The organism is Marinobacter similis, from assembly GCF_000830985.1.
In the GTDB taxonomy this organism is placed as follows: Bacteria; Pseudomonadota; Gammaproteobacteria; order Pseudomonadales; family Oleiphilaceae; genus Marinobacter; species Marinobacter similis.
Window position 1 is genome coordinate 172,299 of the sequence record NZ_CP007151.1, and the last position, 57,671, is coordinate 229,969.

Genomic DNA, 57,671 nt, shown 5'->3' on the forward strand with positions numbered 1-57,671 from the left:
GCTGCTACCGGCCTTTGCTCTGGCGGCCTTTCAGGTCGGGTTGTCGGCCTGGCGCTGGCGATACACCGCAAAGCGTCTGGGCCTTCAGATGTCCTACTCCCGGGCTTTTCGGGAGTATTACCTGGCGAGCTTTCTCAATCAGGTGCTACCGGGTGGAGTTATGGGGGATGTTGGTCGAGCCTGGCGGCACAGCCGGGAAACGGATAAGAAACTCGGGGCAGTGCATGCTGTAATTATCGAGCGTTTGTCCGGGCAGTTTGCGCTGTTTTTTGTGGTGGTGTGGGCAGTGGTGTGGCTGAGTGAATCTGGCCGGTTCAGCCCGAACGTGTCGGTCGGCTGGCTACTTCCCGTTTTAGCCATCGGCAGCCTTGCTATCGGCCTTTGGATGATGCGCAGCAAAAACCGGGCTGGACATTATATTCGCCACCTCTGGAAAGACCTGTCCCATACGCTGTTTGGTTGGCCGGCATTGCCAATTCAGTTGGGAACCTCATTGCTGGTGCTCGGAAGTTACCTCGCCGTCTTTTTTTTGCTAGCTCAGCAGGCAGGTATATAGAACAGGAGGGCTCTGGGTATTTGGTGCTGGCACTTTGCAGTTTGTTGTTATTGAGCATGGTAATCCCGCTGACAGTGGCTGGCTGGGGCGTGCGGGAAGGGGCAGCAGCCGTTTTGTGGCCGTTAGCAGGGCTGCCCGCTGAGCAGGGCGTGGCTCTAAGTGTGGCTTATGGAGCTCTGGTGTTGATCTCGTCCTTCCCGGGGCTGGCTGTGTTGCTTTGGAGCCAGTCCCCGGTGGGCGTGAAAAACGGGAATCGGATCAGGAAAACTCCAGGTCAAACAACATATCGCTGCCCAGATTGATCAGCTGAGACTTGGGGCGCAGGGCACCATCGAGTTGGTCAATCTCCGGGAGTGAAAATGCAGGCCGCCCACTGCCAATGATCATTGCGCCACCATGACATGCAGGCGGTCCAGCAGGCCAGCGTTGAGGAAAGACGATACTGTCAGCCCCCCGCCTTCGATAAAGATCTTCCGCAGGCCAAAATCATTCAGCACTTGCAGAATCACTCGAGGGTCAACAGGTTCGATTTGTTCTCTATCGCCCAGACAAGCAACCTCGGTGACCTGACCATACTCCCTGACCACTGACTGTGGGCCGTACTGGCCTGCAACCAGCCGGATTGTCCGGGACTGTTCATCTGTGAACAGATGATGGCTTTGAGGCACGCGGCGATGCCGGTCGATCACAACGCGAACGGGATTTGGACCGGTGGTGCGACGGACCGTCAGCATCGGATTGTCTGTGGCTGCCGTTCCCGCGCCGACCACCACGGCATCTGAAACCGCTCGAATGCGATGAAGATGAGTGATGCCGTCATCGCCGTTGATGAACCGTGATCGACCCGTAACCGTCGCTATTCTGCCGTCCAGGCTCTGGCCTAACTGACCGATGACACGAGGCGCCGAGTCCGTTGGCAACGGGCGACACAATGGCAGGAACGTCGAGAGAAGGTCGCGGGCCTGGGGGGTGGCCGGGTGCAGAAGATGCCAAGCACCTGTGCCGTTCAGGCGCACCGCTGGTTGATCACTTTCCGGCAATGCCAGCGTCACATTGCTGCGATCTATTGCATCCAAAATCAGCTGCCAGGCGGCATCGCAGTCCATTGGTAGAGCGGTCATAAAGATCTCGTTCTGTAGCCGTTGAATTTAGTATAGGCAGTTTGTCTGGAAAGCTATATGTACGTTACATTTCCAGTTTGATTCACTTTACGGATAAGTTCCGGAATAGTGCGGATTCCAGATTTCCTGGCGTCCCGGCAGAGGGTAGAGGCAACCAGCATGCGGTACCTGCAATCGTTCAATCGTCGGCTGCGCCAGGTTCGAGACCAGAGTCGGCTGTCCCTATGGGACGTCGCCACATGTGCGGTGTGGAGGAGGTTCAGGTTGAGAGTTGGGAAGCAGTCGATGCTCGGCAGCGTAGCTATCCCAATATCGGTCAGTTACTGGACTTCTGTTTCAGGTCAGAGACGCCCCTAGAGCAGCTGATCGATATTGAGGAGATTTCCGATGGCCAGCTGGAACTTCCGGGGCTTTCGTTCAGCAACAGCGATGATTTGACGGCGGCGTTGAAAGAGCTGGAGCAGGAGATTAACAGAGCTCAGCTGTCAGACGACGAGGTGGAGCTGTTGCGCCGGTTCCGTAATGCCACAGCAGAAAACCGGCGCATGATCTTGCAGATCCTCGGCGGTTAGCTCCGCCGACTGGATCACTTGCCCTTCTTGTATATGTTCTCATAAACATAATTGGTGGCTTCGACAAAGCCATCGATGCTGCCGCAATCGAATCGACGACCTTTGACTGATAGGCCAGCACACAGCCATTTTTGGCCTGCTCCATCAGGGCATCGGTAATCTGGACCTCACCATTCTTGCCTGCTGGCGTCCGCTCAATAATGTCGAAGATGTCCGGAGTGAGGATGTACCGGCCAATGATGGCAAGATTGCTGGGCGCATCTTCCGGTGCCGGTTTTTCAACCATGTCGGTGATGCGGTACAGACCATCCTTCATTGACTCGCCTGCGATCACACCGTATTTGTGGGTTTCATCCTCAGGAACCTCTTCAATCGCGACGATGGAGCACCGGAATTGGTTATACAGTTTAACCATTTGCGCCAGCACACCCTCATCATCGTCCGGGCCCAGGCAGAAGTCATCCGCCAGCACCACCGCGAAGGGGTTGTCACCAATCAGGTTTCGTCCGGTCAGTATCGCGTGGCCCAGCCCCTTCATCTCATTTTGCCGGGTAAAGGCAAAGGTGTTGTTGTCGATCAGGTCGCGGATTGACGCCAGTAGGTCTTCCTTGCCGGACCCTGCAATCTGATGCTCGAGCTCATAGCTGATGTCGAAATGGTCTTCTATGGCGCGTTTGCCTCGACCGGTGACAAACCCGAACTCGCGGATGCCAGCCTCAGCCGCTTCCTCTACGCCGTATTGGACCAGAGGCTTGTTTACGATCGGCAAAATCTCTTTCGGCATAGCCTTGGTGGCGGGGAGAAAGCGGGTGCGTAGCCGGCAACGGGGAACAGGCATTTTTTGATCATTGAGTTCGTCCTTAGTCGAGCAAGTTTTCAGCCTCTGAAGCTTAGTACTGGTCGCTTCGATGAAGGCAATCCTTGAGTTTTCACGAGTTTAAACAAGTTCTGGCGGGAAATGGAGCTCTGTTGGGTGAATCGCAACGAAAAGTAATCTTCCAGGCTTGATATTACATAATAGAAACATTTAGACATGACTTTCAAACATACAGATAAGCTTCGGTTTCCTATGAGATTAAATTTGTAAGGAATGGCAAGAAAGCATGGCCAGGCCGGCGGTTGAAACGATAAAGTACCGCAATCTTATTACCGCCAATTTACCCCGCGTCTGAAAGGTGGCCAGTGCGTCCTGCTTGCTTTAGCGCCATATTGCTGTGTGTCCTCCCGAGTTGGACCTTCGCGTCAGCTCCCCAAGGCATACCAATGCTAAACCTGAACCCAGGCAACGTTCTGGAGTCGGTAACTCGTTATGTCGCTTCCAAGGTCCGTTTCTCAGGCAAAACCGACGCAAATAGAGATCAGATAAGAGATACCCTGGGTCTTGTCGGCAACGACCTTATTTGGTCCCAGCACCAATTTGGCATCAATTATCAGGATTCAAACGGCTGGCGAAACGGTGAGGACACGAACCAACTGGCCCTGAACTATGGCATTTCCTTGTCAGATATTGTTCTTGGCTTCCAGTATCAGGCAAGCGATTACTCGGGGTTTTCGGTAGGTTCTGGCCACAGATTCGATTCAGACCGCTCTCAGCGGGCACTGAAGCTGACTGGAACCCGGCGGTGGTTTTCCTGGCGCGGTCTAAATTTTAGCGGTGTACTCTCCCACTCGGTCGAGAAGAAAACGGTTACCGAAGATCGGGGCTGGGAGGAGGACTCGCTCCATCAGTTGTCAAAATTGGGAATTGAAGCCCGAAAAGAGGGGCAGCTCTTATCGGGAGTGACATCCTCTGCCAGTATTGCCGCCTTCGGTGGCGTCGATTTGCAGGAAGTGGATCATGCCAGTGGTGGGGATGTAAGCCGGGATAGGTTCCAGAAGTTAGCCTTGTCGGCATCGCTTAGCAAGAAGGCCCATGACTGGACCTTTGGGCTGGGCGGGCGTTATCAGTTTGCTGACAGTGATTTGCCAGAGTCGGAATGGCAGTCTGTTGCGGGCCCGTCACTGGCGATCGGATATAACGGCAAAAGCCGGCAAGCCCCTGAAGGCGGTTGGCTGAAGTTGCATGCCGGAAGCCCCAAATTCCAGCTGCCGCTTTTCTCAGCTGTTCGCTCCTCGGTAACTATGTCGGTATTACGGGGGTGGACTCCAAATCTCGATTTCACCGGTGAACGTTCCGGGAATGCGAGCGTCGGTGAGCTCTCTTTGAGACTGGCCGCCCGGGATTTCAGTGCCGCCATGAGCGTCGGTAAGATACTCGATGCCTCAGACGGTATGATGGAAGTGCCGACCCGCCCTGATTTATCCCTGTCGTTTTCTGTAGGTCTGTAGCTTTTACCGAGCCTTTACAAAGATGTCACTTGTGACTCTCTGCGCTTATCGTTTTTCATATCAGGTGCTTGGCCATAAGGATGGGCACCCGAAAACTAGCGCAAGGAGTTCATTTGATGATCGATTCGAGAAAGTTGCGACCGGTTTTTCCGTTGCTCTGTTTAATGCTTATGCCAAGCGGTGTTCAGGCATTCACATTCAACGAAGTGGTTAATCAGGCACGAACTCTTTCTACCTCCGAATATACGGCTCCCGAACCGGTCCCCCAATTTCTTCGCGACCTCAGCTATTCCCGCTACCAGTCAATTCAATTTCGGCCCGAATCCAGTGTCTGGCGTTCATCAGGTTCTCCGTTTCAGATCATGATGATGCAGCCTGGAAGCGTTTATTCCCATGCGGTTGAGCTGAATATCGTGGATAGCGAGGGTGTGCGCGAAATACCGTTCAGCAAGAGTCATTTTAGCTATCCAGATGAAGAGCTTGGAAAGCGAATTCCTGCCGATCTTGGATACTCTGGCTTCAAACTGACGTACCCGCTGAATAACTCTGACGCCGCCGACCAGTTCCTGGTGTTTGGCGGGGCCAGCTATTTCCGGGGCGTTGGTCGGGAGCAGGTGTTCGGCCTCTCTGGCAGAGCGGTGACTGTTGACACTGGACTGCCTTCAGGTGAGGAGTTTCCGGCGTTCACAAAATTCTGGCTGGTTCGCCCCGACAATGACGCCGACGAGATGGTGGTTTTAGCGTTGTTGGACGGCCCATCCCTGACCGGCGCATATCAATTCACCGTATCTCCCGGCGAAAACACCGAAATTGACGTTGATGCGCGGCTGTTTTATCGCAACGACGTCGAACAACCTGGCTTTGCGCCGCTAACGTCGATGTTTTATTACGGTGAAAACTCCCGGAAACCACGCGGTCAGTGGCGCCCGGAAGTCCACGATTCCGATGGTCTCGTGATTCATGACAAGGCTACGGGCGAATGGTTGTGGCGTCCGCTGGTCAACCCGGAAAAGCTCCGCTTGAGCTATCACAATGTAGAGCGCCTGGCAGGCTTTGGGCTGATGCAGAGGGACCAGCACTTCAAATCCTTTGAAGACAGCGAGGCCCTTTACGAAAGCCGGCCAAGTGCCTGGGTGGAACCCAAGGGCGATTGGGGTAGCGGTCAGGTTGCCTTGGTTGAAATTCCCAGCAAGTCCGAGGCGAATGACAACACTGTCGCGTTCTGGACGCCAGACGAACCTGCTCGTGCGGGAGATGCCGTAAAGCTCAGCTACAGGCTCCATTTCGGGCAGCCAGAAGTCAGTCAGCAACCAGGAGGACACACGACGGCAACCTTTATCGGCGGGAATGAAGGAGCCGTCGCGAACGAAAACGCCTATCGGTTTGTCATCGATTTTCAAGACGGATCGCTTGATTCTCTTGCTGCGGATGCAGCTGTCATAAGCAACGTCTCGGGCGGAGAAGGCGTAGAAGTGCTCGAGCATTTTGTGCAATACGTTGAGGCCAAAGATGTTTGGCGGTTGTCCGTTCTGGCCCAGTCGACTCCGAGTGAGAGCCTGACCTTAAGGGGGTTCCTGAGTCTGGATGGTGAGCCGCTCACTGAGACGTGGACCTATGAGCTCGGAGCGGACAGTGTGCTTCGCCAGCAGCCGGAATGAACGGGTAGAGGGAGCAAGCCATATGGATGACATGGCGTTTCAGGATATTTTCAATCGGCTCTACGGTTATTTGAGAGAGTCCGATGTGACAATGACCAATGACCGTTTTCGGCAGCTTTTACTACTGATTGATGACGCCATTGAATCTGTGTCCCAGAGAGGCGACGACGCAACGAGTGCTGTACTGAATGCGGCCATGGACCGCATGGAGGACTATTTCCCGGCAACGCGGGTCGCGGTGGCTGCTGCGGCTCCGCCGCTGAAGCGGGGCAGTATAGGCTATGCGCGTTCGCCAGCAACGGGAGAACAACGTGGATCCCACTGAGAGCCCTCGTTGGCGCCGTGTGGCCATGGTCAGGAGATCCCTGATGGCACTGCTGGTGTTCGGCCAAACTGCCGTCGCCGGATACTATCTGTTGTGGATCCTGCCCTATCATGGCCATACCCCTCTGGAGCTGGGGCTCCTTTTTCTCTTTGCCATTCTGTATGCCTGGATCGCCGTCGGTTTCTGGACAGCAGTCTGGGGCTTCGTCATTAGAATCACCGGTGGCGATCGCCACTCTCGCCTTAAGCGCCATTCCGATGACGAACTGGACGCCACACCTCTGAAGAAAACGGCGGTCATACTTCCTATCTACCATGAGCCAGTCCGCTGGACTCTGGATGGTCTGAAGGCTGTCTATCAAGATATCGCGGACCAGGGCCAGCTGGACAGTTTCGAGTTCTATATTCTCTCTGATAGCCGGAATCCGGATGTCTGGCTGGAAGAGCAAGTGGCCTGGAGCGACTTGATCCGGGAGTTGGGTGCTGAAGGGCGGATTTTCTACCGGCGCAGGCCAGTCAACCTTAATTTCAAGAGTGGCAATGTGGCGGACTTTTTGCGCCGTTGGGGCCGTTGGCACAAATACATGATCGTATTGGACGCCGATAGCCTACTTAGTGGTCGTACGCTGGTGCGCATGGTTCGGTTGATGGAGCGTGAGCCCCGCATTGGCATCCTGCAAACGAACCCCAACGTCATTAACGGACAGTCCTTGTTCGCGCGTATCCAGCAGTTTGCCAACCGGTTTTATTCGCCACTATTTGCCACCGGCCTGGCGGCTATCCAAATGGGTGATGCGGCGTTCTGGGGGCACAATGCCATCCTGCGTATTGAGCCGTTCATGAAGCATTGTGGATTGCGCAAGCTCCCGGGACGCGGCCTGTTTGGCGGCCCGATCATGAGTCATGATTTCGTTGAGGCCGCCTATATAGGGCGCGCTGGCTATGAGGTCTGGCTGGAGCCGAACCTTGGCGAAAGTTATGAGGAATCGCCTCCAACTTTGGGCGACGAATTGGCCAGGGACAATCGATGGGCTAAAGGTAACCTGCAACACCTCTGGATTATGTTGCGAGAACCGGGGATTCGGTTTGCCCACCGAATGGCATTCCTGAACGGCATCATGGCCTATCTCGCCTCGCCACTGTGGCTGGCGTTTCTGATACTGACTAGCATTGAAGCGGCTCAAATGACGCTGGCGCCGATCGACTATTTTCCTGAGGGGCATCAGGGGCTGTTTCCGCTTTGGCCGGAATGGCGACCCGAGTGGGCCCTGGGTTTGGCCTTGAGTACTCTGATGCTGCTGTTCCTGCCAAAATTCCTGGCGATTTTCGATTCTATGATCCATCGAACGACGACATCGTTTGGTGGACTACCTCGCTTGCTGATCAGTGTGTTCGTCGAGATCGCAGTCTCGGTTCTGCTGGCGCCGATACGGATGTTGGCCCATAGCCGGTTCGTTATCGCAGCTTTGCTTAATCTGTCGCTGAAATGGGCCGGACAGAATCGCACCGACGAGATGACCTGGTCGAGTGGCTTTAGATCCCAGTTGCCTGCAATGGCAGTGGGTGCCAGTTGGGCGGGGTTCGCCTGGACGCTTGATCCTCTGTTCTTCTTCTGGTCCTTACCTGTGGCTGTGCCATTGATATTGTCAGCACCAACGTCAGTTCTGCTTAGCCGCCAGGCCCTTGGGATTGGCCTGCTTAATAAAGGAATACTGATGATTCCAGAGGAGCGGCGTCCAATCTCGTTGCTTACCCGTGCCCGGGGTTATCGATCGGAAGAGCGGCCAGCGACTGTTCTGACGCCTTTCCAGCAGGCAGTGCTGGTTCCAGGAATAAACCAGGTCCATCAGTCATTGGGACGAGATGCTAGTAATGCGGTTCGCCAGACCAGGCTACATCGGCTCCGTGATCGTTGCGTAGAGCAGGGACCTGGTGCGCTCACCAATTCGGAAGTGGCGCAGATTGCACGCGATAAGGCGACGTTGAGAGAGCTTCACCGTATGGCCTGGAGAACGCCAAAAGACAGTTACTGGGGGCGGATTATTCAGCTCCTGACCAGCACGGCAGCGAACCAGAAAACATAGATAAAGGTGTTGGGAATCCGTTGCGAACGTTTCAGGTTTCGATATTGGGAGATTGTAGAAATGGATCGACGACTTTTATTGCAGCTTTTTGCGGCGGGTGTCGGAATTCAAGCCCTTCCGGCCGGTTTTCTGTACGCAGCTGGAAAAGAGGGCAATGCAGGCTACGGCGAGAGCAAGCCATTCAGTTACGAATGGCTTAAAGGGCATGCCAGGCATCTTGCAGCGCAGGATTTTCGATCCAAAAAAGGAGAACTGCCGCAATCTCTGAAGGATCTGTCCTGGGATGACTATCAGGCGATACGGTTCAGGCCCGAGCATGCCCTGTGGAGTGACGCCGCATTACCCTATCAAATACAGCTCTTCCATCTGGGACTGTATTTCCAGACCCCTGTAAAAATCCATGAAGTCGTCGACGGTCAGGCCACTGAGCTTGCTTACGATCCGGAGTATTTCGAGTACGAGGGCGAGCAGCCGCTGGGAGAGCTGCCTTCCAATCTGCTTTGCCGGTTTTCGACTGCATCACCACAGTGACTTCCAATACGACCTCGCCGCGTTTCTTGGGGCAAGTTATTTCAGGGCGGTGGGCAAGGAAAAGCAATATGGCATGTCGGCGAGAGGGCTGGCGATTGATACAGCCAGCCCAGAAGAAGAGGAGTTCCCCCGATTTTCGGCATTTTGGTTGGAAAAGCCCAAGCCGGGGGCTCGTGCATTAAGAGTCTGGGCTCTGCTGGAATCACCGAGTGTTACCGGTGCATATGCTTTCGTGTTGGACCCAGGCGCAAACTTTGTCATGGACGTCGATGTCGCCCTTTACCCACGGAAGCAACTGGATCGGATAGGTATTGCGCCTTTAACAAGCATGTATCAAGTGGGCGAGAACGATCGGCGCATGGGCTATGACTGGCGTCCGGAAATCCATGACTCCGACGGCCTCTCAATCCGCACCGGTCATGGTGAATGGATCTGGCGGCCATTGGTCAATCCAAGGGAGTTGAGATACAACAGTTTTGTTGACAATAGTCCAAAAGGATTCGGGCTGCTTCAGCGGGACAGAAATTTTGGTCACTATCAGGACGACGGCGTTTTCTATGAGCGTCGGCCTAGTCTTTGGGTAGAGCCGAAGAACGAATGGGGGGCAGGGCGCATTGACCTGGTTGAGATCTCGACCGTTGACGAAACCTTCGACAACATCGTCGCGTACTGGAACCCGGAGGAAGCCCTGAAACCAGGGACTGAGTACCTGTTCGGTTATCGTCTGAATTGGGGAACCGAGTTGCCATTGGGCACGGGGGAGTTGGCGACTGCACGCGCAACCCGAACTGGATTGGGTGGCGTTGTTGGCCAGGAGCGCGAGTACTTCTCTCGCCGGTTTGCTATCGATTTTGCCGGTGGGATGCTCGAAATGCTCGGAGACGATGCCGGGATAGAGCCTGAAATATCGGTTAGCCGTGGTTCGGTGGAAATAACGTCTGCCCGCCCGCTGGCATCTATTAAAGGGTATCGGGTTATGTTCGATCTTGTTCCTGATGATTCCCTGGAGCCAATCAACCTTTCAGTGGTGCTCAAGGTTGGCCAGGAAGTGCTGACTGAAACCTGGGTGTATCAGTACTCGCCACCCCCTATGGATGAGCGCAAACTGTATTGAATGACGAACTGATATGTTAACAATTTATTCGGTTCCAATCGCTGCTTTGTTGACAATAACCGATGCGAGGAGTAGTTTTCTCGAAATTACTTCGGTTTTGTTGACAAAGCATGAGAGAAAATAGCCCTCCGGTATACACAAGAGCTGATGAAGCGTTTGATTGTCTGCAAACGGCAATCGTAAAAGGTGAGCTCGCGCCTGGCGAAAAAATCGGCGAACTTGAGCTTTGTACCCGCTTTAATCTTACCCGTGGGCCTCTTCGGGAGGCGATTGGTCGCCTGGAGTCTCGTGGTCTATTAGTACGAAGGCCCCATGCCGGTGTCAAAGTGGTGGCGGTAAGCGCTGCCGAACTCCTTGAGCTCTATCTAATTCGTGAGAACATGGAAGGTTTGGCTGCGCGCCAGGCTGCCGAACGGATGACCGACAGCGAAATCGCTGATCTGCAGTCTACCCTGGATGCCCATGAACAAATGATCGACGAAGCCCAGGGACAGGCCTACTATCAAGCCGAAGGGGATTACGATTTCCATCACCGGATCGCCACCGGTAGCCGCAATACCAAACTGGCCCAGATGCTACTGGGCGATCTGTATTACATGGTGCGAATGTACCGTTACCGGTTAAGCACCTCAGCCGGGCGCCCCCATCGTGCGCTCGGGGAACACCGCCGTATCGTCGAAGCCATCGCCCAGCGCGACGGCGAACTCGCCGAATTTCTGATGAAAAGACACATTAACGCTGCTCGCCGAAATATTGAAAAACAGATTCAAGATGGCGTGTTAACTATCTGAGTTAATTCGAGCCAACTAATTCGAACGAAGAGGAAATGCACTATGTCCAGCAAACTATCTCCGGGCGCCCGTTTCCGGAAAGCCCTGAACGAAAATAAGCCGCTCCAGATTGTTGGAACCGTCAATGCCTACAGTGCAATGATGGCTCAGAAAGTAGGGCACCAGGCCATCTATCTGTCCGGTGGCGGTGTGGCCAACGCCTCTTATGGTTTGCCGGATCTCGGAATGACCACGATGAACGACGTGGTTGAGGACGTTCGCCGGATTACTGCAGCCAGTGATCTGCCGCTGCTGGTGGATATCGACACTGGCTGGGGCGGTGCTTTCAATATTGGCCGCACCATTCGGGAAATGGAACGTGCCGGTGCTGCTGCTGTCCATATTGAGGACCAGGTTGCCCAGAAGCGCTGCGGACACCGGCCCAACAAGGAGATCGTATCCCAGGAAGAAATGGTCGATCGCATCAAGGCGGCCGTCGACGCCCGTGAAAACGATGATTTCTTCATTATGGCCCGCACCGATGCGTTCCAGAAGGAAGGCCTGGATGCCGCCATTGAGCGCGCGAAGGCCTGTATCGAGGCCGGGGCAGACGGTATCTTTGCGGAAGCGGTTACCGAACTTGAGCACTACAAGGCTTTCTCTGAGGCGCTAGACGTGCCGATTCTGGCAAACATCACCGAGTTTGGCGCCACGCCTCTGTATAACCGCAAAGAACTGGGAGAAGCCGGCGCTGACATGGTGCTCTATCCGCTGAGTGCTTTCCGTGCCATGAACAAGGCGGCCCTGACGGTTTACCAGAACATTCTGGACAAAGGCGATCAGAAAGATGTCGTTGACCTCATGCAGACGCGGATGGAACTCTACGATTTCCTGAACTACCACGAGTTTGAACAGAAGCTGGACCAACTCTTCCAGCAACAAAAAAACTAATTCGATACGTGACTGATGATCATCTTGAGATGAGGGAGAGGAACAATGGCTGAAGCGAAGAAACTCGAAGGCGCTGGTCTGCGCGGACAGGTAGCTGGCCAAACGGCGCTGTGTACTGTCGGCCAATCCGGAGCGGGCCTGACGTATCGAGGTTATGAAATCGCCGATCTGGCCGAAAAGGCGCAGTTTGAAGAAATCGCTTACCTGCTTTTAAGGGGCAAGCTGCCAAATCGTCAGGAGCTGGACGCCTACAAGCAGAAGCTGCATAGCCTGCGTGGTTTGCCGGATGCGCTGAAGACTGTACTGGAACAAATCCCGAAAGACGCCCATCCGATGGACGTCATGCGGACCGGTTGTTCTATGCTGGGCAACCTGGAAACGGAAGCGGATTTTTCCGAACAGGATGACAAGATCGACCGTATGCTGGCGGCCTTCCCATCCATCATCACATACTGGTACCGCTTCGCCCACGAGGGTGTGCGGATCGAAACCGACAGTGATGTAGATTCCATCGGTGGCCACTTCCTGGAACTGCTTCACGCAAAAAGCCCAGCGAGTTGCATGAGAAGGTGATGAACGTGTCCCTGATCCTGTACGCGGAGCACGAATTCAATGCGTCCACCTTCACTGCCCGCGTTTGTGCCTCCACTCTGTCCGACATCCACAGCTGCGTGACCGGCGCCATCGGTACCCTCCGTGGGCCGTTGCATGGTGGTGCTAACGAAGCCGCCATGGCGCTGATTCAGAAGTTCCAGACAGCGGACGAGGCGGAAGAAGGCCTGATGGGTATGCTGGCTCGGAAAGAGAAGATCATGGGCTTTGGCCATGCCATCTACAAGGAATCCGACCCGCGTAATGCCATCATCAAGCAATGGTCCAAGAAGCTGGCGGATGAAGTCGGCGATACCGTGCTTTACCCGGTGTCGGTCCGTTGTGAAGAGGTGATGTGGCGCGAGAAAAAACTGTTCTGCAACGCCGATTTCTTCCACGCATCGGCGTACCACTTCATGGGAATCCCGACCGAGCTGTTCACGCCTATTTTTGTGATGTCTCGGGTTTCCGGTTGGACCGCACACGTGAAAGAACAGCGGGAAAACAACCGCATCATCCGCCCCAGTGCTGAATACACCGGCCCGGCGGACTCGAAGTGGGTGCCCATCGACGAGCGTCCATAAGACGGGCAGGGCGCTCTCCCGCGAGTTGAGGAGAGCGCCGGTTTCCGCTCACACCTTCGATTTTCCGATATGAGTTTCTGGCCATGAATACTGACTACCGCAAACCGCTACCGGGCACCGACCTGGATTATTTCGATACCCGTCAGGCTGTTGAAGACATTCAGCCGGGGGCCTACGAAAAGCTTCCTTACACCTCGAGGATTCTGGCAGAGCAGCTGGTTCGCCGTTGCGATCCCGAGATGCTAACTGACTCCCTGAAACAGCTGATCGAGCGCAAGCGGGATCTGGATTTCCCGTGGTATCCCGCCCGCGTGGTGTGTCACGACATTCTTGGTCAGACCGCCCTGGTCGACCTGGCCGGTCTCCGGGACGCGATTGCGGAGAAGGGCGGCGACCCAGCCAAAGTCAACCCGGTCGTGCCAACGCAGCTGATCGTCGACCATTCGCTGGCCGTCGAACACGCGGGCTTCGAGAAAGACGCGTTTGAAAAGAACCGGGCGGTTGAAGACCGTCGCAACGACGACCGGTTCCATTTCATCGACTGGACCAAGACCGCGTTCGAAAACGTGGATGTGATTCCACCGGGCAACGGCATCATGCACCAGATCAACCTGGAGAAGATGTCTCCGGTGGTGCAATCACGCGGCGGCGTGGCGTTTCCGGATACCTGTGTGGGTACCGATAGTCACACCCCGATGGTCGACGCGCTGGGCGTTATTTCTGTAGCGTCGGTGGCCTGGAAGCGGAGAGCGTTATGCTCGGCCGAGCATCCATGATGCGTCTACCGGACATAGTTGGTGTTGCGTTGACGGGCAAGCTGCGCCCGGGTATCACCAGTACGGACATGGTACTGGCACTGACCGAATTCCTGCGTAAGGAACGTGTGGTCGGTGCTTATCTTGAGTTCTTTGGCGAGGGCGCCGACAGCCTGACGGTTGGCGACCGCGCAACGATCTCGAACATGACGCCAGAGTATGGTGCTACCGCCGCTATGTTCTATATCGATGGCCAGACCATTGATTACCTGAAACTGACCGGGCGCGAAGATGATCAGGTTGCGCTGGTCGAGAACTACGCCAAGCACACAGGCCTGTGGGCCGACAGCCTGAAGTCCGCGGAATACGAGCGGATTCTGACCTTTGATCTTTCCACAGTTGAGCGAACCCTTGCCGGACCGTCCAATCCCCACGCACACCTGCCCACCTCCGAGCTGGTCAAGCGTGGCATTGCCGGCGAATGGGAGCAGGAAGAGGGAAAGATGCCGGATGGTGCGGTCATCATCGCCGCCATCACCAGCTGCACCAACACCTCGAACCCGCGGAACATGGTAGCCGCTGGCCTGATCGCCCGTAATGCAAACAAGCTGGGCCTGACCCGAAAGCCCTGGGTGAAGTCGTCACTGGCACCGGGCTCCAAAACGGTCAAGATGTATCTGGAAGAAGCCGATCTGCTACCTGAGCTGGAGAATCTTGGCTTTGGTGTTGTTGCCTTTGCCTGTACCACCTGCAATGGCATGAGTGGTGCGCTGGATCCGGAAATCCAGAAGGAAATCGTTGACCGCGATCTCTACTCAACGGCTGTTCTGTCCGGCAACCGTAATTTCGACGGCCGTATTCACCCCTACGCCAAGCAGGCGTTCCTGGCATCACCACCGCTGGTTGTGGCGTACGCGATCGCAGGCACTATCCGCTTCGATATTGAAAAGGATGTTCTGGGTTACGACCAGGAAGGTAATGCGGTCACTCTGAAAGACATCTGGCCGAGCGATGAGGAAATCGACTCCATCGTTAAAACCAGTGTTAAGCCGGAACAGTTCCGTAGTACCTACATTCCGATGTTCGACATCACCCGTGATGCTAACGCCAAAACCAACCCGAACTACGAGTGGCGTCCGCAGAGCACGTACATCCGCCGCCCGCCTTATTGGGAAGGTGGATTGGCCGGGGAAAAGGCGCTCAAGGGCATGCGTCCGCTGGCGATCCTGCCGGACAACATCACCACCGACCACCTGTCGCCGTCCAACGCCATTATGATGAACAGTGCGGCGGGTGAATACCTGCACAAAATGGGCGTGCCGGAGGAAGACTTCAACTCCTACGCGACCCACCGTGGTGACCACCTAACGGCGCAGCGTGCCACCTTTGCCAACCCGAAACTGTTCAATGAAATGGTTCGGGATGAAAATGGCAATGTGAAGCAAGGTTCGCTGGCGCGAGTCGAGCCCGAAGGCAAAGTGACGCGCATGTGGGAAGCAATCGAAACCTACATGGAGCGCAAACAGCCGCTGATCATCATTGCCGGTGCCGACTATGGTCAGGGCTCCTCCCGTGACTGGGCGGCCAAAGGCGTTGCCCTGGCGGGCGTTGAAGCCATTGTTGCGGAAGGGTTTGAGCGAATCCACCGGACCAACCTGGTGGGTATGGGCGTTATGCCCCTTCAGTTTGAAGACGGCACAACCCGTCAGACCCTGGCGCTTGATGGCACCGAGACATACGACGTGGAAGGTACTGCCGCGCCGAAAGCGGAAATGACGCTGGTTATTCATCGTAAAAACGGCAGCACCGAGCATGTACCGGTGATCTGTCGCCTGGATACCGCTGAGGAGCTCTCCATCTATACCGCGGGCGGTGTTCTGCAGCGGTTCGCTCAGGACTTCCTGGAGGCGGAGGGCGCCGCATGAGCCATCCAGCGCAAGTAAGAGTTCCCGCCACGTACATGCGTGGCGGAACCAGCAAGGGCGTGTTCTTCAGGCTTCAGGACCTGCCTGAGGCAGCTCAGGTGCCGGGTGAAACCCGGGACAAGCTGCTGCTGCGGGTTATCGGTAGCCCGGATCCGTATCAGAAACAGACCGACGGTATGGGCGGTGCAACCTCGAGCACCAGTAAAACGGTGATCCTGGCCGAGCCGACGCAGCCGGACCACGATGTCGACTACCTGTTCGGGCAGGTGTCCATCGATAAGCCGTTTGTGGACTGGAGTGGCAATTGCGGCAATTTGACGGCTGCCGTCGGCGCCTTTGCCATCAATGGCGGGTTCGTGTCCCAGGACCGGATCCCCGAGGATGGCTTTTGCACGGTTCGTATCTGGCAGGCGAACATCCGGAAAACCATTGTTGCCCAGGTTCCGATCACCAATGGTGAAGTGCAGGAAACCGGTGATTTTGAGCTGGATGGGGTGACCTTTCCCGCAGCCGAGGTCCAGGTGGAATTCATGGACCGGCCGATGGCGACGGGGCGATGTTCCCAACGGGAAACGTGGCCGATGATCTGGAGGTTCCGGGTGTCGGAACCCTGCGCGCCACCATGATCAATGCCGGTATCCCAACCATCTTTGTTAATGCCGAAGACATTGGGTACACCGGTACCGAATTGCAGGACGCCATTAATGGCGACCCCAAGGCTCTGGCCATGTTCGAGACCATTCGGGCTCACGGTGCGCTCAAGATGGGTCTGATTGGTCATGTGGACGAGGCAGCCGGCCGACAGCACACACCGAAAGTGGCGTTTGTAGCTGCTCCGGTCGACTACGTGTCTTCCAGTGGCAAGCAGATCAAGGCCGGAGACATTGATGTCCTGGTGCGTGCTTTGTCCATGGGCAAACTGCACCACGCCATGATGGGAACCGCTGCTGTAGCGATTGCAACGGCTTCAGCCGTGCCAGGAACGCTGGTGAACCTCGCTGCTGGCGGCGGCGATCGTACTGACGTCACCTTTGGCCACCCCTCGGGCACTTTGCGTGTGGGGGCCGAGGCCAGCCAGGTAAATGGTCAGTGGACGGCGACTAAAGCGATCATGAGTCGCAGTGCCCGAATCCTGATGGAGGGTTGGGTAAGAGTGCCAGGAAATTCCTTTTAAACGTTGAATGCTTAAATAAAAAGGGCTGGTCTAGAGACCAGCCCTTTTTATTTTATGTCTAAGCACTTTGAATTAGCAGTTTCTGGCCAACCTCTTGCGAGCGGCAAATCCCAGCAAAGCGAGTCCGAACAGGGCCAGCGTTGAGGGCTCTGGAACCTGGAAGGCTCGAGCTTTAATTAGACCCCCAAGGACAGCTTTGTTGTTCCGTTTCTCCTTGGTCCAGAACTCGCTCGCTAACTCACTATCATAGAAAAATCCCGAGAGGTCGAGATAGTAGGCTGTGTTTCCAACGACGAATTCCTCCGAAGAACCTTCATTGCGGCTGAAAGTTACCCGGTCGGCGCAACCGAAATAATTTACACCTTGTCGGTTATTACCGCCATTAGCACACATGCCGCTTCGGGGATGGTTTTTAGTTTCCCAATGCTCGAAATCGAACACGGATTCAATCGTCTTTGATGCCCCATCGATCAGAAGCGTGGTTGAAACGAGCAGAGAAGCCGTTTGCAGACTTGAGCCAGTAATTGGGTAGTTGTAATGGAGGAACTTGCCCAAAGCGAACGGGCTGTTTTCTTCAATCTCAAAGCTGGGCGGTGCGTACCCCTCAAACGAATATCCACTCTGTCTACCACGATAAGTTGGGTTTCCCCACTTGATTGTATCGGTGCCAATACCTGAAACGCTGGGGGATCCCGGAGTGGCGGCAGTCCAGGTCCCACTAACATCCGTGGCGTAGATCGCTACTGACGAGGCGGGCATCGCAAAGAATAGTGTCGAAATCAGAACAGACATAGGAACGAGTATATTTTTCATGATTTGGCTTCCCTGTTTTCGGTTCTAACACCAATGTCTTTTCCTTTCTAAAAACCCTAAAGCGCTTGAGCCTCGGATATCCCTCTCAAGCAAGGAACCAACCAAGTTTTCATTTTTTCGATATATCAATAGGGTACAAAGTAAGGGCAGAGATTAGGAGCGGTAGGTCTCCATTAAATGTAAAGAATATAGACACTACTTGAACGATTAACGGGCTCGGGCCCGGGTGCTGTAGGTTGTTTGACCGTCTAGGCTAGGCTTTAAAGTGGGACAAAACAGAACAGGGAGCTATTACCATGTCACAAACCTTTGATTTCAATGAGCGACCGGATTACGACGAGGTTTTGCAGTGGATCGCAAACTACGTCCTCACCTATAGCATTGACAGCGAAGAAGCGTGGAATACGGCACGCTATTGCCTGATGGACACAATTGGCTGTGGAATGCTTGCGTTGCGTTTTCCTGAGTGCACCAAGCACCTTGGGCCGATGGTAGATGGAACGATCGTTCCTAATGGAGCCAGGGTTCCTGGAACTTCATTCCGCCTTGATCCGGTGAAGGCGGCTTGGGATATCGGCTGCATAGTTCGTTGGCTGGATTTCAACGACACCTGGCTCGCAGCGGAGTGGGGCCACCCCTCCGACAACCTCGGTGCGATACTCGCGGTTGCCGACCACCTCTCGCAAAAGCAGATTTCCGAGGACAAAGCGCCCCTGACAACGCGAACTGTGTTGGAAGCCATGATTATGGCTCATGAAATTCAGGGTGTGTTGGCATTGGAGAATTCGTTCAATCGTGTGGGACTGGATCACGTGGTGCTGGTCAAAGTTGCATCCACTGCCGTGGTCGCGAAACTCTTGGGTGCTAATCGTGAGCAGCTTCTTTCGGCCCTGTCGCACGCCTGGGTTGATGGACAAGCGCTACGAACCTACCGGCACGCACCTAATGCCGGATCCAGAAAATCCTGGGCTGCAGGGGATGCTACCTCCCGAGCTGTGCGGCTGGCGGATATCGCCATGCGTGGTGAGATGGGAATACCAGGAGCTCTTACCGCCCCTCAATGGGGGTTTTACGATGTGTTGTTCAGCAAAACCAATAAAGACCAAAAACTGAAGCCTGACTCTCTAAGAAAATTCTCGATTCCACAGGAACTCGGTTCTTACGTGATGGAAAACATCCTCTTCAAGATTTCTTTTCCGGCGGAGTTCCACGCCCAGACGGCCGCTGAGGCAGCGGTTTCACTCCATCCGGAGGTTCGGGATCGACTGCAAGACATTGACAAAGTTGTAATCACTACTCATGAGTCCGCGATACGCATCATTTCTAAAGTAGGCAAGCTTGCCAATGAAGCCGACAGGGATCACTGCCTGCAATACATGACTGCAGTGCCACTAATATTCGGCGAATTGACTGCTGAGCACTACGAGAATGACTTCCACGAGGGGCACCCGGCCATCGATGAGCTCCGTAACAAAATGGAGGTGATTGAGGATGAACGATTCACTCGAGAGTACCTAGAGGCCGATAAGCGCTCTATAGCTAATGCGGTTCAGGTGTTTTTTAAGGATGGCAGCCATACCGAGCAAGTGACGGTAGAGTATCCCCTAGGTCATCGGCGCCGCCGTGAGCAGGGGATTCCTCTCCTGAAGGAAAAGTTCAGGAAAAGCCTTGAAACCCGGTTTCCATCGCAGAGATGTGATCGCATTGTTGATGTTTTTCAAGACCAAAAAAAGTTGGAGTGTCTGCCAGTAAATGAATTGCTTGAGCTTCTAAAGGCGTAATCAGGTGCTGAGCTTTTAGCCGGTTGCTTATTGTTGCTCGTAATAAAAAGTCGAAAAATTTTACATGCACTGCAGAGGTGTTTTCTAAGCCAATGAAAAATATAAAATAATTAGTTGGCCCCTTACTTGCTTTCTAACATTTGTCCACTCAACGAATTACAGGGCAGAGGCAAGGGAACTAACATGAAGAATATTTTCGCAGCGCGATTCGCAGGTATTGCATTAGTATCAGCTTTATCAATGTCCACAGCTAATGCGGCATTGATTGATGTATCTGTGAGCGGACCTGGAAAGGCAGCAGCAGAAGCAGCCGAAGCCCAATTCTTCTCATATTTAACATCCTCGACTACCGAAACATTTGAAGGTTTTACTGCAGCCTCCAACTCAACCGGTCAATCCTCTGTCATCAATACATCTGTTGGCAAGTTCGAACAGTTAGCGGCAGGTGGCAACGGAAGCGCTGCTTGCAACGATGATGGGTTCAGCTGTTCCGCTGGCCTGGCGGTACTGAATGCGGCCAACAGTCCTTTTGGGGGGCGTTTCCCCATGCCCCATGAAACCGACAATAAGAATTGGCTCGACAGCATGGATTCCAGAGAAATGAAGTTTTCCATTGCGGGCATGTATAAAGCTGTTGGCTTTTACATTACAGACCCTAACGACGTCGGCGGCCTTTTCGATATTGTTTTTGAGGATCAGTCAGCAGTAACTTACAACATGAATGACATCTTCACAGGCGCTCAGTCGAATGGAGCGGCCTACTATTTAGGCTTCACAAGCGATGTAGCGATTGCGAGCCTGGTATTCCGATCAAACCACAACAACGATGGTTTCGGTATCGACAATGTGACTATCGGCAAGGTGCCAGAGCCTGGAACACTCGCTCTGTTGGGGTTGGGCTTGATGGGCATCAGCCTTATACGCCGTCGTGCCCAGTAATATGAGAGTGACCGGAGTGTCACTTCAAAAAACCCCCTGATCAAGGGGGTTTTTTTCTGTCAGAAAAATTTACACCTACTTGAGAGCTAGGCTGATCAGAGACCGATTGAGGTTTACAGCTTTTGGATTACACTTTCCAAAGAATAAGATTTCCGATGCAGGACGCTCGGCAGAGCAGTATGAACGGCACAAGGAGTCGACGTGGCCCACGTCAGATTGTTCAGACACTATATTCATCTACCTTTCATCATCCTGGGTCTGATCGACCTCGTCGTTTTGGTATGCGCTTTTAGCCTTGCGGCTTTTTTCCGTTTTTTTGGAGATGTGACGTTCTTCGTTCAACACATTGGATACGTTCTACCTGCGGCGATTGTATTTGGCTTCTTTAACCTTCTGGTGATGATCTCGCTGGCTGTTCATCAGTCTCGAATTGAAGAGGGTATGACAGGCATGATGTTGCGCACCATCATGTCGCTGATTTTAAGCCTGCCTCTATCCGGCTTGTCCTATTTAATGGCGCCCAAGTGGCTTTGGTACCTAGGTACAACTGATGTGCTGACCACTGCGTCAGTATTCGGTTTTTTTCTTTTAGGCATTGCCAGAACTCTTTTCTTTGGCATGGTTGGAAAGGAAACTTTCAAACGGAGAGTACTGGTGCTTGGAGCAGGCTCTCGTGCTCGGCAGTTGCTTGACGATTTGCAATCTCCTCTCAGCAGGAAGGGATTTACCTTACGGGGGTTTATTCCGATTGCAGGTGAGTCCGTGGAGATTGAAGCCGAGCACCTCGTACAACCCCCTCGTACGCTCCGAGAGTATGCGTTGGAGCATCGAATTACTGAGATCGTGGTTGCGGCTGATGATCGCCGTAAGCATCTGCCAATGGACGATTTGCTGGAATGCAAGATGGAAGGGGTCCGAGTTGTGGACGGTGCCAATTTTTACGAAAGCGAATCCCGTAAGGTAGCACTGGAAATGATAAGCCATGGTTGGCTTGTTTTTTCAGACGGTTTCACTGTGTCGACCGTGTCTGGCTTTAGCAAGCGCGCATTGGATGTGCTGGCTTCAGGCTTACTGCTCATTGGTGGTTTGCCCTTGATGGTTTTCACTGTAATTGCTATCAAAATCGAGGATGGGTTAAGTGCCCCAGTTTTTTATAGCCAAGAACGCGTAGGCCTGAATGGAAAGGTATTCAAAGTGCACAAGTTCCGTTCCATGCGCGCGGACGCAGAAAAAAACGGTGCGGTGTGGGCCCAAAAAAATGATAGCCGCGTTACACGCGTCGGAGAGTTTATCCGTAAATTGCGAATCGACGAGCTCCCACAAATTTTTAATGTACTTAACGGCACCATGGCCTTTGTTGGCCCGCGACCTGAGCGACCCGTATTCGTAGAAGAGCTGGCAAAAAAAATTCCCTACTACAATGAACGCCATAGGGTGAAGCCGGGAATAACCGGGTGGGCTCAGCTGTGCTTTGCCTATGCTGACAGCGAAGAAGATACTCGCGAAAAACTTCGCTATGACTTGTATTACATCAAAAATCAAAGCCTGCTTCTGGATTTGTTGATTATAATTCAAACAGTGGAAGTCGTGTTGTTCAAGAAAGGGTCACGGTAGTTTCGGAAGTCAGTTTCTTCCGAAACATTGAAATCAGCAGGGATTAACAAAGAGAGTATGAAAATGTCATGGACGCATTTCCCTATGGGACTGGTAGTTCTTTCAATGGTGGTAGCCGTGTTCACAGGGTGCGCTACGCCTACTTCCTCTTCACCTGAAAAAATTCAACGCGCGTTGGCAATAGATGTCCGGGACAGTGTTGACCAGTACATCCTCGGTGCAACTGACGTTGTTCGTGTCTCCGTATGGCGAAATCAGGATATAAGTATTTCGGTTCCCGTACGCCCTGATGGAAAGATTTCTGTACCTCTTGTTGGAGATGTGACAGCTAGTGGGAGAACACCCGAGCAGTTAGCCGCTGCCATCCGGGAGTCGCTTTCACAGTACATTCGTGAACCTCAGGTAAGTGTGGTAGTCACTTCCATGGGCAGTCATGAGTTTACTGACCGGGTTCGAGTTACCGGTGCAGTTCGGCAACCACTATCGATTCCTCACAGAAGTGGTATGACCGTGTTGGATATGTTCCTTAATGCTGGTGGGGCAAACGAATTTGCCGCACTGAACAACACGATGCTGTATAGGAAGTTCGACGGTGAGGTTGTAGCCATACCAATCATGCTGGACGACATACTGAACAAGGGGAAGATTCGGACGAACTACCCAATGCGGCCGGGAGATATTCTGTCAGTTCCTGAACGTAATTTTTAACAAGGTTTGTTTATCGAGACTAATGTCAGCCAGGTGAGACTATGGCTTTACCTCTTTCGCATTTGCCGAATGAAATTCTTCGAGAGCTCCGGGATCGAAAATGGGCCGCTTTGATCATGTTTGTGTTAGTCAGTTTTGCGGTTTTGGGAGCTGGTTTCTTCTTCCCCTACAAGTATAAATCTGAAGTCGTCATTTTCGTGGACGATCGAAATATTATTGGCCCTCTCATGGAAGGCCGTGCTGTGACTACTAAGATCAATGATCGGGCATCCGCGGCCCAGGAACTTCTTATGACAAGGAATGTTATTGAGAAGATTGCGAGGGACCCCTCAGTGTTCCCGAATGCCTCAATGACCCCGGCAAGCATAGAACAGCGTATTGCGCGCGTTCGTGGTGGTTTGTTTGTTCAACCTCGTGGTGATAGCTATTTCAGTATTGGCTTTTCCGCTGATTCGCAAGTTGAGTCGTTTTACGTTGCTCAACGCCTTGGGCAGCTCTTCATCGCTGAGTCTAATCAAAGAAAGAGAACAGAAAGCCAAAGTGCTTATGATTTCATCGATAAGCAGGTGAAAAGTTATGAAATTCAACTTGCTGAAGTAGAGAACAGTCTCAGGCTGTTCCTCTCAGAAAACACCGATGGCACTGAGGCTGAGGCCAATGCTCGCTTAGCCCAGCTCCGAAATCAGCTCGAGTTGGCAAAGCTTGAAAAAGAAGAGTTAATGGCCCGTGTTGGTTCGCTGCAGAATCAACTGTCGGGAGTGAGTCAGACAGTTGCGCGAGGCAAAACGGAGGATGGTTACCGTGAGAGGATCAGAGCTCTCGAAGAGCGCCTTGACAGCCTAAGACTTCAATATCATGACACCTATCCTGACATCGTCATCCTCAGGGAGCAGATCGCCGAACTTCGAAAACAACGCGCGAAAAATTTGGGGGCGCGAGAGCGCGTTGACACCGTGCCTGAACAAGAGGGTGCTGTGAACCCTGTCTTCCAAGAGTTAAGCGGGGTTTTGTCGGAAGCCCGTGCCAATGTGGCGACAGCCAACACGCGCATTTCATCGCTTGAACGTTTGATCCAGCAACAGAATGATCGAATGGAGCGTATCCAGGAAAACAAAGCACAATATTCGGAACTGACTCGTGACATGGAAGTGAACCGCGAGATTTACGACGATCTTCTTAAACGTCGAGAAAAGGCCCGGGTCTCGATGCATCTGGATATCGAGGGGCAAGGGCTTAACTACCGAATCAATGAATCGGCTCAATTCCCCAACCAGCCATCTGGGCCCCGGTTCTCTGACTTTGCGGCAGCTGGCCTGTTTCTCGGGTTACTGGCGCCGTTCGGGACGATCGCTGGTTTTCTGCAGATTGATCCGAGAATCCGTGCCAAAAAGCAGTTGGAAGACGATATCGGTCTGCCGGTGTTAGTGGAAATTCCTTTTGTTCGAACACCATTCGAAAAACGACGAGACAGAAAAGTAACTGTACTAATCGGTATTTTCGCAGTGCTTGCGATTTCAGCGTATATAGCTGTGGTCGTAGCTGCCCAATTTGGAGTCATTTGATGACTGACTGGAAGGATGACCATATTGGAGCAAGTGCGCCTGAATTAAAGGGCAGGCGACAAGTGCGGGGCAATGGAAATAAAACGGACGTTGAGGAGCATGAATTCTTCGGACGCCGAAAGGAAAAACTAAAGAAAGAGCTCGGGCATATAGAAGCGGATGACTCTCAATTGCTGGTGCCAAGTTCCCTTGAACTTGGCCCGGGTGCGGTCGACAAGTACCTCATCAGTAAACAAATAGTACGTATGCAGGAACCCCGCAAGCTCACGCCCGATGATCTTGATGAGCGTCGAATTATCTATCCTGAATCTCCCAACAGATCACTGGTTAACACATTCCGGAACCTCAGAACGAAGTTACTAGAGCTCTCTGGCGGAAACAATTTCACCTTGGTGGTCAGTGGTGCTTCTGAAATGGCGGGTTCTTCCTTTGTTGCACTCAATCTAGCGGCCGCTTTTTCATTTGATCAGGCAAAAACGGCTTTGGTCATTGACTGTAATCTGAGGGACCCTTCTTTGCACAGCCGTCTTGACGTGCTCCCGGAATCGGGCCTGACAGATTACCTGGAAGACTCCGACTATGACATCGGAAGAATTCTCTATCCGACGGGGATTCCCAGGTTGAGGTTGATTCCTGCAGGGAGTCGCCGGGAAACTCCGGCCGAGTTTTTCACTTCCTTCCGCATGAAGCAATTCCTGCAGGCGATACGCAGAAGGTATCCAGATCGTTTTGTCGTTCTGGACACAGCTCCTATTTCAGTGTCGCCGGATGCACGAATTCTTACAGAGCTCTGTGATTTCGGAATGCTCGTCGTGCCCCATGGAAAAATCACACCCTCTGCTGTGGAGCAAGCAGCAACGGCTTTCGATCCAGATAAGTTTGTTGGAGCAGTCATCAATGGCTAATCGGATGGGAGAAAGGATGCTCCGAACCCACAGCCTGTCTCTCTTTGCTTTCGTGCTTGCTTTTGCGCCCGTTGTGGGAGGCGCCCAGCTAGAGGTGATTGGTGGCCAGTCTTTAAGGCATTCCGACAATGCCCGAAAAGCCGCGACAAATGAGAAAAGCGATCAAGAGAGCCGGACCTATGTGATGGCAGCTTTCGTTTCAGATCCTGGTCGATGCAATGGCAGCTTTGAGGGGACCCTGGGCTATTCCTCATGGCTTGATGATGCCTACGGCAATGAAACTGATGCGAACATGGATCTTGAAAGCCAGTGCGAGCTGGCACGCAATTTTTTCTGGAGCCTAAACAATAATCTTCGTGAAGTCAGCCAAGACAGCACCCAGACTCAGACTCCGGAAAATAGAACACGCAAGAATCTATTCAGCACTGGTCCTCGCTACATGTGGCGTCTCGGGAGCGCTGACGCTCTCGTTTTTGATGCCAAATATGAAAATACAGAATTCAGTGAACCCGATGAGACGGATAGCGAGCGATACATTGGCTCCATGGCCTGGACCCGCCTGATTAGTCAGACACTGAGCGGCGGTATTTCTGCTGTTGCCAGTCGCACCGAGCTCGATTCGGGGGCAGATATCGACGTTAAAACCGTCAAGGTAACCTTTAACAAGGTTTGGCCAACCACTGTATTGTCAGGCTCCCTCGGGATTAGCGAACTTGAGACCAGCTTCGGCTCCACCTCCGAAACCAACGATGGAATTGTTGGTGAGCTGGAACTGACACGAGCACTCAATCCGAGTACCAGCTGGTATCTCAGGGCTGCAAGGGAATTGACAGATAGAACTTCCAGTTTCGATATCCGGTTTGACGATTTTGAGTTCAATCTCAATGAGAGCATAAGCGTTGAAACAACGGCATTGTCGACCGGCGTTGATAAGGTGTTTTCTGATCGAAGCAGCCTGAACGCAAGGGTTTTCGTCAATCAGACGGACTTGTTAGAGACCAACGAACTGGAAGAGTCAGCTGGTCTGGGTCTGCGTTACTCCAGATCGTTGAACGAATTACTGACGGCCTATACAGGAATCGACTACCGGTATTCCAGCTACGAACAGGATCAATCAGACGACGAAACGATCAATCTTGAGCTCGGCATTGACTACCTGATGAGCCGCGAGCTCAAGGTGTATGGAAAGCTGGGGTACGAGCAGAAGGACAGTGATGTCCCGACCCGGGAGTTCCAGGAATCATGGGCTCTATTTGGCATCGAGTACCGATTCCGTTAATCGCTGCAAGGCTAGGCAGGAGGCTTCAACCATGAAGGAAGGAATCGATAACGCGCTTACGATTGACGTGGAAGATTACTTTCAGGTTGCTGCGCTCGCAGAAGCCGTAAAATACGACGACTGGGCATCCATGGAATATCGCGCTGAAGCCAACACGGATCGGCTCCTTGGGCTTTTTGACAATGCTTCGGTCAAGGCAACGTTCTTTGTACTGGGCTGGGTCGCGGAACGTTCACCTCAACTGGTTAATCGTATAGCGAATGCCGGCCACGAAGTGGCCAGCCATGGTTATAGCCATCAGCTAATTTACAAGCAGACTCCTGACGTATTTCGTGAAGAAACCAAGCGTTCCAAGGCTATTCTCGAGGACCTGCTCGGCAAGAGAGTAACCGGTTACCGTGCTGCCAGTTACTCCATTACCAACGAATCCCGTTGGGCGCTCGACATACTTGCTGAGGAGGGCTTTACCTGGGATTCATCCATTTTTCCGGTTCACCATGATCGCTATGGAATGCCAGGAACACCGCGCTGGCCACACTCTTTAACCACCGATAAAGGCTATCACCTGGCAGAGTTTCCGTTGAGTACTCTTAAACTGCCAGGCTACACGTTACCCATTGCTGGTGGTGGCTATTTCCGGCTGTTTCCATACTGGTTCAGCCGGTGGGGATTGGGATCGATTAATCGCCAGGGCCAGCCCTTTGTGTTTTACCTCCACCCTTGGGAAGTGGATCCTGGCCAGCCGAGGCTCGATGTGAAATGGCTGTCCCGGTTCCGGCACTACAACAATCTTGATGTGTGTGAAGAGCGGTTGACCCACCTGCTCGGGCATTTTCGGTTTACGACCATGAGCGAGGTGCTCCGGAGCCTAGGGGTGCTAGACAAGAGCAGTGATGAATTACCAACTGAAAGCAGTAAACACGAGGTGGCAGCTGGAGCCGTCCTGAAACCATTCTGATGTGTCACGGAAGATAGACCATGTTGAACACCGTATTCTGGTTGTCATTGGTATTGCTTCTCTATGTTTACTTGGGATATCCACTATTGGTCCGGTTTCTCTCTGCTTTCATGCGGGCACCGGTTCGGTTCGATGATGGCCACAGGCCCTTTGTAAGCATCGTTATCGCGGCGTACAACGAAGCGGCGGACATCGCCGAAACGCTGCAGAACAAACTGGACCAGAATTACCCCTCAGATTTGATGGAAATTCTGGTGGTTTCTGACGAATCGGACGACGGCACGGACGAGATTGTTTCGCAGAAAGCCCAAGCCGCACGCTGTCCTATCAAACTCGTTCGCCAGGTACCCCGCCAGGCAAAACCTCTGGACTGAACCGGCTGATTCCGCAAGCCACTGGTGAAATCATCCTGTTTTCAGATGCCAACTCTCAATGGGATCCACAGGTCGTAGCTTGGCTGGCCAGTAACTTTGCCGATCCAAGCGTTGGCTACGTAACAGGGAAAATGGTGTATGTGAACGAAGAAGGTTCGCTTGTAGGCGATGGCTGCAGTGCCTACATGAAATACGAAAACTGGCTCCGGAAACAGGAATGCGGGATTGGTTCTATCGTTGGCGTGGATGGTGGTATTGATGCGATGCGCAAGAGCCTGCACACGCCGTTGAGGCCGGACCAACTGCCGGACTTTGTGCAGCCTCTGAAGGTTGTTGAACAGGGGTATCGGGTTGTTTACGACCCACGGGCGCTGCTTAAGGAAAAAACCAACCAGGAAAGTGCCAGCGAATTCAGCATGAGGGTGAGAGTAGGGTTGCGGGCACTCTGGGCTTTGAAAGACATGGCTCATCTGATGAATCCTCTCCGGTTCGGCGTTTTTTCCCTGCAGATGATTTCCCACAAATTGCTCAGATACCTGGCCTTCATTCCTCTGGTGACGTTTTCGCTGGCAACCCTGCTGCTGGCGCCACGAGGCGGATTCTACGTGTTGTGTTTTCTGGGATTGGTGGCGCTCTTCGGCTTAGGCTGGGTTGGACGAAAAAATGAGATCGAAGGGCGGCATCTGACATTCTTTTATGCCGTTCCCTACTATTTTTTGCTGTTGAACATCGCCTCCTTTCGCGCCCTCTGGGCGTTCATGAAAGGGGAGAAGAAGGTTGTTTGGAATCCAAGGAAGGGGTAGCGGATTGCAGTGAAAATCCTTCATTTGATCGACAGTGGTGGGCTATACGGCGCGGAAAGAATGCTTCTGACGCTGGTTGGCGAACAGGTTGCCAGAGGGCTTTCCCCCTTGATTCTCAGCGTTGGTGAGTCTGCGGCGGATGACAAACCTCTGGAAGTGGAGGCCCGCCGCCTCGGCTTGCCGGTGAAGGCATGGCGAATGGCGCCCGGTTTCAATCTGAGAGAATCGTGGAGCATCATTCGATGGGCGCGGCGAGAGCAGTACCAACTGATGCACTCACATGGCTACAAGTTTAATGTTTTGATGGGAATATGGCCTGAAGCCCTTCGAAAAATTCCCTTGATGACAACGCTTCATGGCTACGTGCGCGCAAGCAGGTTCACCAAATCGTGGTTCTACGAGGCTCTGGATCGATTAGTTCTGGGGCAGATGCGCCAGGTAGTGCTGGTCTCGGAAGCCATCCGTTTTCAAATCCCCGGTCGAATTGCCAGGTCAAACCGGGTAAGCGTAGTTATGAACGGTCTCAATACAGAGTCTGTGCGGCACCAAGCGACTCAGTCATTGGGAGCTGAGCTTGATGATTTTCTGGTAAACGGGCACCCGGTGATTCTCGGGGTTGGTCGGCTGTCGCCGGAAAAGGGGTTTGACCGGCTCATCGGCGCCTTCCGGATACTTCTCTCTCATTATCCTGAGGCCCAGTTGGTTATCGTGGGTGAAGGGAAACAGAGAGACGCACTGGAGCAGCAAGTTGCTGAATCCAAACTAAGCGACCATGTCTGTTTTCCGGGCTATATTGAACAGGTAGCCGCTTTGATGAAGCGGACGAGTGTTTTATGCATTCCGTCTCTCACTGAAGGATTGCCCATAACCTTGCTTGAGGCAATGTCGCTTGGTGTGCCCGTTGTGGCCAGCGATGTCGGTGAGATCAGCAACGTGTTGGGTGATCAGAAGGGGGGCATTGTGTTCCGTTACGAATCGCCTTCTGCGCTGGCAGAAATGTTGGTTGCTGCAATAGAGGATCGCAACAACACGAGCGCTCGGGCCCGGTGGTCTGAGCAGCGAGTAGAGCAGGCCTTTTCCGGGCACGCGATGATGGAGCATTACCTGAAGATCTATCAGCAGGTACTGGCATGAAGCTGGCCATCATCATGGACCGCTACGACAGCCCCTACGCGGGCACAGAGAGTCAGGTTCTTAAACTCGTAGAAGGACTTACCGCCCGGGGCTGGAGCATTCGCTTTGCTGTATTTCGAAGTACGGATTTCACCCTAAGCGATCAGTTTTCAGTGCCTGTTGAGCACCTCGGGGTGCAAAGCATGTCTAGCCCGAAAAGCTGGTGGAAGGTCTACCAATACGCCAGATCTATTCGTCGCCAGGGCTATACTCTGGTGCATGTATTCTTCAACGATGCCTCGGTTATCTGCCCTCCCATGATGGGCCTGGCTGGAATCAAAACCGTGATTTCCCGGCGTGATATGGGGTTTTGGTACACACCGAAGTACCTTCGAGCATTGCGATTAACTGGTCGATGGGTGAGTGCTGCAGTTTGCAACAGTCGGGCTGTTGCCGAAATTACTTTACGACAGGAACAGCTCGAGACTGACCGGGTACACGTTATTTATAACGGGTATCCGGATGCCAGCACCTTAGCAGATTCGCCCTTGAACAATAGCGAAGTGCCTGGCTGCCCTGTGATTATTGGCATTGTTGCGAATCTCAGGCCGATCAAGCGTATTTTCGATCTGATAGAGGCTGTCGCACGCCTGGTCTCCGGCGGGTTTCCCGTGGAATTGCATATCGTCGGGGGTGGCGACCAGAAACCCTACATGTCGAAGATTCAGGAGCTTGGTATTGAAGCCAGCGTTTCTCTAATTGGCAGTCAGCCTGATGCGGAGCGCTACATTCAGACATTCGACATAGCTGTTTTGTGTTCTGAAACCGAGGGATTTTCTAACGCAATCATTGAATACATGCGTTGCGCAAAGCCCGTGGTATGCACTCAAACCGGCGGCAATCCTGAAATTGTGGAAGACGGCGTCACCGGTTATTTAGTGCCCGTGGGTGATGTTGACACGCTAACGGAGAGGCTCCGCCACTTGATTGAAATGCCGGACTTGAGGGTAAGCATGGGTAAGGCCGGTCAAGAACGAATCCATTCACGTTACTCACTTGCCGATATGCTGAACCGGCATATTGATGTCTACGACCGCATTGCGCCTGAGGTGATGAATTCATGATGCAGGCCCTGTCTAAACATCTTTTTTATCCGTTGTGGGATCTGAAGGATCGCAGCCACCGGCTCCAAGAGTGGAAGCAGCTCGAAGAGCAGCAATGGTGGCCTCAGCAACGGGTGCTGTGCGAACAATGGAAGCGTCTGCAGGCCATGCTGGAATACGCAAGTCATCACAGCCCTTTTTACCGAGAAGTATTTGCTACCAGTGGAGTAAAGCCACAAAACGTAAAAACGGAGGCTGATCTCCAGCGCTTACCTGTGACAACAAAACAGGATATTCGTAACCAGTTGGACAGGTTCATCAGCGACGAATACGACAAAAGCGCATTGATCTCCGCGAAAACGGGAGGCTCGACCGGCGTTTCTCTCAGCCTCTTTTTTGACGAGGCCTGCCAGGAAAGGCGCAACGCCGCGCAACTATTGGCGGATCGTTGGTCAGGCTGGGATCTGGGCATCAAGAAAGCTGCAATCTGGGGCAACCCGCCGGTGCCAACAACTTTGAAGCAGAAGCTGCGCCACCATCTATTAGATCGCGTTATTTACCTCGACACCATGAATATGAATGACCACTCCATGGCGGAATTTGTCGAACGATGGCGAGCAGAGCAGCCAGGTGCGGTATTCGGGCACGCGCATTCGATCTATCTGTTTGCCCGTTATCTGAAAAAACATCAGATAACCGATTGCCGGCCGAAAGGCATAGTCGCGACATCCATGATGCTCCTCAACCATGAGCGTACCTTGATTAACGAAGCATTCGGATGTGAGGTCACGAATCGCTATGGATGTGAGGAGGTAGCTTAATCGCCTGTGAATGCGAACACCATCGAGGAATGCACCTGAATCTGCCGCATGTATACGTGGAGCTTCTGGATACCGACGACCAGCCAGTAAAGCCCGGTGAGCCCGGAAAAATTGTAGTCACGGATCTTAATAACCACGGTATGCCATTAATTCGGTATCGAGTTGAAGACATGGGCGTTTACTCAGAGAAGTCGTGCCCATGTGGCAGAGGGTTTCCGATGCTTGAGCGCCTCGAAGGGCGAGTCGCGGACTTTCTGAAGCTACCCGATGGAGGCCAGGTTGCCGGGATATCGTTGGTAGAGCGCACGCTAACCAGGGTGCCCGGTGTGGAGCAGATGCAGCTAGTACAGGATCGACTCGACCGCGTATCAGTTAACCGAGTGAGGGGAAGTGATTTCACCGAAGAAACAGATGCACTGCTAATAAGTGCTATGCGGGAAGTATTCGATGAACGAGTGGCACTGGAAGTTGTGGATGTGTCCAGAATCCCCCAGGAGCCCTCAGGAAAATACCGGTTTTCAATATGCAAAGTATAAATAATAGCGGTGAACCTCTGATCAGCGTCGTTATTGCTACGTTCAACATGGGCCAGTATCTTCCAGATGCTGTGGATTCTGTGTTGGCCCAGAGTTGGGAAAATCTGGAAGTCATTGTTGTGGATGATGGATCAACGGATGACACGGCTGATCAAATGGCTCGGTTTAAAACTGACCCACGGGTTCGGTACATTCAGACCGAAAATCGGGGGCAACCCAGGGCCAAGAATCGAGGGTTACAAGAAGCAAAGGGGAATTTTATTGCGTTTTGCGATGCTGACGATCTTTGGCATCCGGATAAGTTAAGAATCCAGGTCCCTATGTTTGAAGATGATACGGTAGGTGTGGTTTACAGTGATGTTTCCTATATCGACCAGAACGGCGACGGTCTGAGTAAACCTCAGCCTTATAGAAGGCACAGTGGGAGAGTAACCAATCAATTGGTGATCAAAAACTTTGTTCCTTTTGGAACGGCTGTCATTCGCCGGGCGTGCATTGAAAGAAATGGCGGTTTTGACGAAGCACTGGCGATGGGGATTGATTGGGATCTCTGGTTAAGATACTCGGTCGACTGGAAGTTTCAGTATTCACCTGAAAAACCTATGTGTACCGAATATGGCCTGGGCAGATGTCTAGCAATTATCGCGGTAGATATCACAACGCCTTCCTGATTCTAGATAAATTTTTGAACCTCCATCCGAATGCGCTTCCTAAATCGCTAATTTCGAGAGCCTGGGCAGACATGTATGTAAGTCGTGGAATGGCAATCGCCGTTGCTGAGAAAACTTTTGCCGAGCCTTTGAGAGATATCTTGGCAGGATTGCGTCGCGATACAAGATACTGGCGGGCTTGGCGTTCATTGGCAAAATTGATTTTGCGTAGGGTGTAGATCCATGACGCTGAACCAGTTTGTTTACCGAACATCACGTCCTTTGGGTTCACTAAAGCTGGCCAGGTTCCTATCCCGAAACCACCCAAAAATCCTGATGTATCACAGAGTCACTGATGATCCTGAGGGCGATGGACTACCCATATCGCAATTCAGGAAACACATCGCAATTATTAAAAAAAGTTTCTTCCCAATGACTTTGCGAGATTTATTGGCAGCTCATGAAAACAGATCGGTTCCGAAAAATGCCGTGGTGATTACATTTGATGACGGTTACGCAGATTTTGCTGACTTGGCTTTTCCTATTCTTGAAGAAGAAAAGGTTCCAGCAACCCTTTTCGTAACCACCGGTTTCGTGAACGGAGATATTTGGTTGTGGCCAGACCAAATCAAATACGCTATTGAAAATGCGGTGGTGCGTAGTCTAGATGTTCCCGAATTAAATCAGAAACTGAATTTCGAAAAGGAGCCCCATCGTTGTTGGAATGCAATTGCCGATTTCTGTATCACAGTTCCGAATGATAGAAAACTAAAATTCATAAACGAGCTTTTTTATAGATTGGAAGTTACTAAACCTAATGTTGTACCTGATCAATTCAGGCCTCTTTCCTGGGCAAAAATAAAATCGATGGTGGAAAAAGGATTAGATGTTGGTAGTCATTCCATTAGTCACCCAATTCTAACTCAGCTTAGCGACGACGAGTTAGCCCGAGAAATACGCGAATCGAGGGAAATGTTAAGAGATGAGATTAATATGGAGGTTGATATATTCTGCTATCCGAATGGAGGTAAGGACGATTTTGATAGGCGGGTTCAGAACTGTATAACCCATTCTGGGTATCGTTACGCGGTATCCGCTTTTCCAGATAAAGCGCCTATATCCGATGAGCTATGTATTAATCGATATCCAGTGGGACCAAAGCTAGATATGTTTGAGAAGAATGTTTTTGGGTTCTCATATCTTGCAATGATGACTTAGTGTGAAAGATATCCTTACTTTTCGAAAATCACTGAGACGATTGATAACCTTATCCTTCTATCGAGCTATAGGGCTTCGAGTTAGATTTTGGCGACTCGAAATAGAGCGAATATGGAGACTTGAAAGCAGAGAATACTATATTTATTTGGATAGTGTTCTGAAGTTTACTCTGCCGAAAGACAGCAAAGGGTCCGTTGTTCGGTCAATGGCTACCGTAAAACAAGCTCCAATTTTAACTAAACAGACCCTTAACAGCAGAAATAATCGGAACACTTCTACCAGATTTTCTTTTTCCCGGTTTACTTCAGGAACTAGCGGGACAAGAACTGACGTGCATCTAACAAAGGAAGAGTTGAGCCGGATGCTTGCGGTGCGTGATTACTGTTTCAGAAATTCTAGTGTGAAACTTGGAGACCGCGAGGCTCGTATTTGGGGCGTTAACGTTCCAAATTTAGCGAGCCGAATAAAGGATTGGATGCTCCATCGAAGGTCCTTCTGTGTGACTAACAAATCGTCCTCATATGTGATTGAAAAGCTGGTAAAGTGGCAACCAGATTATATTTATGGCTATTCCTCTTCAATATTGGCCCTTGCAAACTATTTAATCGATAGGAAAATCACAATTTCAAAGGTCAAGCTGATTGTCTGCACTGCAGAGCAGGTTTTGCCAGCCCAAAAGAAAATTATTAGTCAAGCCTTCGGAACGAATGTTGTGGAGGAATACGGTTTGACTGAGTTCGATATTGTCGGATTTGAGGATTCTAAGGGCGATCTCAGGATTGTAAATCCATGGTTAATTGCAGAGTCAGAGTCAGAGACGGATACGATTGTTATTTCGGATGTTTACAGAACGAGCCAATCTTACGTTCGATACCAAACTGGTGATATCGGAAGAGTCGAAAGCAAAACACCGTCAGGTCTTGGTGGTGCGAAAGTCGTAAAATGCCTTCAAGGCCGAGTAGGCGATAGGCTTGTATATGGAAATCTTGGTGATTCGTTCCATGCCTCAGAAATTTCTCGAGCGATGAATTCTTATTTTGCTAGTGGGGGCGCAGTTCTGGATTTTACTGTTGTTCAATTGATTAAAGGTGAATGTTTCCTCCATGTTAACATTGAGCCTGATATCGGCTTAAGCGCATTGTGCCGACAGTTGTCCGAAAGTTTGAAAAAACGTACAACCGTATCTTTAGAGGTCTTGCCAGGCACAATTGGCGAATTGGAAAAACTGAAGAACAAGCGCAGTTATTTTATTCAATGCGTTGGAAAACCTGCGGGGAGTATCCCACGTGAAACTTGATATCAATGCTGTGGGTGACATATCCCTTGGCGATCACCCTGTCTGCGCAGGGCATGGCATGCGTAGTGTTCTGGGGCGTGAGGGGTTGAATGTCTTTCGCGCTGTGGTATCTGAAATAGAAAATGCAGATATCAACCTTTGTAACATAGAAACCGTGGCCTCAAATATAGGGTTTAGTCAGTTTTGGTTGCCTTCATTTGAAATGCGAGGTGACCCTGCCCAACTGTCGACAGTAAAAAATGCCGGATTCAATGTTTTCGGAGTTGCTAATAACCATGCAATGCAGCATGGAGAAGAAGCCTTTGAGGATATGATCGCGAGTATTTCTAAGACCGGTGCGTCATTGGTCGGCATTGATCTAGGCGAAGGTCGGACGGCGGTTCGGGAATTTGAACATGAAAGTGGTGAAATCAGCGCCATATTTGCGGTCTCAATAAGACCGGAGGAGTGGACGAAAGAGCGGCCAGTACCCTATTCGTTACGGGAGTCAACGGACTCACTGCTCTGTGAAGTAAGTGAGCTTCGCCAGCGCTACTCTGGATTTCTGGTATGTTCTATACACTGGGGACTTGAGTTTTTGGACTATCCCGCACCCGGCCAGATTGAATTAGGAAGACGTTTGGTGGACGCCGGGGTTGATGTGGTGTTCGGTCATCATCCGCATGTACTCCAGCCTGTTGAGCGTTATAAAAATGGTTTGATCTTTTATTCATTGGGTAACTTTGTTTTTGACCTTTGGCTGAGTCAACTAAGTTGACTGCCATCGCTAAGGTGAGACTAGAGAAGGGAATGCTGCCCGAATACGAAATAGTTCCAGTAAAAATTTGCAGTGACCTAAAGTTGCGTAAAGCGATCGATACGGATTCTAAGAGAATACGGGCAATGATGTCGTGGCGTCACTTTGAGGGTCTTTCTGATGTGCCGAAAACAGATATTGAATATGAAAGTCGCTACAAAAAGGCGAGAATTGCCTTTCGCTATTCTAGTTATAGGTACTTCTTGACAAATATTCAAAAATACCCTTTCAGATTCCTAGTGCAGTCTTTGGCCAGAACGGGCATTAGGCGATTGTTGGGCAGGTAAAGCGCTACCCAGGTTCGCTTAGGTTTGCACACGCCTTATAGAGACGTTGTTCATCCTGTTTCCAGTTATAAAGTTTCTGAATGGAAGCGTTGCCGTTATTGCCATATTTTTGCCTAATCTGTGGGTCCTGTAATTCTTTTAGGCACTGCGCTATCGTCTGAGGTGTCGTGTCGCGTGCGATAACGCCACAATCTGTTGTTTTTACAATACGTTGAATTGGAATGACTGGTGTCGTAAGGACTGGCAAACCGGCAAGCATATAGTCGAAAATTTTATTTGGAATGGTATGATTCCAATGCCCACAAACTCGGTATGTCAGCGCTCCAACATTTGCTCGGGTCATGAGCTTATCTACGTCTTCTTGTTCCAGCCAGCCATGGAGTCTGATGTTTTTCTCCAGTCCGGCATCACTAATCATTGTCTCAAGCTCTTTAAAACTATCACCTTTACCAACGATATCAATATATAGACAGTCTTTGTCTGTTTGGTTTCTGAGGAATTCCTCGGCTCCGGAAATCAATAGATCCAGCCCTCTCAACTTTGTTAAGAAACCAACATAAACCAAGAAAAGTGTCGTACCCTGATGTTCCTTGGTATTTTGATTAAATTTATCTTCGTGCGGTGTATTACTAACAATGGTTATCTTGGATGGCAGTACTCCCTTTCGAAGCAGACGGTCGCGTGACTCCTCAATCATAACGAGAGTCTGATCGACTTTGGGAAGGACAGAATCTTCGTAGTGTGAAGCAACTCTCGAGTTTTTAAGGAGTTTGTGGGGCCAGCCACGCTTTGAAAACTGGGCCGATGATGCATACATCTCAGGATAGACTTCTGCCATATCATATATGACTTTTAAGTTAAGTAGTTTTCCGACCAGCAGTGCCGACTTGACCAGTGGTAGGTCCCTTACAATTAATATGCCACTTCCGGCCCTACTTACTGTCGTGAGTATTGTGTACAGCCAGAGCGGATTAAACCACACTGGAATATTTAAAAATTTTTGCACAGCCGTTGGCCACCAGCTGGTTCTCGGCAGACGTCGAATCTGATAGCCATCATGGATCTCATGTTGATCTTTCTGGTCTAGGTTTCTACATATGACAGTGACATCGTAGTCAGCTTTGCTCAGGCTTACGGCGATTTTCTCAACTCGTACATCCCAAGGATAATCTTCTTTATAGATAAGAAAAGCTTTCAAGAAACAGTCCTTGTTTAACGGCGCCTTGATTGGGGGTTGTTGATAGAAGCTTTACTCTATACTGACTCCTTGAGGTTTATTTGGGCATTTTTCGCAAAGTGGAAAACCTGATGGCGTGACATTGCCGTCTTCATCGAAAACATAGACATAGAGGCTCTCGGAAGGGTCGAGGGACAAATAGTTTAACTTCACGGAAATAGTCCCATCGCTCCAACTCAATGGTGTGAGCACTTCTCTTCGGCTTGTGGGGGACCACGTCGCGCTATCTGATAATTCTACCCTTGCAGGAGTGGGGGCAACGTAAATGTCGGTCATCCGAAAGGCATAGTTGCCATAGTTGTTCGCAATGCTCGGATCAAAGCCAACAAGGGCGAGTGACAGTCCTTCCGATGTGCTTGCTTTACGAAAATTGCTAACGTCTTGTGTAACTTGGCCATTCAGCCAAGCAGTTATTTTATTTTTTGAACTATCTACTAAAATTTCCAGTTTATTCCACTGATTTTCCGCAGGTTGTGTTGTTCCCCAGCTTGTTTCAGAGCCTCCGCTTTGACCAGAGTACGTCATATGCATTTGTGTCCAAGATATGCGGGTACCCTCGCCGTCAGACCTATCCCAAATTCTCGCGAACTTGTTCGATCCACCACTGTCCGCGCGTTGATTTGGTTTAAACCACCAACTGGCATATAGCTTTTGATTACCCGCACCTTCAAGGCTTCTGGGGTATCCGAGGTACGACTTTACTTCGCCGTAATAAATCGCGGCACTTTTGTCAGTTCTAAGATCGCCACTTTTCTCAATGGTTACAGGATTGCCCCATTGGTTCGTGTCTTGGGTCCAAGGGCCGTTATCAACAGGAACATCCGAACCCGAACTGAGGCTACTATACTCAGTTTGGTTAGAGACGTGATCATAGGTAACTTGATCGGTGTTGAGGGAGGTAAAGCCAGAGCCCGAGATAGTTATACTTCCGCCCTCTTGGATGTCACCGTCGACTGAAGTTATTCTTGGAGAAGCTTCCGTTGCTAACGGAAAGCTTAAGGCTAAGGCGATTGCGACGTTGGAAGCTCGTCTCTGTATTTGCGGTATCATTGCATACCTCGGTATCATTCAAAGAGATCGTACTGTTAGCCAATTGATGGTGAGTAAGTCCTTGTAAGCCACCGTGTTTACAAAGTCTACACCAATCTGGTGCCCGCTCTTGGAACGAATTGGCATAAACAAGGATGACATTTTGGTGCGAGCGAATAGCGGCTCAGTCTGTGATGGTAAAAAGTGTAAAGTCTTGTTGGTCGTGCGCTGGCCGGTAGGCGGGATACGTACGTTTCTCAAGTATTTGGTGACGTTTTTCCCGTCGGATCGTTATGAGTTTTCTATCATTGGCAGCTCGACGGAAGGCATGGCCGCATTGAAAGCCGATCTTGGTGAGTTTGTTGCCAACTGGGAGTTAATTCCCACGGATGGCAACGAAATGCGCGGTTTTCTAAGTGCTGTCTGGAATCTTGATAGGGAGCATCGATTTGATTTGATTCATGCTCATGGTTTCACGTCTGTAATATCGTGCCTTGTCGCTGCCTTGGCAACGAGCAGTCCTTTAATTTGCACTTCTCATGATGTCCTGAATAATCAGCAATTTTCCGGGATAAGTGGCCGAATAAAGAAATTAATTCTGGGAGCAGCGTTACTTAGGTGTAAGTTGGTTCATTCGGTTTCACGCGATGCCGAGACAAACCTATTAAGTCACTTTCCCGTCATACATCACAGAAGCCTAGTCGTTGAAAACGGCGTTGACACCTCCTCATTTGCGACAGCGGTTCGTACCGACCTCCACGAAACATTTTCGATCGATCCAGCGGCGAAATTGATCGGTTTTTTCGGCAGGTTTATGGGGCAGAAAGGATTTAAATATCTAGTTTCAGCAATCGAAATTATTCAATCTAGGGAAGTTCACCCGTCTTTGCATGTAGTCTGTTTCGGTTCAGGGGCTTTTATTCGAGAGGAGCAAGCGGAGATTAAGCGCCGTGGGCTTGACCACTGCTTTACGTTTGCACCGTTTATGGCGGACGTATCCGGTGCGATGAAAGGGTGTGACGTCATTGCAATGCCGTCACTATGGGAGGCTTGTCCTCTTCAACCCATGGAAGCTCTTTGTGCGGGCGTTCCTTTCGTTGGGACTAACTGCATTGGGTTACGAGAGGTGCTTGATGGTACTCCGGCTGTTGTGGCGGAGGCGGCTGACGCGGAGAGTTTGGCTAAGGGCATTTTGAATGCATTGAACCAGGGACGCGAAGCATTTGAGGAGTTTGTGCCACAGGCAATAGAGCGGTTCGATGCAAGGACAACCGCTCAGGCGTCTATGATATGTATGAAAAGGTTTTACGTTAATGCGCCGGCTTATTTGGCGGGAAACGAGTGGTAGGGAAGCCGGCGAGCGCGAAACGCATTTCGCATTTATCCTTTTCTTAATCTATCTCGCTAGCTTCTTCCTTCGCTTACCGGCAAGAATTCCGGCTCTCGGTTTCATACGGTTCGATTTTTTGCTTGTCGGCACGATCACCTTTTTCGTTCTGAGTAATCAGTCAACAAAGGGGTCGCGACTGGACGATGCGTCGAAATTCCTCCTGGCAATATTTATTTATTCTATTATTACCTTACCGCTGGTGGAGTGGCCTGGCTCTGTTGTAAACAATGGCATGGTAGCTTTTATCAAGGGCGCGATTTTTTACTTTTTCACCGTGAACTTAGTAACTAACGAACACCGACTTAGGTGGGTACTCGGCGTATTCGTGGGATGTAACCTCATCCGGGTGCTTGAGCCTTAGTTCTTCATCTAACCACAGGTTATCTGGGCTCTGCGACGCACTTGGGCGCTGGCGAGTTCGCCGGCCGTTTATCCGGGGCCCCGTTTGATACGATTAATCCCAATGGCCTAGCTTTCGTAATCGCCACGGTTATTCCGTTTTTACACTATGTTTTTGCACCATCCGGCAAGAAAGCCTTTGCTGTCTATTTGGTCTTGATTCCAATTCTGCTTTATACCATGGGGCTAACTTTGTCTCGATCTGGTGTATTGGCGCTCGGAATCATTGCTTTTGGCATCTGGTGGAAAAGCAGTCGGAAAACGCTACTGATTGTGCTTGGGCTGGCAGCCCTTGCAATAATTTTTACCACCCTGAATGATGTACAGAAAGATCGATATCTATCCATTGTGAGCGACGATGCGAAGCAGTCCGCGTCAGCTCAGGGTCGGTTCAACGGTTGGGCTTCTGACTTTAAGGTTGCTTTAAATCGTCCGGTTATAGGACATGGCTTGGGAACCTCCAGGGAGGCTAATTGGAATGTGGCTGGCAAGGACCAGATTTCACATATTCTGTGGGCTGAGATCTGGCAGGAAATCGGCCTGATTGGGTTTGTCCTATTCGTGCTCTATTTGGTCGCAATGATTAAAAATTTCAAGGAGGCAGCGGGGTTAATCAAACAGCATCTGTCGACCAATGATTTTCTGTATCGCGCGAATCAGGCTATGCAAGTTTGGCTACTAATGAATTTACTGTTCAGCTTTGCGAGCTATGGGCTTAAAAGTTATGAGTGGTACTTGTTTGGTGGTTTGTCTGTGGCCCTTTTAAACGCGGTGCGTGCTCGCATTGCTCAAACTGCTAATTCTGATTTGCCAGTTGTGGCAGGAGTTTCTGTTAAAGGCCAGAGGTTCCCCCTTGCGCGGAAGGTTAGATGAATCATTGGTGAAGAAAATGATTACTGCTAGCAAGAGCTTTTGTTTGGGCTGAGCCCGCCCAGAAACAGCTTAATACCTTGTCGAATATCATGGTTCAGATCTGATATAGAACGCGGTGGGAGAGTGTCTCGATATAATGCAAATGCTGCATTAAATTCGTCTTTATTGATTAAACAGGTTTGCAGATCTCTTCGGTACCTCTGCGCCCTTTGACCCAGGCGCTTGGACAGTGCTGGATCGCTCTCATAATCTGCCAGTGAGAGCCTGCTGGCAATCAGGTTTCGGAGCATTCGTTCTGTATCACCGCTCATGTTTGAATCATGCAATCGTCGCTCAAAGAACACCTCGGGGAGGACCACGGCTGATCCATGAGTAGCTGTGCGGTATATGAGGTCGAAATCTTCACAGGCCTTGAGTCAGTGTTGAACCCGCCTTCCGAGACAACAACAGACGTCCTGAAAAGAGGAGAGGAAGCAATCGTAAAGTTCTCCTGGATCAGGATATCTCGGCATTCCTTGGTTGCGAGCAGGAAGCTGACACCTTGGGATTGTTCCAGATAGGGCCCAAGTGCTGGACAGGTCGAGAAGTGATCGGCTGATCGGCTTTCGCCGGTAAAGTTTCGATAATTTCCGACGCAGAGAACGGCGTCCGGATTCGCTTCCAGCTCGGCCACCTGGCGACTGATCTTGCCCGGCAGCATCCGGTCGTCAGCATCGAAAAAGGTAACGAATTCCCCCTTTGCCAACTCAAGTCCATGGTTCCGTGGTGCTGCGCAGCTGCCGCTATTTTGTTGATAGCGATAGTGAACACGTTGCCCCAGGGATTTCACGATTTCCGCAGTTCCATCGGTTGATCCATCATCAACAACTATGATCTCGAGCGGTGAATAGTCTTGGGCAATGATCGTTGCTAGTGTTTCTTGCAAGTAATCTTCAGCGTTATAGGCAGCTACGATCACTGTAACCAGAGGCTTGTTCATAGTATTTGCCTTGCTTTTTATTGCCTTCGCAAACGTTTGTTCTCGATAATTGGTATTGTACTGATAACGGCTGCCGACGTGGTATTTGGCGTTGATGGAAAAAAGGTGAACTGAAAACGCTATAAAAGCACTTTGAACCGGCGCCCCGGAATGAGTTTTCGTAGCTCATCCTTTTCGTGATTAGAAAAACCACATTTCATACCGAAGATCCCGGCGACGAACGCCATGGCCGCGCCATACGCCATGATTTTCGGGTAGCTATCGATAGTTATCTCGCCTGCAATCAGGTAATACATGGCAGCTATCGGAGCAATGATAGAAACAATTGGTCGAACCATACACCGATAGTACCCCGAAACCGGCATTTCTATAGCCTACAGGCAAAGTAGGGTAGTACGAGTAGTCGCAACAACAAAAGGGGTATCATGGTGCCAAGGGCCACGCCAATAAGTCCATAATATTGAACCAGCACAAGGCTGAGTGCTAGATTGAGGGCCACTTCAATCATGTCAATTTTGGCAACAATGCTGTGCTTGTTGGCAGCGTAAAGGGCCGAGTTTAGCGGATGATTTGCGAAACCAATCATTCGGCCCACAAGCAGGATGACCATCACCCAGTAGGCTTCTGCATAGTTTGCCCCCATCCACCGGTTGATGAACGCTTCGCCAAAAATAACCAGTCCGCCACCAGCAATCAGGGCAAGCACAAGGTTCAAACGTGTGACAAATTGCAGCTTGGTATGCAGTTCGGTTTTATCTTCCCGGGCATGGTAGGCCGTAAAAATAGGCACAAACATGTTGGTTGCCTGGCTCAGGAATTGGGCTACGTAATCCACAAGCCTTAGGCCAATAGCGTAGGGGGTTACGCTTGCCGCAGAGAGGAAACCGGCTACCACAAAATTATCGACGTTATTACGCATCTGGTAGGCGATGGCAATCACAAACGACCAGGCGCTGTACTGGAATAATTCTTTGCTCTTCTCGCCGGAGGCCAGTCCCCGGGAAAACTGAAGTTCGGGAAATGCGGCCCGGCAAATTAAGAAATACAGGAGGTTGGAAAGCCGGGCCGTACAGAAGGTGATGACAGCAAGAGCGATGACCCCATAGCCCTCGGAGATCGCCCACCAGGTCAACACAGCACCGATCAATGTCATTGCGATTCGGGTAAGAGCCACCTGGTGAAATCTGAGTTTTGCATTGGCTACGCCGGCGAGGGCGTTGAAGGGGAACTCCAGCGCCACAGATACGCCGATAATAAGCACTAGCCACTGCATGACATCTTTGGTTGCTGCGTCGTCCACAAATCCACGGGCAGCATAGCTGGCGATGATGCTTATCAGCACAATGACCACTGCGATTGCCGTGTAAATTGCCAGGGCCGTATTGATCGTTACGTTGGCTTGATGGTCATCTTTCAGGCCGAATGATCGGCTAACGTAGCGGGTGACCGCGCTCGCCATTCCCATATCGAAGAGGTGATAGGCCGCAGCCAGGCTTCCCACCACGGTCCAGATACCATACCAGTAGTCGCCGAGTTCATGGATCAGAAATGGCATCATGAAAAAAGCAACGACGATACTGACGAAGGTCTGCGACACCCGTGTGACGGAACCTTTCAGAAGCGCGATGGCGGTCGACATGTCAGTTATTCGAAGAGGTTTTGAGCTGCTTTAGCTTGCTCAAAACGGTCGCCGGGAGCCAGGCGAGTGCGAAGTAACGCAGCGTTCGACGATCAGGCTGTTTTTTCAGCGCTTCCAGAAATGATCTACGGGCTTCCTTCAGCTGGTATTGTGAAAAGTAGGAATAACCTGCCTCGAAATGGTATCTCCGAATTCTGTCGTCAAGTAATCGAATCGAATTTGCATCGTTGGCGTGGTAAAGCTTCATCTTTTCAATACAGGCAATTAATCCGGGGGCGCGGTCCTCAATTTTGCGTAAGGAAATGCTGCCCGAGCGAACCCGGTAGTGGTGATAGACATCCGGCGTGTAAGCGAAATCGTACCGGCTCGCGATTGCCTGCCACATGAGAAAATCGTCGGAATTACGGACGTCCTCATCAAAGTAGCCAACCGCATCAAACACGTCACGTCTTATGGCAACACCAGAGGTGCCCAAGTAGTTTGCAGACGCCAGCCCTTTTAATGCGGCGTTGGCCTTAATCAGAAAGCCATTTTCAGAGAGTTCAGTTTTGGGCAGGTTACTTAGGGTGTGGTAGGGCGCTAGGAAGTCGGGATTAATAATCCAGCCAGATTCATCAATGCAGGCAAACCCAGTGAACGCCAGTCCGGCGGAGGGCGCAAGCGTAAAAAGATCTACGGTTTTCTGGAGCTTGCCCGGAAGCATGACATCGTCTGAGTCAAAAATGAAAATGAGATCGCCGTGCGATTCGCGAATGGCCTTGTTTCGGGGGGCAGCGGGGCGTCCACTGTTGGCCTGGTAAAAATAGCGGATACGAGGATCTGCGAAGTTGTTGATTATCTGAGAGCTGTTATCTGTGGAGCCGTCATCCACGATAACAATCTCGTAATCTGTGAAAGACTGAACAAGAATTGAGCGAAGGGTTTCGCCGATGTAGCTCTCGGCGTTGAAGACAGGAATGATGATGGAGGCCTTGGGCATACGCGTCCTTGCCATTGCAAACGTATTTTATGATCGCCTCGGCAGTATAGCGTACGTCGTTTGTTGGTAGTTAGAAAATGCAAGGCCTATTGGTCCGTAACCTTAACCCGGGCAACCTGTAGAACAGGTTGCCCGGGCCATTTTCAGCCTACTATATGGTCAGTATTTCATGGTTTCCATAGAACTGGTGTAGGAGGAACCAGAACTCGAACCGCCACCCATAATGTAAAGGGTGTTGTTGATGGTTGCTGCCGCGGCGCCATGTTTGGGGGTTGGCACGTTGGTCAGCGGGCGCCAGGTGTTTGTAACTGGGTCGTACTCTTCGTTTTGCTCAAAGACCCCAGACGTTGCGTTTCCGTTGAGCTCACCACCGACAACCTGGGCTTTGCCATTGATAACGCCAACGCTCATAGCGCGTCTACCGGTTGGCATTGGCGTCATTTCGGCCCAGGTGTTGGTTGCGGGATTAAACATTTCCACTGTTTTCATGGTGCCCTGAATGGTGTTTCCGTTGGCTTCCCGGTTCCGCCCTCCGAAAACGTAGAGTTTACCGTCAAGTACGGCAGACCCTGGGTTGTCGCGAACGTAGGTGAGCGAAGGCGCGGTTTGCCAAGTGTTTGTGGCCGGATTGTAGGCTTCAACCACATTCAATGAAGCTCCCTGGTCGCTCATACCGCCGACCACATAGATCATGCCATTCAGTGCTTGCGCCGTGGCTCCGCCTCTGGGCGTTGGCAAATCCGTTAGCGGTGTCCAGCTACCACTGGCAGGATCATAGACCGCTGCACTTGAAACTGCTCCGGAGAAGGGAGCAGTGGAGCCTCCGAATGCATAAAGCTTTCCGTTTAAGGCAGTAACGGCGGCGTTTTCAACAGCGGGGCCAGGCAGGTTCATGCCCTGGCTCCAGTTGTCCGTCGCTGGATCGTACATCAGAAGGGTGCTGAGATGGCCACTGTTGTTTTTTCCGCCAACTGCATAGAATTTGCCATCGACAGCCGCTCCTGTCGCATCCAGAACCGCGAAGGGTGCCGGCTCACCTGCCGCCCAGCAACCCAAGCTCACAGGTCTCAGTGAGGTGAGGTTGCCGCCACCGAACTCACCCACAAACAGATCGCCAGAAGGTGAACGGGTCATCGGTAAGGGGTCATTGAATCCGGTAACCAGTGGTGCACCGTCAACGCCAAGCGAACCTGTCTCATCCAGTTTTACCCGGAAGATGTCATCGCCTACAGAGTAGTTGGTAATTAACAGCTGGCCGTTCAGGAAATCACCTACGCAGCCCTGTGCACCCTGATACTCGATAATGGCATTGGCGGATTTATGCTCTCCAAGATTGTAAATAGGCTCCTCGTAGTTCGGCAGTGGGGCGACGCCCTGGTAGGAGCCATTCTTAAACACGCATTCGTCGCGATGAGGGTTCGGGTGTCCGTAATACTTTCCTTGTTTGACCATCAGCAGCAGGTCTGGTTGCGCACCGGGGTTGTGGCCGCCGTCCAGATAGCTGGCCGTACTCGCCAAGCCCAGGCAAGCGGGTTCGGGGCTTGGTGGGTAGGTGCCGGTCACGCCCAGGCCATTATCTGTGGCGTACATGTTTCCGTTACTGTGAAAAACAAAGTCGTAGCTGTTTCGCAGGCCGGTGGCGTAGGTAACCACATCGCATGGCGCGGGGCCGAAAATGTCCGATTCGTTGGCGCAGGTTCCATCAAAGTCCGCCGCGAACACGTTGGCCACCAGTATCGCAGCACTCAGCGGCTGCTCCTGCATTTGACCGAACTCGGAGTTGGACTCATTCGGAGCGCCGGCTCCGGTATTGCCACCTATGGCTATGTAGAGTTGTTGGTCTTCGGGGCCAAAGTGGATGGAGTTGATGGAATGATTGGCAATCGCCCTCGGTAGGCCTGTGATCACATGCTCCACATCACTGAAGCCTACACCTCCCAGGCGAGTAACCATGCCTGAGTTCGGTTCGCCGTTGTCGACAGATGGGCTGGAGTGGGCGACCCACAGTTCGACATTTTCGGCCGTCGAGTAGGGGGCGACTGCGATGCCCAGTGTAAGCCTGGGGCCTATGCTGTTGGTCAGTGCATCAATGGTTTGATCATCAATCACCGTCAGATTATCGTCAAAGGTCAGAGCCCGAATGGTACCGAACAACTGGGTCACATAGAGTCGGTCATCTGGGCCCCACACCATAGACGTTGGGTAGCTGACACTGTGTTGTTGCTTGATGAAGTCCACACCCGAGTTCGGGCTAAGAGGCGTTTCTCCCTCTTGCAGCGTGAATTCATTGAATCGATATGTCATTGGCGCTGAGGCGTGGCGATGGGTGGCGAATATGCCGGTGAAGCTTCGGGTGCCGATTTCCGGGTCGATTCCGGCAGCGTCAAAGCTGAAGAATTCGTCTGGCGGGAACAGCGTGTCCAGTTTGTAGGTGGAGCTGCCATTCAGGCTGTAGTTCAGTTCGACACTTCTGGAATACGGGTTGACGATCATTCCCAATTTGGCATCTGACCCTACCAATCCGGCAACCGAGACATTTTTCTCGACGACTTTTGCGCCGCCCACTTCGAGGAGGTAGTGGAGCACGGTACCTTTGGGTGTTGAGGCCGCGACAAGCTTGAGGTAATTGTCTTCGTCGTTTCCGAACCAGAGGCCGGCCTGCTCGTACTTTCCTGTGCCCTGGGGAACATCGAGAACCTGGGTTGTAATTCTGGTGATCTGGTTCGGTGCGGCAAACCCGACCGCCAAAGCGTTATCCAGAGAGTTCACGCCCTCTATGTTCAACCCTGAGGTGGTAGTCAGTTCCAGATAACCTTGCAGGAAGAACATCTCCAGGTTGTCCTGGATATAACCGGTGGCCGCGGTGGGCTGATCTACCCAGGTAAAACCGGTACCCCATCCGTTTTTGTCCATGAAGAAGCCTTGGCTCTCAGTGAAACTGAGTTGATAGGGAAGGCTAACCCTCACGTCACTGCAATCAACCGGTGCGCATTTGTCGCTACTGGCAATACTCAGCGTCACAGGGACATTTACGGCGGTGCTTCCTGGTGAGGACAGGGTTAGCGTGGCACTGTAATTGCCAGATGCGAGTCCGGTTGTGTCAACGCTGACGGTGATGTCGTCAGGTGTTGAGCCAGACGCCGGTGATGCTGAAAGCCAGAGTTCGTTTGTGCTGACTGTGAAATCATGTGGGAGTCCGTCTGAGTGGCTGACATTCAGCGACTGGCTGGCTACAGGGGCAGACGGTTCTCCTGAAAAACTCAGCGAAACAGGTGCCGCTAGAAGTCCTGTTGGTCCATCCGTGATCGTGAGAGTGTACGTTAGTACATCTGACGTGTAGCCATTTGCCGAGGCCGTTAGAGTGGCTACATGGGTGCCTGCTGGGAGGCCGTCAGGGTTCGCTGTAACCGTAACCGCAGCAGGGGTTGTTCCGGAATCGCCTGCAGCTGTCAGCCAGGTTTCACTGGAAGAGAGGCTGAAAGCCGCCCCGGACTGATCGCTGTCGGTCAGAGTAATCGTGGAGATAATCGGCTCGGGGTTATTAACGTGTCTAGATCCTGCGAGCGTATCGGAGCTGAATTCAAGAGCGGTTGTCTGATTTGCTATATCGAAGAACTCGGTAACCTCGTGAAGACTGCCATCGTTCAAACGAACGACAGCTGTCACGGTATGACTTCCATCCTGAAGCGCAGTGGTGTCAAAGGGGACAGCCAAATCGTTTCCAGATGTGCCCGCCATGTCGTAAGGTGCGACATTTTCGGTCTGGTTCGGTGCGCCAGCTTTTTGCGGGTTGTCAATATAAAACTGTACCCGAGTCATCCCGGATTGTGCAGGCACGAAAACGTGGATATCTCCTGATACAGTGGATCCTTGGAGACTGCTGGCTGACGATCGATCAGGAAAACTGCTGACCATCAAAGCGTATTCGTTGCCTTGAACGGGAAGTATTTCCAGGTTAACCAGATGGGAGCTGTTGCCAACACCCGTTCCAGTTGCTTCTACCAAAGCTGAATAGTTGCCTGGAGCCAAGCCAGATGGATTCGCGGTTAGGGTGATCGACGAGGGTGTAGTGCCGGATGTTGGTGACAAACTCAACCAGTTGGCATTGTCGGATAAAAAGAAATCTGTCGGGCTGGAATTGGTAGTATTCAGCGTTACGGATTTTGAGTCTGAGCTGGTGCTCCCTTCCTGTAGTGTGAAAGAAGTCTCGGTCTGACCAAACTCGAAAACCGGTGCTGAGTTATTGACTGTAAAAATAGTCGACAAAAGCTCGGTGCTGCCATTGTCGTAGTGAATCGTTGCATAAACGCTATGCTGGCCATCCTGGATCGAAGCCGTGTCAAATGGCTTTGCTGTGAGGTTGGCTTCTGTGCCATTGAAATCGAAGGGCTTTACTCTCTCAATGCTGTGCGTAGTTGAAGGCGGAGGATTGTCGAGATAGAAGTCTACTCGCTTCACGCCAGTATCTGGCCCCACAAAAATATATCGAGTGCCCTGAAGCTCGGCTCCGCTGAGCGCAATCGGTGCCGAGCGGTTTGCAAACTCGCTGACTAGGACAGCCGGAGCTGCTAGGGCTGAGACATGGATGGACCACACAATGCACAAGAACAGCGTTGCCAGCAAAGGATGAATGCGAGTCTGGCGTTTCTCAGAGCAGCTCATTCGGAAATGCCTCCGGTCAGGTCATCAGGTTTAATTCATCTAAAATCAGCATCATTGATGCCAAGCGACGACTTAAACCGTGATAACAAGGTGATAACCTGAAAAAAAATGATTCCTTGAGCTAGACTTGTAAGATAAGTCGACAGGGACGCTTTCAACAATCTCCTTACATGGAAGGTAAGTGCATTGAGCCTATTTCAAACCGATGCCTGGTTGGAGGCCTGGTGGGATATATGGGGAACTACTTCAGGATTTGATGCAGTTATTCCAGGGGGGGAAGGCTGTTCAGGCTTGTACCTTGATAACTATCGATTTTGGGGTGTCTTGCCAATCCGTTGCCTGCAGTTTGTTGGGACCAATTACCGTAGGATTTCAACGCCAAGGACTGAATACAATCAACTTAGGGCTCAGTGGTTTTCCGGGCGTGAGTCTGATTTTCTTCAGGATCTTCCTTGGAACGAAGCAGTTTTTCGTGACATTGTTGATCGCTCACCAGACTTAAATGCAGTAAGAAGTATCTGTGCCCGCAAGGACTGGCTGGTCCGTGTCGTCCATTCTGATATTGCTTATAGCATCGTCACATCTAATGACTTTGAAACCTATCTCGGAAACCTCGGTTCGGGCACCAGACTCCGTTTGTTTAATCGCCGTAAAGTGCTCCAGTCGTGCGGTGACATTAGTCTGAAAAACCTTTGGCCAGAAGACCCAGACCGTTTTTTCCAGCTTTTGAACGGTTTTCATCGAGATCGTTGGGGAACTCCATGCTTCTGCGAATCAAGTCTAGCTTTTCACAATCAGTTTCTGGTTAATATTGAAAAAGAGGGGGGAGCACCGCAGCTCTCTCTGCTCACCTGTGGTCAGAAGTCCATATCTGTTGCGTACAACGTTGCATTCGAGGGCACCGTGTACAATTTGCAGTCAGGCTATTCGGAAGATTTCCACAAAAAGCTTGCACTCGGAAGCCTTCATCTAGGCTACTGTATTGAAGAGGCCTTTCGTGATCCCGAGGTCAGGCTTTTTGACCTGTTGGCGGGTGGAGGGAAGCATGAAAATTATAAAATCAAGTTGGCAACCAATATCACCCCTCTTATTTCAGTGATGATTGTGCGTGGCAAGTTATTGAAGCTTCTTTATCGGCTGAAGCATGGAGAATGGTGACCATGGAACCCCACGTAAGAAATCCTGCCCGTAGTTGGCTGGTCCCACTTTCTGTTGTTGTACTGCTCATTATTGGCCTTTGGCCGGCACTTGAGGTGCTAGGTTCGCGTTGGCTGATTTTAGATCAGTCGTATTCTCATGGATTTCTGATTCTGGCCACGAGCATCGCTTTGGTGGTGCGCAAGTGGCTAAGAGGACCGCCAAGAGTAAATCTATTTCCATTTTGGCTTTTTCCTTTATTGCTTGCGGCGTTGGTCTACTTAGCCGGAACTGTGCTGTTGATTGAGGGGCTACAGCAAATCGCCATACTGCCCTTGATTGTGGGAGCTCTGCTTCTGGTTTGGGGGTGGCAGCAAACCACAGCATTCATACTCCCGCTTGGCTTGCTCGCGTTCGCTATTCCAGTCTGGGATTACTTGTCCTGGCCGCTTCAGCTTATCACTGTAGAGGTCAACCAATTCTTGCTTTCATGGCTGGATATTGAGTTCTTTGTTGAAGGAGTGGTGGTCTATTTTCCGGGAGTAGGCGCTTTTGAAATCGCACATGGTTGCTCAGGTCTTCGTTACTTATTGGTTGGATTGACGTTAACTACCTTGTATGGCGAGCTGAATTACCGAACGGTTCGCAGCAGATGCTATCTCATGATCGCGGGCACCTTGTTGGCGTTGGTTGCAAACTGGGTGCGTGTTTTCGTCATCATTTATATCGGTTACGAATCTGATATGACCTCGTCTTTGATCAATGAACATGATCATTTTGGGTGGTGGGTATTCACGGCCACTCTTGTTCACTTTTTTCATTGCCTTGAGGCTTGAAAAAGGGAGGTCGCTACGGGCCAGTCGCAGCCTCATGTTGTTAATGACCGGGTTTCGGAGCCTGGTTTTTTGTCGATGTTAAGTACAGTCTTTTTACCAATCATGTTTTTTTCATTTGCCTCTTGGTCAGTATCATTTCCAGACCGAGATTTTATGGCTGACCAAAAACGTTCGCCACTTGAATCAGTGATTGACGATGATCAGTGGTTACCTCTTTTCCAAAATTCGCTTCGAAGCTGGAAACCTCTTGTTGTGAAACCCGATCGTTTCCGTGTTGATGTTTACGAGTGGACAGGTAACGAGGCAGAATTTGGCGAAGAGCAATTAAAGCTACTAACCGGCCTTTACGTTTATGAGTTCCAGAGGCCTGGCGGGGAATTGGTCAGTTACAGCAACCGACTGTATGACAGTAGCCTCCTGTTTCCTGAAAAGACGTTCGGGATAGACGCGGGTGACGGTCTTGAACTGAGAGGCATCGAACTGAAATATCGGCAAACGGATGTCCGTATACACATTGCGTATGGTTATTATGTTGAGGGACGCTGGGAAAGCGATGAGTTGAAAGCCAAACTCGCCCAAGTTCCCGGTATTCTCAATCAAAGAACGGATGCTTCGTTACTGGTCGCGGCGGTCACCTGCGAGCAGTGTGATGGTCAGAGGGTCTTACAGTATTTGATGCCGGAGTTGAGGAAGAAAGCTGAAACTCAATTGGATGAGCGTTATGCATCAGGCCTATGAGCGCGGATTTAGCTATCCGCGCTCATAGGATTTTCTTACTGAACTTGTGTTGATACTGGATTCGAAGGAGGGCTAGACAAGCCATTGGTGTCGACTACTTCAATCTTAAAATACCAGGTACCAGAAGCGAGATTATCAAAGGAATAGGAGGTTTGGTCACCTCCGACGCTCACGCTTTCCTCTAGATTATTCACATCCTGACCATAGTCAATCGTGTAAGAGGCAATCTCGCTCAGAGCAATTGAGCTTCCATCCAATCTTGTCAAAGGTGCGGTCCAGGTAAGAGTAACGGAGCCGGAGCCGGTCTCAGGGGGGGCGGGTTCGGTAGTAGACGGCTCATCCGGTGTGGTGGTATCTCCGGTGTCGCTGCCGCTGCCGGATGTGGGCTTCCCGTCAGTCTCCACAGTTGCGAGAGTGTACGGTGTAAGACCGGCTTGATACGCTTCGACGTTGGAGGTTCCCTGTGAGTTGTTAACGACACCTCCGTCCGGTACCCAGACACTGGTGCCGTTCCGTAACTCCCAGGTATCTGGTATTCCATCGTTATCTGAATCAAGAGTGTTGGAGGTGGATGGGTCAGGCGTTGCTACGGTCGCTCTTGTTGACAAGTTTTCTGCAGAGGTCAGATTGGTGGCTGAGTACTGGGCTACGGCACTTCCTGTTCCTTCAAAGTATTCGATAGTTAGACTGAGTTTCTCACCTGCGGCCAGCGATCGGTCGTAAGTGTATGTTGTGGTTGGATGCTCTGACCAATCATCAATGACCAGTTCCCCGTTAACAAACATCCTGACACCATCATTCGTACTGACAGTAAAGCGGTAATCGTTATCGCCGCTCTGGTGGGGAGCGGTGAAAATTCCGTTCCATCGAATGCTGAACTGGTCTTCAGGCAATTCCGCCAAAGGTTGGCCACGCCCCCAGTCAAAATTCACTGCCTCATGCACGTCTGTTAACACGAAGCGATTGAACGATGTGCCTTCAAAGAACTGGGCACCAAATCCGGCAACATATGATGGCTCCTCTGTAGGGCTGGGTGTTGGCTCTGGTTCTGGTTCTGGTTCTGGTTCTGGCTCAGGGCTGGGGGCAGCAACAGGGGCGTCGTCTGGATCATTGATGACAGTTCCCGCAACATACTCCTCCAGGTTACTGTAGCCATCGTTATCAAGATCTTCCTGAGCATCCTGCTTGTAGAGTGGGTCAAGTTCATTAGCAAACTCAACCCCGTCGGGAATGCCATCCCCATCAGAATCAGCCGTGTTCTCACTCGTACCAATCAGGAATTCATCGGCCGCGGCAAGCAAATCCCCATCGGGATCAGAGGTAGCATCGTTTGAATCGTTTGGATTCAAACCATTAACAACCTCCCAGTTGTCGTAAATACCGTCTTGATCCTGGTCTGCTGGAGGAAAGGCGGGGTTAAAGCTCAGGCCTTCCGTACCGTCTACGTATCCGACACGATAGCCCAGGTTGTAGGCTTCCTGTCCGGTTTGACCAGTATCAATGGCGGGCTTAGCGTAGCTGTAAATGTAGGAACTGCCGATCACTTCCTGCGAAATTCCGGGGCCCTCCCAGGCAACGGCAAAGTGGTCGCTACCAAATCCTTCTTTTTGAAGAACCTCAAAGTAGTATCTTTTTGATGAGTCCAGAGTTATGTAGCGTGAGGTCTGAGAGCTGTATTTGTCGAATTCATTAATGGAGGTCCAGGCTGGTGTCATAGCCATTAGGTCGACGTTCTCTGGAGAGTCTGATGTACTTAACCAAAATTCGGCTTGGTCATTTCCGCTAATAAAGAAGCGGTACTCGCCAGATGTAGGTGGTTTGATGAACCCTCTTACATAGGAGCCATAGTCTTCTGCTCGATTTTCGGGATCTTCCAGACTATTAAGTGATGCTACTGAATCTGGATTGCTGGGAAACTTGGCGGAGGTTGTCATTGTGTCGATTTCTTCGCCGTCCAAGTTGTCGTAATACCGGACTTCAACCTCACCTGGTTGGCTCGTTTCGGGTTCTGCTGCCGGTGGCGGGAGCTCTTCCACTGTCTGGAATCGCCAACTTTGACACCCACCAAGCAAAATTAGTGCGCTTCCAAGACCGAGTGCTTTAAAAACAGACATACCCCACCCACCGTTACCGTTAGTTGCAACAGGTTAAGTATTGTTTTAGTGGGGGAGTGCTGCCACCAATCGTTAGGATTGTTTTGGACTTTACGCTGTTGCGTTATATCGAATCAGCATTTTGCAAGACTACCAGCAAGGTCTGAAGAGACGTCTATTCCTCCTTTTCGAGCAACTCTAAAATCTTCCGGGCTTTCAGTGGCTGGTCGGTAGCTCGATACACTTCAGCGAGATGCAGCACAATCTCCTCCGAATTGGGCTGAAGTTGGTGGCTTTCTCAAGGAGCTTAACGCTATCCTCATTTCGCCATTCTTGAACAGTATCCAGCCGTAGGTATCTGTAATTGAGGCATTGTCGGAGTTGAGGTTGAAAGCTTTTCTGGCAAGACCGAGAGCGCGGTTATCGTTTTCTTGATGGTAAAGCCAGGCAAGGTTATTTAACGCTAAAACATTGCTCTCTGAATGTTTCAACACTTTTTCGTATGTGCGAATTGCCTCTATTTCTTGCTCATTGTTTTGATAAAGCATGGCTAGGTTGAGCAATATCTGAGGGTCGTCAGAATAACTATAAAGCGATTTCTCAAGTGACTCTATGCCTTTCTCAGTGTGTCCGGCTCGTTGCAATGCACGAGCATAGGCCACTTCCGTAGATGCTGAGCGCTTTTTCTCAAGAGCGATTTTCAGCATTTCTGCTGCTTCCTGGTGCCGATTTTGCGAGGAAAAATAGGCGGCCTCAATGATTAGGGGGCGAGGGGAGTCTGGGTGCGCGCGCTTGACTTCCATAAGGTTTTCACGGGCCTCATCAACGTTTCCTTGTTGAAATGCAAGGGAGGCTGCCTGCAGGGCGATATTTTGATTTTCGGGGAAAAGAGCCCTACCGCGATTGAGTATTCTTGAGGCGTTTTCTGTATCGCCCGATTCAAGCTCTCGAGTAGCGCTGGAGTGATATATCTCCGCTACCAAGGGTGCAAAACGTGACGGACTGTTTGCTTCAACTCTCTCCAAAAGATCCGCTGTTAGTTTCTCCGCCTCTTCTCTATTTCCAGCGCTGAGAGCCAGTTCCAGCAGAACGGCTTTCGGGCCATGGGCGTCGGGGTTCTTGCTCAGTATTTTCTGAACGAATGTGGTCAGTTCAGCTGGTTTCAGCAACCCGCTGGCTCTAACCAGCGCCCGTGTATCGTTGGGGGCGAGCTCCAGCGCTCTCTCGAAATGTGCGAGAGCAGCGCTTTCATTGGAAAGCTGCAGAGCAAGGTTGCCTGCCGCAATGGCGGGTTCAGCGCTCTCTGGATCTTTTTTAGCGGCCTCATCAAAATACTTCATGGCCTCGGTGCTATTACCATCTTGAGCCGCCAGCTGGCCGCGCGCGATCAGGGCATTGACGTTGTCGGGTTCTTTTTCCAGCCAAGCTTTGGACAGCTGCAAGGCCGAAGACAGATCGTTCTTTGCTACGTTGGCCTTTAAAAGCAGAAGTCTTGCCTGATTTTCGAATTGGTTACTGGCTAAAACATACTGAGCGTGTTGAATGGCCGCAACAGGATCGTTATTGTCGACCAGGAAGCTGGCATACCGTAATCGAAGTTCGTGGTTGTCGGGTCGGAGAGAAAGAGATTTTTCAATGAAGGTACGGCCCGAACTGATCTCGCCGCTTGCCAGGGAGACGATTCCCACTAAGGCAAGGACTTCGGGGTCATTCTGGCTTTCATCGAGTTCACTCAGTATTTCGCGGGCACCGATGGTGTCTTGAAGTTGCAGGCGAGTGGCAGCCAGCAGTTTTTTCGCAGTATCCGATCCACTTTGCGAAACAATAGGGGAGAGCAAAGCTTCGGCGTCTTCCATTCGGCCTTGTCTGAATCTCACGATGCCCAGCATCAGCGTACTTTGCTGATGCCCGGGTGCCTGGGCGAGAATTTCCTCCAAATAGCGGCTTGCGTCTTCCATATTGCCAGCCTGGTATGCATCTCTGGCGGCCGTCAGATTGCTTTTGATTGTTCCGGGTGCAGACTTCGCCAATATTTCTTCGTAGATGTACGCCTCGGAGGATTTGCCTTGGGCTCTTAGGACATCGATCAGGGAAGAGATAGTTTCATACTTGCGATAGGTCATAACATCGTACTGACCGATATCTTCCAGTGCCCTAATGTAGGCATCTTCAGCAACTGATAGTTGCTCTTGTGAATGAGCCAGTTGTGCCTTCCAAAGCCATAACTCTGATTCAGTGGGATCTATGCGCTCGGCTTTTTCCAAATAGGCTTTGACCTGAGCCGGGTCATTTCGCGCATATGCGACGCGAGATAAGCCCACTAGCGGCAGAGAGGTCGTGCTATCCAGCGATTCGGCTTTTATAAAAGCCTGTTCCGCCTGCTGAACATCATTGCGTGCCAAGTGAACACGCCCCCTTACGAGGGCGGCGTCGAGTTGCGTCTCGAGGTCAGTAGAAGTGAGCAAGTTCAACGCAGCGAGGGCATCTTCAAACTGACCCTGCATTAGTTTCGCTTCAGCGTTGATCAGTGATGCCGCGTCTGCTTGCTTGGGGGGCATTGATTCTTTGGGGATTTCCTGGAGAAGGCGATTGAGTTGACGTTCTGCATTCACCGCATCGCCTGCAGTCAGCAGGTTCTTGATGATAATGAAATAGGGGGTAACTTTCTCAGGTTGCAACTCGATAGCACTCTTTGCCTCGAGGGTGCTCGCTTTTAATTCGCCCTGATCCTGATAGAAATGAGCCTGGTCTAAATGGCTGAGATATTTAATTTCTTCCTGGCTCAATTCATCTTCACGGCCGCATCCTGACAAACCAATTGTCAGAGTAATGAAGAGCATTGCGGCACTTACAGTTCGAGCAGAATTCATGGCCAGTTCCTTCTATCCATTTTCGCTGTCGTCCGTTCCGTCAGGCGTTAGGGGCTTCGGTCGAAGTTTCAATATTGTATTTGTCGGTCAGGTTATAGAGGGTAGGGCGTGTAATGCCCAGCAGTCGAGAAGCGCCTGCCATATTATTGTTGCAGGATCGGAGTGCCTGGATGATGGCCTGGCGTTCCGCGCACTCTCTTACCTGCCGAAGATTT

Annotated in this window: 45 protein-coding genes and 6 pseudogenes (2 of these 51 cut by a window edge); 36 read left to right on the forward strand and 15 right to left on the reverse strand. The window is 51.3% G+C overall.

Annotated features, from left to right (window positions below; translation table 11 throughout):
• Positions 1–556, forward strand: partial view of a lysylphosphatidylglycerol synthase transmembrane domain-containing protein gene (locus AU14_RS00820; protein WP_236744257.1) — the 3' portion only. 86 nt of this gene lie to the left of the window's left edge; the window shows 556 of its 642 coding nt (coding positions 87–642); its start codon lies beyond the left edge, outside the window; its stop codon occupies positions 554–556.
• A 56-nt stretch (positions 557–612) separates the two neighbouring features.
• A complete protein-coding gene (locus tag AU14_RS23085; protein ID WP_330218003.1) occupies positions 613–858 on the forward strand; it encodes a hypothetical protein in 246 nt (81 codons plus the stop codon).
• On the opposite strand, the gene AU14_RS22480 is transcribed toward AU14_RS23085, so the two are convergent.
• Together AU14_RS22480 and AU14_RS00825 are read right to left on the reverse strand one after the other, a co-directional pair.
• The gene (locus AU14_RS22480; protein WP_269079075.1) at positions 815–943 is read right to left on the reverse strand and encodes a hypothetical protein; all 129 of its coding nucleotides are present in this window, start codon (positions 941–943) and stop codon (positions 815–817) included. The genes AU14_RS23085 and AU14_RS22480 overlap by 44 nt on opposite strands.
• The gene (locus AU14_RS00825; RefSeq protein ID WP_236744258.1) at positions 940–1,662 is read right to left on the reverse strand and encodes a RibD family protein; all 723 of its coding nucleotides are present in this window, start codon (positions 1,660–1,662) and stop codon (positions 940–942) included. Before AU14_RS00825 ends, AU14_RS22480 begins: the two co-directional genes overlap by 4 nt.
• 239 nt (positions 1,663–1,901) lie before the next feature.
• Here AU14_RS00825 and AU14_RS00830 point away from each other — a divergent pair, with 239 nt between their 5' ends.
• Complete coding sequence (locus tag AU14_RS00830; RefSeq protein WP_158498299.1) at positions 1,902–2,249, forward strand: XRE family transcriptional regulator; 348 nt, start codon at positions 1,902–1,904, stop codon at positions 2,247–2,249.
• A 14-nt stretch (positions 2,250–2,263) separates the two neighbouring features.
• On the opposite strand, the pseudogene galU reads toward AU14_RS00830, so the two are convergent.
• A pseudogene (galU, locus tag AU14_RS00835) lies at positions 2,264–3,098 on the reverse strand (UTP--glucose-1-phosphate uridylyltransferase GalU).
• Positions 3,099–3,512: 414 nt separating this feature from the next.
• Between galU and AU14_RS00840 the strand changes: the two are divergent.
• The 10 genes and pseudogenes from AU14_RS00840 (at position 3,513) to prpF (ending at position 17,038) form a co-directional block, all read left to right on the forward strand.
• Entirely contained in the window at positions 3,513–4,577 is a 1,065-nt protein-coding gene (locus AU14_RS00840; RefSeq protein WP_041338220.1) for a ShlB/FhaC/HecB family protein, read from the forward strand.
• A 116-nt stretch (positions 4,578–4,693) separates the two neighbouring features.
• Positions 4,694–6,235: a glucan biosynthesis protein G gene (locus AU14_RS00845; RefSeq protein ID WP_041338221.1), complete on the forward strand. Its 1,542-nt coding sequence runs from the start codon at positions 4,694–4,696 to the stop codon at positions 6,233–6,235.
• Positions 6,236–6,257: 22 nt separating this feature from the next.
• Complete coding sequence (locus AU14_RS00850) at positions 6,258–6,560, forward strand: hypothetical protein (RefSeq protein ID WP_041338222.1); 303 nt, start codon at positions 6,258–6,260, stop codon at positions 6,558–6,560.
• 25 nt (positions 6,561–6,585) lie between these two features.
• On the forward strand, positions 6,586–8,643 hold the full coding sequence (gene mdoH, locus AU14_RS00855) for a glucans biosynthesis glucosyltransferase MdoH (RefSeq protein WP_052472129.1): 2,058 nt from the start codon (positions 6,586–6,588) through the stop codon (positions 8,641–8,643).
• Between the two features lie 60 nt (positions 8,644–8,703).
• Positions 8,704–10,288: pseudogene (locus tag AU14_RS00860) on the forward strand (glucan biosynthesis protein).
• Between the two features lie 110 nt (positions 10,289–10,398).
• Positions 10,399–11,079: a GntR family transcriptional regulator gene (locus AU14_RS00865; RefSeq protein ID WP_041338223.1), complete on the forward strand. Its 681-nt coding sequence runs from the start codon at positions 10,399–10,401 to the stop codon at positions 11,077–11,079.
• 42 nt (positions 11,080–11,121) lie between these two features.
• Positions 11,122–12,009 (forward strand): methylisocitrate lyase, encoded by an 888-nt coding sequence (gene prpB / locus AU14_RS00870; protein ID WP_041338224.1) that lies wholly within the window; start codon positions 11,122–11,124, stop codon positions 12,007–12,009.
• 45 nt (positions 12,010–12,054) lie between these two features.
• Positions 12,055–13,184, forward strand: a pseudogene (prpC, locus tag AU14_RS00875) (bifunctional 2-methylcitrate synthase/citrate synthase).
• Between the two features lie 83 nt (positions 13,185–13,267).
• Positions 13,268–15,864: pseudogene (gene acnD, locus AU14_RS00880) on the forward strand (Fe/S-dependent 2-methylisocitrate dehydratase AcnD).
• A pseudogene (gene prpF, locus AU14_RS00885) lies at positions 15,861–17,038 on the forward strand (2-methylaconitate cis-trans isomerase PrpF). The pseudogenes acnD and prpF overlap by 4 nt, the downstream one beginning before the upstream one ends.
• Before the next feature lie 72 nt (positions 17,039–17,110).
• Here prpF and AU14_RS00890 read toward each other — a convergent pair.
• Positions 17,111–17,851, reverse strand: a complete 741-nt coding sequence (locus AU14_RS00890) for a THxN family PEP-CTERM protein (protein WP_094191112.1) — start codon at positions 17,849–17,851, stop codon at positions 17,111–17,113.
• Positions 17,852–18,147: 296 nt separating this feature from the next.
• On the opposite strand from AU14_RS00890, the gene prpD reads away from it, so the two are divergent.
• The 14 genes and pseudogenes from prpD to AU14_RS18465 all read left to right on the forward strand — a co-directional run bounded on the left by prpD (position 18,148) and on the right by AU14_RS18465 (position 31,811).
• Positions 18,148–19,632, forward strand: a complete 1,485-nt coding sequence (prpD, locus tag AU14_RS00895) for a 2-methylcitrate dehydratase (protein ID WP_041338228.1) — start codon at positions 18,148–18,150, stop codon at positions 19,630–19,632.
• Between the two features lie 183 nt (positions 19,633–19,815).
• The gene (locus AU14_RS00900; RefSeq protein WP_094191113.1) at positions 19,816–20,571 is read left to right on the forward strand and encodes a PEP-CTERM sorting domain-containing protein; all 756 of its coding nucleotides are present in this window, start codon (positions 19,816–19,818) and stop codon (positions 20,569–20,571) included.
• A 201-nt stretch (positions 20,572–20,772) separates the two neighbouring features.
• Positions 20,773–22,185: a TIGR03013 family XrtA/PEP-CTERM system glycosyltransferase gene (locus tag AU14_RS00905; protein ID WP_041338233.1), complete on the forward strand. Its 1,413-nt coding sequence runs from the start codon at positions 20,773–20,775 to the stop codon at positions 22,183–22,185.
• Positions 22,186–22,248: 63 nt separating this feature from the next.
• Positions 22,249–22,893 (forward strand): XrtA/PEP-CTERM system exopolysaccharide export protein, encoded by a 645-nt coding sequence (locus tag AU14_RS00910; protein ID WP_041338235.1) that lies wholly within the window; start codon positions 22,249–22,251, stop codon positions 22,891–22,893.
• A 41-nt stretch (positions 22,894–22,934) separates the two neighbouring features.
• Positions 22,935–24,455 carry an XrtA system polysaccharide chain length determinant gene (locus tag AU14_RS00915; protein ID WP_041338237.1) on the forward strand — a complete coding sequence of 507 codons (1,521 nt, stop codon included), beginning with the start codon at positions 22,935–22,937 and terminating at the stop codon, positions 24,453–24,455.
• Positions 24,455–25,360 (forward strand): P-loop NTPase family protein, encoded by a 906-nt coding sequence (locus AU14_RS00920; RefSeq protein WP_236744259.1) that lies wholly within the window; start codon positions 24,455–24,457, stop codon positions 25,358–25,360. Before AU14_RS00915 ends, AU14_RS00920 begins: the two co-directional genes overlap by 1 nt.
• A complete protein-coding gene (locus AU14_RS00925) occupies positions 25,275–26,639 on the forward strand; it encodes an outer membrane beta-barrel protein (RefSeq protein WP_236744260.1) in 1,365 nt (454 codons plus the stop codon). Before AU14_RS00920 ends, AU14_RS00925 begins: the two co-directional genes overlap by 86 nt.
• A 31-nt stretch (positions 26,640–26,670) precedes the next feature.
• Positions 26,671–27,597 (forward strand): XrtA system polysaccharide deacetylase, encoded by a 927-nt coding sequence (locus AU14_RS00930; RefSeq protein ID WP_052471902.1) that lies wholly within the window; start codon positions 26,671–26,673, stop codon positions 27,595–27,597.
• Positions 27,598–27,617: 20 nt separating this feature from the next.
• Entirely contained in the window at positions 27,618–27,971 is a 354-nt protein-coding gene (locus AU14_RS20110) for a glycosyltransferase (RefSeq protein WP_236744261.1), read from the forward strand.
• A gap of 5 nt (positions 27,972–27,976) precedes the next feature.
• Positions 27,977–28,084, forward strand: a pseudogene (locus tag AU14_RS20115) (hypothetical protein); the annotation flags it as partial.
• Between the two features lie 129 nt (positions 28,085–28,213).
• Complete coding sequence (locus tag AU14_RS20120) at positions 28,214–28,774, forward strand: glycosyltransferase family protein (RefSeq protein ID WP_236744262.1); 561 nt, start codon at positions 28,214–28,216, stop codon at positions 28,772–28,774.
• Positions 28,775–28,834: 60 nt separating this feature from the next.
• A complete protein-coding gene (locus AU14_RS00940) occupies positions 28,835–29,908 on the forward strand; it encodes a glycosyltransferase (protein ID WP_148312694.1) in 1,074 nt (357 codons plus the stop codon).
• Complete coding sequence (locus tag AU14_RS00945; protein ID WP_041338243.1) at positions 29,905–31,011, forward strand: glycosyltransferase; 1,107 nt, start codon at positions 29,905–29,907, stop codon at positions 31,009–31,011. The genes AU14_RS00940 and AU14_RS00945 overlap by 4 nt, the downstream gene beginning before the upstream one ends.
• Positions 31,008–31,811: a phenylacetate--CoA ligase family protein gene (locus AU14_RS18465; protein WP_052471903.1), complete on the forward strand. Its 804-nt coding sequence runs from the start codon at positions 31,008–31,010 to the stop codon at positions 31,809–31,811. The genes AU14_RS00945 and AU14_RS18465 overlap by 4 nt, the downstream gene beginning before the upstream one ends.
• Here the strand turns inward: AU14_RS18465 and AU14_RS19470 are convergent.
• Positions 31,808–31,948, reverse strand: a complete 141-nt coding sequence (locus AU14_RS19470) for a hypothetical protein (RefSeq protein ID WP_158498300.1) — start codon at positions 31,946–31,948, stop codon at positions 31,808–31,810. The genes AU14_RS18465 and AU14_RS19470 overlap by 4 nt on opposite strands.
• Before the next feature lie 386 nt (positions 31,949–32,334).
• Between AU14_RS19470 and AU14_RS00955 the strand changes: the two genes are divergently transcribed.
• The 4 genes from AU14_RS00955 (at position 32,335) to AU14_RS00970 (ending at position 36,269) form a co-directional block, all read left to right on the forward strand.
• Positions 32,335–33,018 carry a glycosyltransferase family 2 protein gene (locus tag AU14_RS00955; RefSeq protein ID WP_052471905.1) on the forward strand — a complete coding sequence of 228 codons (684 nt, stop codon included), beginning with the start codon at positions 32,335–32,337 and terminating at the stop codon, positions 33,016–33,018.
• Between the two features lie 222 nt (positions 33,019–33,240).
• Positions 33,241–34,215: a polysaccharide deacetylase family protein gene (locus tag AU14_RS00960; protein WP_094191114.1), complete on the forward strand. Its 975-nt coding sequence runs from the start codon at positions 33,241–33,243 to the stop codon at positions 34,213–34,215.
• 499 nt (positions 34,216–34,714) lie between these two features.
• Positions 34,715–35,512: a phenylacetate--CoA ligase family protein gene (locus AU14_RS19270; RefSeq protein ID WP_148312695.1), complete on the forward strand. Its 798-nt coding sequence runs from the start codon at positions 34,715–34,717 to the stop codon at positions 35,510–35,512.
• The gene (locus AU14_RS00970) at positions 35,502–36,269 is read left to right on the forward strand and encodes a CapA family protein (protein WP_041338248.1); all 768 of its coding nucleotides are present in this window, start codon (positions 35,502–35,504) and stop codon (positions 36,267–36,269) included. Before AU14_RS19270 ends, AU14_RS00970 begins: the two co-directional genes overlap by 11 nt.
• 330 nt (positions 36,270–36,599) lie before the next feature.
• Here AU14_RS00970 and AU14_RS00980 read toward each other — a convergent pair whose 3' ends face one another.
• The gene (locus tag AU14_RS00980) at positions 36,600–37,793 is read right to left on the reverse strand and encodes a glycosyltransferase family 4 protein (RefSeq protein ID WP_041338250.1); all 1,194 of its coding nucleotides are present in this window, start codon (positions 37,791–37,793) and stop codon (positions 36,600–36,602) included.
• 51 nt (positions 37,794–37,844) lie between these two features.
• Positions 37,845–38,882 carry a hypothetical protein gene (locus AU14_RS19275; RefSeq protein WP_148312696.1) on the reverse strand — a complete coding sequence of 346 codons (1,038 nt, stop codon included), beginning with the start codon at positions 38,880–38,882 and terminating at the stop codon, positions 37,845–37,847.
• 109 nt (positions 38,883–38,991) lie between these two features.
• Here AU14_RS19275 and AU14_RS00990 point away from each other — a divergent pair, with 109 nt between their 5' ends.
• On the forward strand, positions 38,992–40,209 hold the full coding sequence (locus tag AU14_RS00990; RefSeq protein ID WP_158498301.1) for a glycosyltransferase family 4 protein: 1,218 nt from the start codon (positions 38,992–38,994) through the stop codon (positions 40,207–40,209).
• Positions 40,210–40,653: 444 nt separating this feature from the next.
• The gene (locus AU14_RS01000) at positions 40,654–41,523 is read left to right on the forward strand and encodes an O-antigen ligase family protein (RefSeq protein WP_041338256.1); all 870 of its coding nucleotides are present in this window, start codon (positions 40,654–40,656) and stop codon (positions 41,521–41,523) included.
• 307 nt (positions 41,524–41,830) lie between these two features.
• On the opposite strand, the gene AU14_RS18475 is transcribed toward AU14_RS01000, so the two are convergent.
• The 5 genes from AU14_RS18475 to AU14_RS18845 all read right to left on the reverse strand — a co-directional run bounded on the left by AU14_RS18475 (position 41,831) and on the right by AU14_RS18845 (position 49,782).
• The gene (locus AU14_RS18475; RefSeq protein ID WP_052471906.1) at positions 41,831–42,502 is read right to left on the reverse strand and encodes a glycosyltransferase family A protein; all 672 of its coding nucleotides are present in this window, start codon (positions 42,500–42,502) and stop codon (positions 41,831–41,833) included.
• 119 nt (positions 42,503–42,621) lie between these two features.
• Complete coding sequence (locus tag AU14_RS19475; RefSeq protein ID WP_158498302.1) at positions 42,622–42,798, reverse strand: hypothetical protein; 177 nt, start codon at positions 42,796–42,798, stop codon at positions 42,622–42,624.
• Between the two features lie 71 nt (positions 42,799–42,869).
• A complete protein-coding gene (locus tag AU14_RS01015) occupies positions 42,870–44,141 on the reverse strand; it encodes a lipopolysaccharide biosynthesis protein (protein ID WP_041338260.1) in 1,272 nt (423 codons plus the stop codon).
• Between the two features lies 1 nt (position 44,142).
• The gene (locus tag AU14_RS01020) at positions 44,143–45,120 is read right to left on the reverse strand and encodes a glycosyltransferase family 2 protein (protein WP_041338262.1); all 978 of its coding nucleotides are present in this window, start codon (positions 45,118–45,120) and stop codon (positions 44,143–44,145) included.
• 159 nt (positions 45,121–45,279) lie between these two features.
• Positions 45,280–49,782: a Kelch repeat-containing protein gene (locus AU14_RS18845; protein WP_094191118.1), complete on the reverse strand. Its 4,503-nt coding sequence runs from the start codon at positions 49,780–49,782 to the stop codon at positions 45,280–45,282.
• 186 nt (positions 49,783–49,968) lie between these two features.
• On the opposite strand from AU14_RS18845, the gene AU14_RS18850 reads away from it, so the two are divergent.
• From AU14_RS18850 to AU14_RS01040, 3 genes are all read left to right on the forward strand, one after another.
• The gene (locus AU14_RS18850) at positions 49,969–50,940 is read left to right on the forward strand and encodes a GNAT family N-acetyltransferase (RefSeq protein ID WP_041338264.1); all 972 of its coding nucleotides are present in this window, start codon (positions 49,969–49,971) and stop codon (positions 50,938–50,940) included.
• A 2-nt stretch (positions 50,941–50,942) separates the two neighbouring features.
• Positions 50,943–51,755: an exosortase gene (gene xrt / locus AU14_RS01035; protein ID WP_041338266.1), complete on the forward strand. Its 813-nt coding sequence runs from the start codon at positions 50,943–50,945 to the stop codon at positions 51,753–51,755.
• A gap of 75 nt (positions 51,756–51,830) precedes the next feature.
• Complete coding sequence (locus tag AU14_RS01040) at positions 51,831–52,493, forward strand: exosortase-associated EpsI family protein (protein ID WP_094191120.1); 663 nt, start codon at positions 51,831–51,833, stop codon at positions 52,491–52,493.
• A gap of 35 nt (positions 52,494–52,528) precedes the next feature.
• Here AU14_RS01040 and AU14_RS01045 read toward each other — a convergent pair whose 3' ends face one another.
• From AU14_RS01045 to prsR, 3 genes are all read right to left on the reverse strand, one after another.
• Complete coding sequence (locus AU14_RS01045; protein WP_041338269.1) at positions 52,529–54,607, reverse strand: PA14 domain-containing protein; 2,079 nt, start codon at positions 54,605–54,607, stop codon at positions 52,529–52,531.
• 224 nt (positions 54,608–54,831) lie between these two features.
• Complete coding sequence (locus AU14_RS01050; protein ID WP_052471912.1) at positions 54,832–57,456, reverse strand: tetratricopeptide repeat protein; 2,625 nt, start codon at positions 57,454–57,456, stop codon at positions 54,832–54,834.
• 40 nt (positions 57,457–57,496) lie between these two features.
• Positions 57,497–57,671, reverse strand: partial view of a PEP-CTERM-box response regulator transcription factor gene (gene prsR / locus AU14_RS01055; RefSeq protein WP_041338272.1) — the 3' end only. 1,199 nt of this gene lie beyond the right edge of the window; 175 of the gene's 1,374 nt are visible here — the last part of the coding sequence; its start codon lies off the right edge, out of view; its stop codon occupies positions 57,497–57,499.

Coding starts and splice junctions, on each gene's coding strand:
- AU14_RS23085 (WP_330218003.1), top strand. CDS start 613: ATGGTAATCCCGCTGACAGTGGCTGGCTGGGGCGTGCGGGAAGGGGCA.
- AU14_RS22480 (WP_269079075.1), bottom strand. CDS start 943: ATGATCATTGGCAGTGGGCGGCCTGCATTTTCACTCCCGGAGATTGAC.
- AU14_RS00825 (WP_236744258.1), bottom strand. CDS start 1,662: ATGGACTGCGATGCCGCCTGGCAGCTGATTTTGGATGCAATAGATCGC.
- AU14_RS00830 (WP_158498299.1), top strand. CDS start 1,902: ATGGGACGTCGCCACATGTGCGGTGTGGAGGAGGTTCAGGTTGAGAGT.
- AU14_RS00840 (WP_041338220.1), top strand. CDS start 3,513: ATGCTAAACCTGAACCCAGGCAACGTTCTGGAGTCGGTAACTCGTTAT.
- AU14_RS00845 (WP_041338221.1), top strand. CDS start 4,694: ATGATCGATTCGAGAAAGTTGCGACCGGTTTTTCCGTTGCTCTGTTTA.
- AU14_RS00850 (WP_041338222.1), top strand. CDS start 6,258: ATGGATGACATGGCGTTTCAGGATATTTTCAATCGGCTCTACGGTTAT.
- mdoH (WP_052472129.1), top strand. CDS start 6,586: ATGGTCAGGAGATCCCTGATGGCACTGCTGGTGTTCGGCCAAACTGCC.
- AU14_RS00865 (WP_041338223.1), top strand. CDS start 10,399: ATGAGAGAAAATAGCCCTCCGGTATACACAAGAGCTGATGAAGCGTTT.
- prpB (WP_041338224.1), top strand. CDS start 11,122: ATGTCCAGCAAACTATCTCCGGGCGCCCGTTTCCGGAAAGCCCTGAAC.
- AU14_RS00890 (WP_094191112.1), bottom strand. CDS start 17,851: ATGAAAAATATACTCGTTCCTATGTCTGTTCTGATTTCGACACTATTC.
- prpD (WP_041338228.1), top strand. CDS start 18,148: ATGTCACAAACCTTTGATTTCAATGAGCGACCGGATTACGACGAGGTT.
- AU14_RS00900 (WP_094191113.1), top strand. CDS start 19,816: ATGAAGAATATTTTCGCAGCGCGATTCGCAGGTATTGCATTAGTATCA.
- AU14_RS00910 (WP_041338235.1), top strand. CDS start 22,249: ATGTCATGGACGCATTTCCCTATGGGACTGGTAGTTCTTTCAATGGTG.
- AU14_RS00915 (WP_041338237.1), top strand. CDS start 22,935: ATGGCTTTACCTCTTTCGCATTTGCCGAATGAAATTCTTCGAGAGCTC.
- AU14_RS00920 (WP_236744259.1), top strand. CDS start 24,455: ATGACTGACTGGAAGGATGACCATATTGGAGCAAGTGCGCCTGAATTA.
- AU14_RS00925 (WP_236744260.1), top strand. CDS start 25,275: ATGGAAAAATCACACCCTCTGCTGTGGAGCAAGCAGCAACGGCTTTCG.
- AU14_RS00930 (WP_052471902.1), top strand. CDS start 26,671: ATGAAGGAAGGAATCGATAACGCGCTTACGATTGACGTGGAAGATTAC.
- AU14_RS20110 (WP_236744261.1), top strand. CDS start 27,618: ATGTTGAACACCGTATTCTGGTTGTCATTGGTATTGCTTCTCTATGTT.
- AU14_RS00940 (WP_148312694.1), top strand. CDS start 28,835: ATGCTTCTGACGCTGGTTGGCGAACAGGTTGCCAGAGGGCTTTCCCCC.
- AU14_RS00945 (WP_041338243.1), top strand. CDS start 29,905: ATGAAGCTGGCCATCATCATGGACCGCTACGACAGCCCCTACGCGGGC.
- AU14_RS18465 (WP_052471903.1), top strand. CDS start 31,008: ATGATGCAGGCCCTGTCTAAACATCTTTTTTATCCGTTGTGGGATCTG.
- AU14_RS00955 (WP_052471905.1), top strand. CDS start 32,335: ATGCAAAGTATAAATAATAGCGGTGAACCTCTGATCAGCGTCGTTATT.
- AU14_RS00960 (WP_094191114.1), top strand. CDS start 33,241: ATGACGCTGAACCAGTTTGTTTACCGAACATCACGTCCTTTGGGTTCA.
- AU14_RS19275 (WP_148312696.1), bottom strand. CDS start 38,882: ATGATACCGCAAATACAGAGACGAGCTTCCAACGTCGCAATCGCCTTA.
- AU14_RS18475 (WP_052471906.1), bottom strand. CDS start 42,502: ATGAACAAGCCTCTGGTTACAGTGATCGTAGCTGCCTATAACGCTGAA.
- AU14_RS19475 (WP_158498302.1), bottom strand. CDS start 42,798: ATGTATTACCTGATTGCAGGCGAGATAACTATCGATAGCTACCCGAAA.
- AU14_RS01015 (WP_041338260.1), bottom strand. CDS start 44,141: ATGTCGACCGCCATCGCGCTTCTGAAAGGTTCCGTCACACGGGTGTCG.
- AU14_RS01020 (WP_041338262.1), bottom strand. CDS start 45,120: ATGCCCAAGGCCTCCATCATCATTCCTGTCTTCAACGCCGAGAGCTAC.
- AU14_RS18845 (WP_094191118.1), bottom strand. CDS start 49,782: ATGAGCTGCTCTGAGAAACGCCAGACTCGCATTCATCCTTTGCTGGCA.
- xrt (WP_041338266.1), top strand. CDS start 50,943: ATGGAACCCCACGTAAGAAATCCTGCCCGTAGTTGGCTGGTCCCACTT.
- AU14_RS01040 (WP_094191120.1), top strand. CDS start 51,831: ATGTTAAGTACAGTCTTTTTACCAATCATGTTTTTTTCATTTGCCTCT.
- AU14_RS01045 (WP_041338269.1), bottom strand. CDS start 54,607: ATGTCTGTTTTTAAAGCACTCGGTCTTGGAAGCGCACTAATTTTGCTT.
- AU14_RS01050 (WP_052471912.1), bottom strand. CDS start 57,456: ATGAATTCTGCTCGAACTGTAAGTGCCGCAATGCTCTTCATTACTCTG.